Source organism: Pararhizobium sp. PWRC1-1, assembly GCF_049897905.1.
In the GTDB taxonomy this organism is placed as follows: domain Bacteria; phylum Pseudomonadota; class Alphaproteobacteria; order Rhizobiales; family Rhizobiaceae; genus Pararhizobium.
In genome coordinates, this window is sequence record NZ_JAFCXE010000031.1 from 1 (window position 1) to 56,950 (window position 56,950).

At 57.1% G+C, this 56,950-nt stretch carries 50 protein-coding genes, 1 tRNA gene, 1 pseudogene and 1 other annotated feature (1 of these 53 cut by a window edge); of the genes and pseudogenes, 32 read left to right on the forward strand and 20 right to left on the reverse strand.

The genetic code is table 11. The annotated features are described in order from the left end of the window. The 8 genes from ACP7E0_RS31060 to ACP7E0_RS31095 all read left to right on the forward strand — a co-directional run. A partial coding sequence (locus ACP7E0_RS31060; RefSeq protein ID WP_426130868.1) for a transposase domain-containing protein occupies positions 1-111 on the forward strand: 111 nt, incomplete at its 5' end. A gap of 77 nt (positions 112-188) precedes the next feature. Then, complete coding sequence (locus ACP7E0_RS31065) at positions 189-1,295, forward strand: endonuclease/exonuclease/phosphatase family protein (protein WP_426130761.1); 1,107 nt, start codon at positions 189-191, stop codon at positions 1,293-1,295. 8 nt (positions 1,296-1,303) lie between these two features. Beyond that, entirely contained in the window at positions 1,304-2,053 is a 750-nt protein-coding gene (locus ACP7E0_RS31070) for an NUDIX hydrolase (protein ID WP_426130762.1), read from the forward strand. 71 nt (positions 2,054-2,124) lie between these two features. Next, a complete protein-coding gene (locus ACP7E0_RS31075; RefSeq protein WP_426130764.1) occupies positions 2,125-3,042 on the forward strand; it encodes a PhzF family phenazine biosynthesis protein in 918 nt (305 codons plus the stop codon). Positions 3,043-3,191: 149 nt separating this feature from the next. Continuing rightward, a tRNA-Lys gene (locus tag ACP7E0_RS31080) sits at positions 3,192-3,267 on the forward strand. Positions 3,268-3,522: 255 nt separating this feature from the next. Beyond that, positions 3,523-5,244: an ABC transporter ATP-binding protein gene (locus ACP7E0_RS31085; protein ID WP_426130766.1), complete on the forward strand. Its 1,722-nt coding sequence runs from the start codon at positions 3,523-3,525 to the stop codon at positions 5,242-5,244. Positions 5,245-5,314: 70 nt separating this feature from the next. Further along, positions 5,315-5,929: a DUF1236 domain-containing protein gene (locus ACP7E0_RS31090; RefSeq protein WP_426130768.1), complete on the forward strand. Its 615-nt coding sequence runs from the start codon at positions 5,315-5,317 to the stop codon at positions 5,927-5,929. A 65-nt stretch (positions 5,930-5,994) separates the two neighbouring features. Next, positions 5,995-6,159 carry a hypothetical protein gene (locus ACP7E0_RS31095; RefSeq protein WP_426130770.1) on the forward strand — a complete coding sequence of 55 codons (165 nt, stop codon included), beginning with the start codon at positions 5,995-5,997 and terminating at the stop codon, positions 6,157-6,159. A gap of 30 nt (positions 6,160-6,189) precedes the next feature. Here ACP7E0_RS31095 and ACP7E0_RS31100 read toward each other — a convergent pair whose 3' ends face one another. After that, positions 6,190-6,420, reverse strand: coding sequence for a hypothetical protein (locus ACP7E0_RS31100; RefSeq protein WP_426130772.1), 231 nt, complete (start codon positions 6,418-6,420; stop codon positions 6,190-6,192). A gap of 193 nt (positions 6,421-6,613) precedes the next feature. Between ACP7E0_RS31100 and ACP7E0_RS31105 the strand changes: the two genes are divergently transcribed. Next, positions 6,614-6,853 (forward strand): DUF6894 family protein, encoded by a 240-nt coding sequence (locus tag ACP7E0_RS31105; RefSeq protein WP_426130774.1) that lies wholly within the window; start codon positions 6,614-6,616, stop codon positions 6,851-6,853. Here the strand turns inward: ACP7E0_RS31105 and ACP7E0_RS31110 are convergent. From ACP7E0_RS31110 to ACP7E0_RS31135, 6 genes are all read right to left on the reverse strand, one after another. Then, the gene (locus tag ACP7E0_RS31110) at positions 6,843-8,912 is read right to left on the reverse strand and encodes an acyltransferase family protein (RefSeq protein WP_426130775.1); all 2,070 of its coding nucleotides are present in this window, start codon (positions 8,910-8,912) and stop codon (positions 6,843-6,845) included. The genes ACP7E0_RS31105 and ACP7E0_RS31110 overlap by 11 nt on opposite strands. A gap of 272 nt (positions 8,913-9,184) precedes the next feature. After that, positions 9,185-10,222 carry a sulfate/molybdate ABC transporter ATP-binding protein gene (locus ACP7E0_RS31115; protein WP_426130777.1) on the reverse strand — a complete coding sequence of 346 codons (1,038 nt, stop codon included), beginning with the start codon at positions 10,220-10,222 and terminating at the stop codon, positions 9,185-9,187. A gap of 15 nt (positions 10,223-10,237) precedes the next feature. Further along, complete coding sequence (gene cysW / locus ACP7E0_RS31120) at positions 10,238-11,125, reverse strand: sulfate ABC transporter permease subunit CysW (protein ID WP_426130779.1); 888 nt, start codon at positions 11,123-11,125, stop codon at positions 10,238-10,240. After that, complete coding sequence (cysT, locus tag ACP7E0_RS31125) at positions 11,115-11,972, reverse strand: sulfate ABC transporter permease subunit CysT (RefSeq protein WP_426130781.1); 858 nt, start codon at positions 11,970-11,972, stop codon at positions 11,115-11,117. Before cysT ends, cysW begins: the two co-directional genes overlap by 11 nt. 6 nt (positions 11,973-11,978) lie before the next feature. Beyond that, the gene (locus tag ACP7E0_RS31130; protein ID WP_426130783.1) at positions 11,979-13,004 is read right to left on the reverse strand and encodes a sulfate ABC transporter substrate-binding protein; all 1,026 of its coding nucleotides are present in this window, start codon (positions 13,002-13,004) and stop codon (positions 11,979-11,981) included. Between the two features lie 193 nt (positions 13,005-13,197). Further along, positions 13,198-13,485, reverse strand: coding sequence for a membrane lipoprotein lipid attachment site-containing protein (locus ACP7E0_RS31135; RefSeq protein ID WP_426130785.1), 288 nt, complete (start codon positions 13,483-13,485; stop codon positions 13,198-13,200). Positions 13,486-13,814: 329 nt separating this feature from the next. On the opposite strand from ACP7E0_RS31135, the gene ACP7E0_RS31140 reads away from it, so the two are divergent. The 7 genes from ACP7E0_RS31140 to ACP7E0_RS31170 all read left to right on the forward strand — a co-directional run bounded on the left by ACP7E0_RS31140 (position 13,815) and on the right by ACP7E0_RS31170 (position 23,507). Further along, positions 13,815-14,375 carry a DUF924 family protein gene (locus ACP7E0_RS31140; RefSeq protein ID WP_426130786.1) on the forward strand — a complete coding sequence of 187 codons (561 nt, stop codon included), beginning with the start codon at positions 13,815-13,817 and terminating at the stop codon, positions 14,373-14,375. Between the two features lie 187 nt (positions 14,376-14,562). Then, complete coding sequence (locus ACP7E0_RS31145) at positions 14,563-17,055, forward strand: mechanosensitive ion channel family protein (protein WP_426130869.1); 2,493 nt, start codon at positions 14,563-14,565, stop codon at positions 17,053-17,055. 219 nt (positions 17,056-17,274) lie between these two features. After that, positions 17,275-19,836, forward strand: coding sequence for a GcvT family protein (locus ACP7E0_RS31150; RefSeq protein ID WP_426130788.1), 2,562 nt, complete (start codon positions 17,275-17,277; stop codon positions 19,834-19,836). A 165-nt stretch (positions 19,837-20,001) separates the two neighbouring features. After that, the gene (locus ACP7E0_RS31155; RefSeq protein ID WP_426130790.1) at positions 20,002-20,238 is read left to right on the forward strand and encodes a DUF6429 family protein; all 237 of its coding nucleotides are present in this window, start codon (positions 20,002-20,004) and stop codon (positions 20,236-20,238) included. Positions 20,239-20,558: 320 nt separating this feature from the next. Beyond that, a complete protein-coding gene (locus tag ACP7E0_RS31160) occupies positions 20,559-20,822 on the forward strand; it encodes a hypothetical protein (protein WP_426130792.1) in 264 nt (87 codons plus the stop codon). Positions 20,823-21,095: 273 nt separating this feature from the next. Continuing rightward, positions 21,096-21,935, forward strand: a complete 840-nt coding sequence (locus ACP7E0_RS31165) for a response regulator (protein ID WP_113314251.1) — start codon at positions 21,096-21,098, stop codon at positions 21,933-21,935. Between the two features lie 327 nt (positions 21,936-22,262). Continuing rightward, positions 22,263-23,507 (forward strand): diguanylate cyclase, encoded by a 1,245-nt coding sequence (locus tag ACP7E0_RS31170; RefSeq protein WP_426130794.1) that lies wholly within the window; start codon positions 22,263-22,265, stop codon positions 23,505-23,507. Between the two features lie 99 nt (positions 23,508-23,606). On the opposite strand, the gene ACP7E0_RS31175 is transcribed toward ACP7E0_RS31170, so the two are convergent. The 3 genes from ACP7E0_RS31175 to ACP7E0_RS31185 form a co-directional block, all read right to left on the reverse strand. Next, positions 23,607-24,611 (reverse strand): GlxA family transcriptional regulator, encoded by a 1,005-nt coding sequence (locus tag ACP7E0_RS31175; protein WP_426130796.1) that lies wholly within the window; start codon positions 24,609-24,611, stop codon positions 23,607-23,609. 433 nt (positions 24,612-25,044) lie between these two features. Next, on the reverse strand, positions 25,045-25,248 hold the full coding sequence (locus ACP7E0_RS31180) for a hypothetical protein (RefSeq protein WP_426130870.1): 204 nt from the start codon (positions 25,246-25,248) through the stop codon (positions 25,045-25,047). Positions 25,249-26,000: 752 nt separating this feature from the next. Continuing rightward, positions 26,001-26,306 (reverse strand): helix-turn-helix transcriptional regulator, encoded by a 306-nt coding sequence (locus ACP7E0_RS31185; protein ID WP_426130798.1) that lies wholly within the window; start codon positions 26,304-26,306, stop codon positions 26,001-26,003. A gap of 164 nt (positions 26,307-26,470) precedes the next feature. Here ACP7E0_RS31185 and ACP7E0_RS31190 point away from each other — a divergent pair, with 164 nt between their 5' ends. The 4 genes from ACP7E0_RS31190 (at position 26,471) to ACP7E0_RS31205 (ending at position 33,253) form a co-directional block, all read left to right on the forward strand. After that, positions 26,471-26,779, forward strand: a complete 309-nt coding sequence (locus ACP7E0_RS31190; protein WP_426130800.1) for a DUF6634 family protein — start codon at positions 26,471-26,473, stop codon at positions 26,777-26,779. Continuing rightward, positions 26,776-28,617 (forward strand): AAA family ATPase, encoded by a 1,842-nt coding sequence (locus ACP7E0_RS31195; RefSeq protein ID WP_426130802.1) that lies wholly within the window; start codon positions 26,776-26,778, stop codon positions 28,615-28,617. The genes ACP7E0_RS31190 and ACP7E0_RS31195 overlap by 4 nt, the downstream gene beginning before the upstream one ends. Positions 28,618-28,844: 227 nt before the next feature. Beyond that, complete coding sequence (locus ACP7E0_RS31200; protein ID WP_426130804.1) at positions 28,845-29,318, forward strand: hypothetical protein; 474 nt, start codon at positions 28,845-28,847, stop codon at positions 29,316-29,318. Positions 29,319-29,611: 293 nt separating this feature from the next. Further along, positions 29,612-33,253, forward strand: a complete 3,642-nt coding sequence (locus ACP7E0_RS31205; RefSeq protein ID WP_426130805.1) for an ATP-binding protein — start codon at positions 29,612-29,614, stop codon at positions 33,251-33,253. 465 nt (positions 33,254-33,718) lie between these two features. Here the strand turns inward: ACP7E0_RS31205 and phnE (ACP7E0_RS31210) are convergent, their stop codons facing one another. The 5 genes from phnE (ACP7E0_RS31210) to ACP7E0_RS31230 all read right to left on the reverse strand — a co-directional run bounded on the left by phnE (ACP7E0_RS31210) (position 33,719) and on the right by ACP7E0_RS31230 (position 39,551). Beyond that, positions 33,719-35,224: a phosphonate ABC transporter, permease protein PhnE gene (gene phnE / locus ACP7E0_RS31210; protein ID WP_426130807.1), complete on the reverse strand. Its 1,506-nt coding sequence runs from the start codon at positions 35,222-35,224 to the stop codon at positions 33,719-33,721. A gap of 10 nt (positions 35,225-35,234) precedes the next feature. Further along, entirely contained in the window at positions 35,235-36,197 is a 963-nt protein-coding gene (phnE, locus tag ACP7E0_RS31215) for a phosphonate ABC transporter, permease protein PhnE (RefSeq protein WP_426130809.1), read from the reverse strand. Between the two features lie 84 nt (positions 36,198-36,281). Beyond that, positions 36,282-37,187, reverse strand: a complete 906-nt coding sequence (gene phnD, locus ACP7E0_RS31220; RefSeq protein ID WP_426130811.1) for a phosphonate ABC transporter substrate-binding protein — start codon at positions 37,185-37,187, stop codon at positions 36,282-36,284. Positions 37,188-37,272: 85 nt separating this feature from the next. Next, positions 37,273-38,127 carry a phosphonate ABC transporter ATP-binding protein gene (gene phnC / locus ACP7E0_RS31225; RefSeq protein ID WP_426130812.1) on the reverse strand — a complete coding sequence of 285 codons (855 nt, stop codon included), beginning with the start codon at positions 38,125-38,127 and terminating at the stop codon, positions 37,273-37,275. 173 nt (positions 38,128-38,300) lie between these two features. Further along, entirely contained in the window at positions 38,301-39,551 is a 1,251-nt protein-coding gene (locus ACP7E0_RS31230; RefSeq protein ID WP_426130814.1) for a PIN domain-containing protein, read from the reverse strand. Positions 39,552-39,585: 34 nt separating this feature from the next. Between ACP7E0_RS31230 and ACP7E0_RS31235 the strand changes: the two genes are divergently transcribed. The 9 genes from ACP7E0_RS31235 (at position 39,586) to ACP7E0_RS31275 (ending at position 48,733) form a co-directional block, all read left to right on the forward strand. Next, positions 39,586-40,944, forward strand: a complete 1,359-nt coding sequence (locus tag ACP7E0_RS31235) for an SIR2 family protein (RefSeq protein ID WP_426130816.1) — start codon at positions 39,586-39,588, stop codon at positions 40,942-40,944. Positions 40,945-41,028: 84 nt separating this feature from the next. Next, positions 41,029-41,613 carry an alpha/beta hydrolase gene (locus ACP7E0_RS31240; RefSeq protein WP_426130818.1) on the forward strand — a complete coding sequence of 195 codons (585 nt, stop codon included), beginning with the start codon at positions 41,029-41,031 and terminating at the stop codon, positions 41,611-41,613. A 260-nt stretch (positions 41,614-41,873) separates the two neighbouring features. Further along, positions 41,874-42,911 carry a PstS family phosphate ABC transporter substrate-binding protein gene (locus tag ACP7E0_RS31245; protein ID WP_426130820.1) on the forward strand — a complete coding sequence of 346 codons (1,038 nt, stop codon included), beginning with the start codon at positions 41,874-41,876 and terminating at the stop codon, positions 42,909-42,911. A 70-nt stretch (positions 42,912-42,981) separates the two neighbouring features. After that, positions 42,982-44,352: a phosphate ABC transporter permease subunit PstC gene (gene pstC / locus ACP7E0_RS31250; protein ID WP_426130822.1), complete on the forward strand. Its 1,371-nt coding sequence runs from the start codon at positions 42,982-42,984 to the stop codon at positions 44,350-44,352. After that, positions 44,352-45,653, forward strand: a complete 1,302-nt coding sequence (gene pstA / locus ACP7E0_RS31255; protein ID WP_426130824.1) for a phosphate ABC transporter permease PstA — start codon at positions 44,352-44,354, stop codon at positions 45,651-45,653. Before pstC ends, pstA begins: the two co-directional genes overlap by 1 nt. 13 nt (positions 45,654-45,666) lie before the next feature. Further along, positions 45,667-46,482: a phosphate ABC transporter ATP-binding protein PstB gene (gene pstB / locus ACP7E0_RS31260; RefSeq protein WP_426130826.1), complete on the forward strand. Its 816-nt coding sequence runs from the start codon at positions 45,667-45,669 to the stop codon at positions 46,480-46,482. Between the two features lie 59 nt (positions 46,483-46,541). Continuing rightward, positions 46,542-47,255, forward strand: coding sequence for a phosphate signaling complex protein PhoU (gene phoU / locus ACP7E0_RS31265; protein WP_426130828.1), 714 nt, complete (start codon positions 46,542-46,544; stop codon positions 47,253-47,255). 89 nt (positions 47,256-47,344) lie between these two features. Further along, positions 47,345-48,031, forward strand: coding sequence for a phosphate regulon transcriptional regulator PhoB (gene phoB, locus ACP7E0_RS31270; protein WP_426130829.1), 687 nt, complete (start codon positions 47,345-47,347; stop codon positions 48,029-48,031). Positions 48,032-48,046: 15 nt separating this feature from the next. Then, a complete protein-coding gene (locus ACP7E0_RS31275) occupies positions 48,047-48,733 on the forward strand; it encodes a winged helix-turn-helix domain-containing protein (protein ID WP_426130830.1) in 687 nt (228 codons plus the stop codon). Positions 48,734-49,245: 512 nt separating this feature from the next. Here the strand turns inward: ACP7E0_RS31275 and ACP7E0_RS31280 are convergent. From ACP7E0_RS31280 to ACP7E0_RS31300, 5 genes are all read right to left on the reverse strand, one after another. Beyond that, positions 49,246-50,082 (reverse strand): MBL fold metallo-hydrolase, encoded by an 837-nt coding sequence (locus tag ACP7E0_RS31280; protein WP_426130832.1) that lies wholly within the window; start codon positions 50,080-50,082, stop codon positions 49,246-49,248. 39 nt (positions 50,083-50,121) lie between these two features. Further along, positions 50,122-51,354, reverse strand: coding sequence for an MFS transporter (locus tag ACP7E0_RS31285; RefSeq protein WP_426130834.1), 1,233 nt, complete (start codon positions 51,352-51,354; stop codon positions 50,122-50,124). Positions 51,355-51,429: 75 nt separating this feature from the next. After that, entirely contained in the window at positions 51,430-51,969 is a 540-nt protein-coding gene (locus ACP7E0_RS31290; protein WP_426130836.1) for an NYN domain-containing protein, read from the reverse strand. Between the two features lie 80 nt (positions 51,970-52,049). Continuing rightward, positions 52,050-52,904, reverse strand: a complete 855-nt coding sequence (locus tag ACP7E0_RS31295) for a universal stress protein (protein WP_426130838.1) — start codon at positions 52,902-52,904, stop codon at positions 52,050-52,052. A 14-nt stretch (positions 52,905-52,918) separates the two neighbouring features. Continuing rightward, on the reverse strand, positions 52,919-54,385 hold the full coding sequence (locus tag ACP7E0_RS31300) for a SulP family inorganic anion transporter (protein WP_426130871.1): 1,467 nt from the start codon (positions 54,383-54,385) through the stop codon (positions 52,919-52,921). A 296-nt stretch (positions 54,386-54,681) separates the two neighbouring features. Continuing rightward, positions 54,682-54,732 (reverse strand) — a sequence feature (sul1 is cis-regulatory element that is thought to sense ions involved in sulfur or methionine metabolism; They are found in Alphaproteobacteria). A 309-nt stretch (positions 54,733-55,041) separates the two neighbouring features. On the opposite strand from ACP7E0_RS31300, the gene ACP7E0_RS31305 reads away from it, so the two are divergent. From ACP7E0_RS31305 to ACP7E0_RS31315, 3 genes and pseudogenes are all read left to right on the forward strand, one after another. Continuing rightward, positions 55,042-55,617 carry a hypothetical protein gene (locus ACP7E0_RS31305; RefSeq protein WP_426130840.1) on the forward strand — a complete coding sequence of 192 codons (576 nt, stop codon included), beginning with the start codon at positions 55,042-55,044 and terminating at the stop codon, positions 55,615-55,617. A gap of 55 nt (positions 55,618-55,672) precedes the next feature. Beyond that, the gene (locus tag ACP7E0_RS31310) at positions 55,673-56,254 is read left to right on the forward strand and encodes a cation transporter (RefSeq protein WP_426130842.1); all 582 of its coding nucleotides are present in this window, start codon (positions 55,673-55,675) and stop codon (positions 56,252-56,254) included. A 75-nt stretch (positions 56,255-56,329) separates the two neighbouring features. Beyond that, positions 56,330-56,950 (forward strand): annotated as a pseudogene (locus tag ACP7E0_RS31315) (sulfite exporter TauE/SafE family protein); it runs 182 nt beyond the window's last position.

Consider the following 56,950-nt stretch of genomic DNA (forward strand, 5'->3'; position numbering starts at 1 on the left):
GATCCGCTCGACTGGCTCTCCCAGACATTGACCCGCATCGCTCAAGGCTGGCCAGTATCAGAGCTCGAGGCGCTTATGCCCTGGAACTTCAGGCCTGACGCCATCAGCTAACCGCTTACATTCGACTTTTGCTTCCGTTTAAAGAAGAAGCGCTCTAAAGTCGCGCCGATCGCATACGGAAACTGCTGATGACCCTTCGCCTTGCCACCTTCAATATCGAAAACCTGATGAGCCGGTTCGATTTCTCCGGCTTTCGCAACAACCTCAAGCAGGATCGTGTTCTCAGGCTCTTCGACGTCAAGAACGAGGCGGAATACCAGCGGCTGGAGGAAACCCGCACCATCGCCTATACCGACGACACAAGGCAGATGTCGGCGCTCGCCATTGCCGATTGCGACGCCGATATTCTTTGCCTGCAGGAAGCCGACAATATGGCGGCGCTGCAGGCATTCGAGTACGGCTACCTGTTCCGCATGGTCGGCAATGGCTACCGGCAGAAATACCTGATCGAGGGCAATGACAGCCGCGGCATCGACGTCGCCGTTCTGGTGCGTGAGGAGACCCGCGATGGCCAGAAGATCGAGTGCGTCGATGTCAAATCGCATGCTGGCGTCACCTATGCCGATTTCGATCTGTTCAACGATGCTTTAGCTTCAACCAACGTGCCCGGCGACCGCATTTTCAAGCGGGATTGCCTGGAACTCGATTTCCGCATCGGCGGGCGGCCGTTCACGCTGTTCGTCGTGCATTTCAAGTCGATGGGGCCGGCACGCGACGGGCTGGATGGGCGCACGTCGACGATGCCGGTGCGCGCCGCCGAGGTCGCCGCCGTTCGCCGCATCATCGAGAACCGTTTCGGAGCGGATAACCTAGATGGCAAGATGTTCGCCATCTGCGGCGACATGAACGATTATCAGGAACGGATCGATGTGCTGGGCGACCGCCGCAACGGCTATAGTTTCGTAGCCCGCCAGGAGGCGGAAAGCGCGCTGGATGTGCTCAGCCGCGACGGTTTCGTCGAAAACGTCATGCGCCGGCGCCCGGAACTCGACCGCTGGACCCTGTTTCACAGTCGGGGACCGGAGGAGCGGCACCTTTGCCAGCTCGATTATATCTGGCTGTCCAAGGCGCTTGCCGAGCGCAACCCGGCCAGCGTGCCGGAGATCATTCGCGGCGGCCAGCCTTACCGGACGATCTTTCCGAAGGGCCAGGAGGTCGAGCGCTATCCCAGAACCGGCTGGGACCGGCCGAAAGCCTCCGACCATTGCCCGGTCGTCATCTCCCTCAATGTGTGAGCCTTCCCATGCCCGATTCGCTGTCTGCCCTGACCAGCAACATCTCCGAATGGCCTGACGAAGATCTTGTTTTTCCTGTCAGTCGTATCGATGTCCACGTGGTTGATACGCCGCATCCGTACTACCTCTCCCACAAGGCAAAGATTGCCGCGAATTGGGAGGAGGAGGTTGCCGCCAATCCCGCCTTGTATGATGGCCGGATGCTTTTGGTTCGCGCGCTGCGGATACGGGACGGAGCAATTTCGGGGGAGTGCCATGCCGTTCCGTTTTCCGCTCTCCTGCTGTGGCGCAAGACCCGGCCGGCGGGCTCCGCTATTCATCTTTTCGGCCTGCCGGTGATCGTTTCCTCCGACGGCGCCGTGATCGCCATCCGCATGGGGCAGCACACGGCCAACCCGGGCCGTGTCTACTGCGCGGCGGGCTCGCTCGACCCGGAGGATATCCGCGACGGATATTGCGATCTCGACGGCAACATGGCGCGAGAGGTGCTGGAGGAGACCGGTTTATCGCTGCCTGATGCCATGAATGTGTCGGGATACTACGGCCTGCATGATCAGGGCATTATCACGGTTTTTCGTATCTACCAATTTGCGGCGACTGCTGCGGAATTGATCGAGCGGATCGCAGCCCATATCGCCGCCGATCCTGAGCCGGAAATCGATACAGCGCTGGCTATTCGCACTGCCGACCCTGGGCAATACCATTATCCGCCCTTCATGCCGCCGATCCTGGAATGGGTTTTCAACACCATGCGGTGACGCTTTTGCGCTTGCGGCCAGCTATCTGCCATGCAAGGTCTGATGACGGAAAACAGCAAAGGGAGATCCTCGTGGCGCGTCGCTATGCAATCTACGACGTTTTCACCGCCAACAGGCTGGAGGGAAATCCGCTCGCCGTTGTCTTTGATGGCGATGGCCTAAGCGATCTGGCGATGCAGGCGATTGCCGGCGAGTTCAACCTGTCGGAAACCGTGTTTTTGCAGCAACCGCAAAAAAACGGGCATGCGGCGAGGCTTCGGATTTTCACCCCCGGCTATGAATTGCCCTTCGCAGGTCATCCGACGGTGGGTGCTGCGATCGCGCTGGCCGAGGATGGGCGTTCCTCTGAAAGCGAAGACTATGACCTCGTGCAGATGCTTGAGGAAAATGTCGGCCCGGTGCGCTGCGCCGTGCGGGGCAGGTCCGGGGAGGCAACCTTCGCCGAATTCGACGTGCCGCGCAAATCAGTCCGCCTTGATGCCAAATTCGAGCGGCAGGCGATTGCCGACGCGTTCAGCTTGAAGGCAACGCAGATCGGCTTTGAGAACCATGTGCCGTCCTTCTGGAGCGCTGGTGTGCCCTTCGTGATGATCCCTGTTCACGACGTGAGTGCTGCCGGTGCCGTGGAGTTCGATGCGGCGCTCTGGGAGCAGATAACCCCGATCGCCGAAGGGCGGCTCGCCGCCGCCTATATCTACTGCCGCGGCGGCGTCAATCATGTTGCCCGCTTCCACACCCGCATGTTCGCTCCCGCCATGGGCATTGTCGAGGACCCGGCGACGGGTGCAGCGGTCGCGGCCTTTTCCGGCGCCATTCACTGTTTCGACCAGTTGATCGACGGGCATCATCCGTTCCTGATCGAGCAGGGCGTGGAGATGGGGCGCCCGTCGCTTCTGCACCTCCACATCGACGTCTCCGGCGGTGAAATCGGCACGGCCCGGATCGGCGGGCAGGCGGTGAAGATCGCGGCCGGTGAACTTTATCTTTGAAAAACAGCCGCTAAACAGCCCACACACATTTTTTTGAGAAATCCGAAAGAAAATCACCCGAGGAACTAGACAAGCCCGGCGAACCCCATTATACGCCGCATCACACCACAGCAATGTGGTTCTAGAGGCCGCAGCGAAGCGGTTCTGGCGGGTGATTAGCTCAGTTGGTAGAGCAGCTGACTCTTAATCAGCGGGTCGTAGGTTCGAACCCTACATCACCCACCATTCTTTCTTGTTGAGTCATAGCGTTGATCTGATTTGCCTTCGGGCAGGTCGGTTTTCTCTTTTGGCAAATTCTCCTCTCTGAATATTTAAATCCTGAGCGTAAATTTCACCTTTTCCGCGTTGCGGCTTGCTGTTCCGGTCGAAGCGATTAAAAGGGGCGGCATTGATCATGAGCGACTTCTGCTCGCGCGAAAATTGCGCCCATTTGATATGTGGCCAGCGACTTCGCGGTGACTGCCGACAAGGATCCAAAGCATGCGCGATCTTATCGCCCGTTTCTTTTCCTATTACCGGCCGCACCGGCGCCTTTTCCTTTTGGATTTCTCCTGCGCGGTGACGTCCGGGCTGCTGGAACTGGGTTTTCCCATCGCCGTCAAGCTGTTCATCGACGTGCTGTTGCCGACCGGGCAGTGGGGTTATGTTACGGCGGCTTCGGCGGGGCTGATGGTGATCTACCTGGTCAATGGCGGGCTGATGGCTATTGTCACCTATTGGGGGCATATGCTCGGGATCAACATCGAAACCGAGATGCGGCGCAAGGCCTTCGACCACCTGCAGAAACTCTCCTTCGGCTATTTCGACAACCAGAAGACCGGCCATCTCGTCGCCCGGCTGACCAAGGATCTGGAGGAGATCGGCGAGGTCGCCCATCACGGTCCGGAAGACGTATTCATTGCCATCATGACGCTGATCGGCGCTTTCCTGCTGATGTTCTCGGTCAACCCGAAGCTCGCGATGATCACAGCACTCGTGCTGCCACTGACGGCGTGGCTGACAACCCGCTACGGCGGGCGGATGACCCGCAACTGGCAGGCGCTCTACAATCGCGTCGGTGATTTCAACGCCCGCATCGAGGAAAATGTCGGCGGCATCCGCGTCGTGCAGGCTTTTGCCAATGAGGATCACGAGCGCGGACTGTTCGAGAAAGACAATCAGCGCTACCGCAAGACCAAGCTCGATGCCTACCGGATCATGGCCGTATCGACGACGCTGAGCTATCTCTCCATGCGTCTCGTCCAGATGGTCGTGCTGGTGGCCGGCAGCTATTTCGTGCTGAGCGGGGAGTTGACGGCTGGCGGCTTCGTCGGGTTTCTGCTTCTGGTCGGCGTGTTCTTCCGCCCGGTCGACAAGATCAATTCGGTTATCGAGACCTATCCCAAGGGTATTGCCGGTTTTCGCCGCTATATCGATTTTCTCGATACGCGCCCGGATATCGCCGATAGAGCGGATGCCCGCGACGTTTCCGGGCTGAAGGGCAATATCCGGTATAACAAGGCTAGCTTCGGCTACCGGGAATCGAAGGCGATCGTCAAAGACCTGAGCATCGACATCCGTGCCGGCGAGACGGTGGCTTTCGTCGGTCCTTCGGGCGCAGGCAAGACGACGATCTGCGCGCTGCTGCCGCGTTTCTATGAGGTGACCGGCGGTTCCATCACCATCGACGATATCGACATCCGAGACATGAGCCTGCGGTCGCTGCGCAACCATATCGGTATCGTCAGCCAGGATGTCTTCCTGTTTGCCGGCTCCTTGCGCGAAAATATCGCCTATGGACGCCTGGACGCCAGCGAAGCGGATATTGTCGAGGCAGCCCGCAAGGCGCGGCTTGAAAATGTGATCGCCGACCTGCCGCAGGGGCTCGACACGGTTGTCGGCGAGCGCGGCGTCAAACTGTCGGGCGGACAGAAACAGCGCTTAGCGATTGCCCGCATCTTCCTGAAGAACCCGCCGATCCTGATCCTCGACGAAGCGACATCGGCGCTCGACACCGAAACCGAACGGGCCATCCAGCAATCGCTGGCGGAACTATCGAAGGGACGAACGACGCTGGTCATCGCTCACCGGCTGGCGACGATCACCCAGGCCGACCGTATCCTCGTCGTCAACCAGGGGGCGATTGTCGAGGATGGCAGCCATTCCGAACTCCTGAGCAAGAAGGGCCTGTACAGCCGCCTCAGTCAGTTGCAGGCCGGGTAGGACGTGCGCTGCAAGGGAACCTTGCTGACGGTCGGGCGTTGTGTCTCCACACTTCAACAAGGAGAACAACATGCGGTGGATATCAAAGCCTTTGCTCGCGGGTGCGATGCTTCTGACGGGAACCGGCTTCGCTTCGGCCGGTATGATGGCAACAACGGCAACGGACCTGACAGTCTATTCCGGACCGGGAGCGGAATATCCCTCCGTCGGTATTGCGACGCGTGGCAGCTCTGCTGCCCTTGACGGGTGTCTTGAAGGCGAAAGCTGGTGCCGGATCGACGTCAACGGCCTGCGCGGCTGGGTTTACGCGAAGGAACTGACGGTTGATTACGATGGCGCGCCTGTCATCGTCCAGGAACGCCGCGCCGATCTCGGTATTCCGGTGGTCAGCTATGAAAAGACCGTGGTCGTGGATGGTCCCGCTTCGCCGGCACCCGACGATGAACTGGTCGGCACCGTTGATAGCAGCGGTGCGATCGTACCCCCGCCGGAAGTGCGCACCTATATTGATGGCACTCCGATGGATGCCGTTACCTACGACGGTGAAGTGGTCGTTGGAGCGACACTCCCCGGTGACATGGTAATAACCCGGGTGCCGAATTATCAATACAGCTATGTGCGCATCAACGACCGGCCGATGCTGGTCGATCCGCAGAGCCGACGGATTGTTTACGTCTACGAATAAGCCAAAAGCAAAGCGGGCCGCTACAAGCGCGGCCCGCTTTGCTATTTTCCCGCGCGGAGCTAATCATGACCTCTCGCTCGCTTATGGTCGGCGTCATCGCGCTCATAGTCGGTTCGATCCTGAGCATCCTCGCCGTTCAATATTTCTCGCCGGACGAAAGTTCAAAGAGCACTCTGCCACCGGACCCGCTGATGGTTACACCGGAAAACGCAGCTAAGGAAACCAAGTAGAAGCCCGCGCTTCTTTCGAGGCTTCATCCTTTATGCGCCGATTGCAAAATCCGGCCGCAGGGCTGCCTCGCACGCTCTGCTCAAAGCTGCAGGGTCGCGTTCTCCGCTCTGATAGAGACGGACAATGACGGCGGCGCAGATTTGCATGTCTGCGTCCGAGCCGGTTGTATGATGCGTTTCGCAAAACTGCTCGAAAACCTGCCGCAACGCGTTGATATCCTCGCTGCAGAGGGCATCGGCTTGCGGATTGAAATATGCCATTGTTGTTCCTCCTTTGAGGATGGACGCGCTGTCCGGGGCCGTGATCGCTGAGAGAACGGCCGTTATGGCTGCAGTTTAGCGCGATTTGAATTTTGCGCTATTCACTAAGACATGTGTTGCAGTGCCATGAAAAGTTTTCAGTCAGGCAACCTTTTGCGTTTTCATGCTTTTTCCCACAGAAGGAAAATTTGCCATGGCCGCGTTCTATTTCAAGGTAATCGACAATGACGGCACAATTCCGGCCGACGATGCTTTCGATTTTCCGGATCTGATGGCAGCTATTCGCCAGGCCAAGATCGTGCTGGCCGAAATGGCGCTCGATGGCTTGCCGGAGGATCCGGTCAAGGCACTGGAAATCGAGGTGCAGAATGCCGATCACAAGCCGGTCGTCAGGATGAAACTGGAGTTGCAGATCCAGTGGTCTACTGCGTAGCCGATGCCGCGCCAGCGTTTCTTGCCTCCCCAGTGTTTCTTGCCTCGATTGTCTTGACGGCTTTCAATATTGCCGGAACAACCAGCTGCGCGCCTGAATCGGACGGGTGATCGTCGTCGAAATAAAACACCTTTTCAGCCCTCAGGCTGTTGATGCAGCGATCCCTAAGGAAGCTGTTGCAGAAATAGTCGGCGGGGCGGACGCGGAAAAGGTTGGGATGCGAGATCGCATCGAAGGCGGCGATGACCGCACCGTTCCGTTGCTGGTAACGGTCATAGCGGGTGCTGAATTCGAGATTCCGAATACCTGCCATCGCGCTTTTCGCAACGATTTCCGGAACGTTCCATCCAGCCTCTGGGATCGGATAGACGAGCACGACATTGTGGCCGGAATCGAGATAGGCCCGGATGTCTTCCACATATTGCGTCAGCACCCGTGCCTTGCGCGCCGGATCATCCTGTTTGGCGTGCTCGTCAAGGCGGTCCAGCAGATCGGCATAGGTCGGCTGCAGCGGTTCGATACCACCCTCGCCATTGTCAAACGGCGTGCCGTCGACATAGAGGCTCCAGCGGCTCGCCATGATGATGGTCTGCATCCCGCTCGTGCGGATGTAATTCTCGATGCCGGTAAAAAACGGGTTGCAGCGCAGCTTGTATTTCGGGTTGGACACATAGAATCCGGAAAAGCCAACACAGGCCGAGTGCGCCATCACATAGAGATCGACATTGGCTGCATCGAAGCTGCGGAGCGCCTCCCCACCAAGTGCTCCGGCGTGCGAATCGCCGATTAGGATGGTCTTACTGCTGGCCGAATGTTTCGTCAGGCATTCCCGGACAGGATGGGGCAGGGAGGTTTCGCCCTTGTCGAACAGGCAGGTATCCATGACGGGATCGTGATGCTGCTGTTCGGCAAGAGCGGTCAATGCAGTCTGTGGCAAGCGGAACTGCAGGCCATTGCTTGACGTGCCATAAAAACCGATGCCGATGAAAAGCAATGCCGTTATCCCGCTGGCACTGAGAATGCGGGCGGGCGTCGGCAGGAGCCGCGCCGCGCCTGTCGTGCGGAACGGCGTCTCGATGAACCGCCAGGACAGATAGGCAAGGCCGACGGAGGCAAGCGCCAGGATGCTCATCAGCACCAGCGATGGTTCCGTGATGCTGCGGATGCGGGCGAAGGCAAAGACGGGCTGGTGCCAGAGATAGAGGCTGTAGCTGATCAAACCAATGCCGACCATAGGACGCGTCGACAGCAACCGCGCGGTCAGGGTGCCTTGTGACCCGAAGAGGATGATCAGCACGGCGCCCAGAACGGGGACGAGTGCATAGAGGGAGGGGAAGGGCGTCGTCTGATCGTAGTCGAAAATGGAGAAGACGATGATGGCCAGTCCGGCGAGCGACAGGATGTTGCTTTTATAGTGTTTACCGCCGGTCAGCAGGAAGGCGCAGAGCGAGCCTGCCAGCAGTTCCCAGGCGCGTGTGTTGGGCAGGTAGAAGTTCGCCGTTTCGAAGTTGACCGAGCCGTATTGGGCAAGCAGCAGGCTGGCCAGCGCCACGGCGGCAATCGATGAGATCAGTGCCCGCCGTCCGAACCGCCAGATCAGCATCACGAAAAGCGGAAACAGCATGTAATACTGTTCCTCGACGGCGAGGCTCCAGGTGTGCAGCAGCGGCTGCTCTTCCGATGCGGCTGCGAAATAGCCGCCGCTTTCATGCCAGAAGAGGAAGTTGGAGCCGAACAGGCAGACGGCGATGATGCTGCGGGCAAAGCTTGCCATCTGCTCCGGCAGCATCCAGGCCCAGGCAAACGGCAGGCAGCACGCCAGCACGAAGAAGAGCACAGGCAGAATGCGGCGGGCCCGGCGCTCGTAGAATTTGAGCAGCGAAAAATTGCCCTTGTCGCGTTCCGCAATGATGATCGACGTGATCAGATATCCGCTGATGACGAAGAAAATGTCGACGCCGACGAAGCCGCCGCTGAACTGCTGGAAGCCGGCATGAAACAGCACCACAGGAATCACGGCGACGGATCTGAGACCGTCGATTTCGCGGCGATAGTTCATGGCTGGCCTCAGGAGATTTCAGATGGCTGGACTGCTCCGCAGGATGCGACGGCTTATCGGCGTGGATCAAGCCTGTCTTTTGAAAATCCAAGAAAAACCAAGAACATATGTTGCCGACGGATGCTTTTAGGCAGCACCGTGGTTCCTGCAATGTGAGAACCTTGCGCGAGCGAAAAAATGCCTGCGGAATGTACCGGAGAGCTTGTCGAAAGTTGTCGTTGCCCAGCTCCGGCGGGGCTTTGCTGATGCAAGTCCCGCCGGATTTGTTTTCTTTAATCGCGGAACAGCTTCCAGCGAGTCGGCCGGAAAGCAATGCGCGAATGGTCGGAGGTGACTTTTTCCGGCGGCAGTTCGATCTCGACCCTGCTGTTGGCGCCGCCGATGTCGAGTTCGACATGGCGCGTTCCGGCAACGCGGCGGGTCACGGTGACGAGGCCCGCGATGCAGCCGCCGTTACCATCGAGCAGTTCGATATCGTGCGGGCGGAAATAGAGCTGGGCCGGGCCGTCATGCTCGCCTTGCGCGCTGATCCCGATCGAGTGGTCCCCGATCCAGAGCTGGCCGTTTTCGACGCGAACCGGAAGGATGTTCGACTGGCCGATAAAGCCGAAGACGAAGGGGGAATTCGGCGTGTCGTAGATTTCGTCGGGGGTGCCGATCTGCTCGATCTGCCCCTTGCTCATGACGACGACACGGTCGGCGAGCTCCAGCGCCTCGTCCTGGTCATGGGTGACGAAGACTGTCGTATGGCCGGTGCGATCATGGATTTCACGCAGCCAGCGGCGCAGTTCCTTGCGCACCTGGGCGTCGAGTGCGCCGAACGGCTCGTCGAGCAAAAGCACGTTCGGTTCCACAGCCATGGCGCGGGCGAGCGCCACACGCTGGCGCTGGCCGCCGGAAAGCTGGGCCGGATAGCGTTTTTCGAGACCGCTGAGCTGGACGAGGTCGAGCAGCTCAAGCGCACGCTTGCGAATGTCGCCCTTGGAGGGCCGGCGCCCGGCTGGACGGATCGTCAGGCCGAAGGAGACATTGTCGAGCACCGTCATGTGGCGGAACAGGGCGTAATGCTGGAACACGAAGCCGATATTGCGCTGCTGGACGGTTTTGCGCGAGGCATCCTCGTTGCCGAAATAGACGGTGCCCTCGGTAGGGCTTTCAAGGCCTGCGATCAGCCGCAGCAACGTCGTCTTGCCGGAACCGGACGGGCCGAGCAGGGCGATCAGCTCGCCCGAACGGATATCGAGCGAGACGTCGTTCAGCGCCGGAAAGCGGCCGAATTCCTTGCGTATGTTTTGAACGCGAACTTCCATGTAAACTTTGACCTTTCAGTGCCGGCGGCTGGCAGCGATCTGTTCGCTGTACTTCATTTCAAGCAGCGACTTCAGAACGAGGGTGACGAGAGCCAGCAGGGCGAGAAGCGTTGCGACGGCGAAGGCGGCAACGAAGTTGTATTCATTGTAAAGGATTTCCACCTGCAGCGGCATGGTGTTGGTCAGTCCACGGATATGCCCGGAGACAACGGAGACCGCACCGAACTCTCCCATGGCACGGGCATTGCAGAGCAGAACGCCATAGAGCAGGCCCCATTTGATGTTGGGCAATGTGACATACCAGAAGGTCTGCCAACCGCTTGCTCCCAGTGACAGGGCTGCTTCCTCGTCGCTGGTGCCCTGTTCCTGCATCAAGGGGATCAGTTCGCGGGCAACGAAGGGGAAAGTGACGAAGATGGTCGCCAGTACGATGCCGGGTACAGCGAACAGGATCTGGACGCCGTGGTGCTGCAGCCAGGGTCCGAGCAGGCTGTGGGAGCCGAACAGGAGAATGAACACCAGACCAGATATAACTGGGGATACCGAGAAGGGCAGGTCGATCAGGGTGGTGAGGAAGGCCTTGCCCTTGAACTCGAACTTGGCGATCGCCCATGCGGCGGCGATACCGAACACCAGATTGAGCGGCACGGCGATCACGGCGACGAGCAACGTCAACTCGATCGCTGCAAAGGTCTCAGGGTCCGACAGTACGGTAAGGAACTCACCAGGACCGTTGCGGAAGGCTTCCGTGAACACTGCTGCCAGCGGCAGGACGAGAAATAGCCCGACGAAACAGAGGGCGAGACCGATCAGGGTATAGCGGGCCAGCCGGTGTTCGGATGTCGCGACGCGGACCAGTTCGGTGTTTCCGGTGCCGGCGGTTGTTGCGCCATCATGCGCCATAGCCGTACCTCCTTCTGCTCCAGGCCTGTATCGTGTTTATGATGAGCAGCATGACGAAGGATATCATCAGCATGATCGCAGCGATTGCCGTTGCGGCCGGATAGTTGAATTCTTCCAGGCGAATGACGATCAGCAGCGGGGCGATTTCCGAGATGTAAGGAAGGTTGCCGGCAATGAAGATGACCGAGCCATATTCCCCGACGCCTCGGGCAAAGGCCAGCGCAAAACCGGTGAGGACTGCTGGAGCGAGACCCGGCAGCAACACGCGGCTGATGGTCTGGAACCTATTGGCACCCAGCGTCGCGGCGGCCTCTTCCACCTCCTTGTCGATTTCTTCCATGATCGGCTGCACAGTCCTGACGACGAAGGGCAGGCCGACGAAGACCAGAGCAAAGACGATGCCGATCGGCGTGAAGGCGATCTTGATGCCGAGCGGCGCCAAAAGGCTGCCGATCCAACCGTTTGGCGCATAAAGCGTCGTCAGCGCGATACCGGCAACGGCGGTCGGAAGCGCGAAGGGCAGATCGACCATGGCGTCGATGATGCGCTTGCCCGGAAACCGGTAACGCACCAGCACCCAGGCGAGGATGACGCCGAAGACGACATTGATCAGGGCCGCGACGAAGGCAGTTCCGAAACTGATACGCAGGGCGTTGACCGTGCGCTGATCAGTCGCGAGTGCCCAGAACGTGGTCCAGCCCAATGCGCTCGAGCGCCAGGCAAGGCCGGACAGAGGGATGAGAATGATGAGTATGAGCCATGACAAAGTAACGCCGAGCGCCAATCCGAATCCCGGAATGACGCTCGGCTGTCTGAATTGCCACAGCGAAGCTGTGCGTGCGGTCATATAGTCTTACTGTCCCGGCTTGTAGATCTGGTCAAACAGCCCACCGTCCCCAAAATATTTTGGCTGAGCTTCCTTCCATCCGCCGAATTCGTCAATAGTGACGAGCTTCACATCGGCAAATCGTTTGATGTCATTCGGATCGGCGACTTCAGGCTTGAAGGGGCGATAAAAGTGTTTGGCTGCGATCTTCTGGCCGACATCCGAGTAAAGGTACTGCAGATAGGCTTCCGCCACCTTGCGTGTGCCCTTGGCATCGACATTGCCATCAACCTGTGCCACGGGCGGTTCTGCCTTGATCGAAATCGTCGGGGTGACGATATCGAACTTGTCGGGACCGAGTTCTTCAAGCGACAGATAGGCCTCGTTTTCCCAGGCAATCAGGACGTCGCCGAGACCCCGCTGCACGAATGTCGTGGTTGAGCCGCGTGCGCCGGTGTCGAGCACCGGAACATGCTTGAAGAGATCAGTGACAAATTCCTGAGCCTTGGTGTCGTCTCCGCCATTGGCTGCTCGTGCCCAGGCCCAGGCTGCCAGGAAGTTCCAGCGCGCGCCACCCGAGGTTTTCGGGTTTGGCGTGATCACCTGGATATCGTCCTTGACCAGATCGCCCCAGTCCTTGATGCCCTTAGGGTTGCCCTTGCGCACCAGGAAAACGATCGTCGAGGTGTAGGGAGCGCTGTTGTTTTCGAACTTCGTCTTCCAATCCGCCGGAATCTTGCCGGTCTCCTTGGCGATCGCGTCGATATCGGCTTCAAGCGCCAGCGTCACGACGTCGGCTTCCAACCCATCAATGACCGAGCGCGCCTGTTTGCCGGACCCACCATGTGACGTCTGAATCGTCACTGTCTCGCCCGTATCCGTCTTCCACTTTTCAGCGAAGGCCGCATTGAAATCCTTGTAGAGTTCGCGCGTCGGATCGTAGGAGACATTGAGAATCGTCGTGTCGGCGAAAGCAACGCCCAGCCCGCCGATCTGGATGCTGGAGGCGAGAAGTGCCACCGTAAAAAATTTCGTGAGTTGTTTCGCTCGCATGTCTACCTCCGTTGTTAGCAGGCATACTCTATTCATTAGGTGGGATATTATAACGCAGAACTTTCCCTTTGCGCGTGCAGCCGGAGAAAGTCCTGCTCTTGGCACGGCACAATATCGAAATCATTTGCCTCGGATCGGCCATGACGATCCGTTCTCAGGAATAAGTTACCACGCCATTGCCGATCGCGGAACGTCAATCGTAGGGGAAACCGATAAAGCCACGGCGGCGCGCAACCAGCTTGAGCGACCGGTCGGGCATGACCATGTAGGTCTCCTCGATCCGCTCGCCATAGGGGCCGTAGAAATTGTTGTGCAGGGTGCTGCCGACCGGCGCTTTCCGAAGCTTGGTTCGGGGCTGGCCGCCATAGGTGATGCTGCCGGGGATGGGCTCGGGCCCTCGATAGGATCCACCATAGGACTGTGTCTCGACACAGGAGGTTAGAAACAGGGCGGCAAGGGCCGCAACGATCATTTTTTTCATTGTCGAACTCCCAACCGGGATCACCGGATCCCTTCCATCTTTGACATAACGTGTCTGCGATGATTTTCCAGCTTGTCGGTTCAAGCTGTCGATCTCGCCGCTGATGGGTACTCCCAGACCTATTCGGGCGCAGGTCCGGCGCCGGTGAGTGTCACAGAATTGGCATCGATGAACATCGGTGGTTGACAGAGAGAGGTCATGGCAAATGCGCGGGAAGCTGATACTCGCCGTGGTAACGCCGAAATTGCATGTGAAACAGGCCGCCGGCACAATGGACCGGGCGATAATGCCGCGCCACGCTGGTGGGTGATTGAAGAGGAATGAGAAATATGGCGGACACTGTCGCTATATGTACACCGGACGATATTTTGTCGTTCTGGTTCGACGAGTTGCAGCCGCAGGACTGGTTCAAGCCGCATCCGGGGCTCGACAGCCAATGCGAACAGCGTTTCCGGTTGACGCATCTGGAATTGGCGCGCGGGGTTCCACCGGAATGGCGTGCCACGCCCTTACGCCGGCTTGCCACCATCGTTCTGTTCGACCAGATGCCGCGCAATATGTATCGAGGTACGCCGCTTGCCTTCGCGACCGACGGTCTCGCCTTGCGGGAGGCGGCTTTTGCGCTCGAAGCGGGGGCGGATAGCGGCCTATCAGTCGATCAGCGCGTCTTTCTTTACTTGCCGTTCGAACATTCTGAAAATCTTGTCGATCAGACCCGGTCGGTGGCACTTTTCACGGATCTGGGTGATGCCAATTATCTGGATTATGCCATCCGGCACCGCGAGGTCATTCGCCAGTTTGGCCGATTCCCGCATCGCAATGCGATTTTGGGACGGGTTTCCACGCCGGCGGAGGTCGCGTTTCTCTCTCAACCCGGATCAAGTTTTTGACCTATCCAGACGACAACGGAGTGCGGGAAGCCGGAAATCCGATTTTGCATCTGGCTGCGGCCCGGCCTATGGAACGCCAAACTGTCCGCGCCGCGTCGCGATTCTGTTCTAGGGTGCGGCCTGCCGGGAAAAGGATATGTGATTGCCGATGATGTCGAAACTCTTTGCCGCCTTTCTGTGTTTGTGGATGTTTGCTGCCACTGTGCCGGTCATGGCGCAGCAGCCGGCGGTTAATTCCGCTCAACAGCCGGCAGCGGAGGTGGCAAGCCCGCAGGCGCAGGCCGCCCAACAGCTGGAGGCCGCCCGCAAGAACCTCGAACGGCTTGGCGATCTGGCAACGCAGGCCAAGGATGACGACAGCCGTCTGGCCGAGTTGAAGGTAGAGGTCGACGCCGCAGCCAAGCAAATCATCGGCATTTCGGTCGCGACACGGCCGCGTCTGGACGAAATCAAGGCGCGTCTTACGGAACTTGGCGATCCGCCGGCGGAAGGCGCGCCCCCCGAAGCCGATGTCGTCACCCAGGAGCGCAAGCGTCTTTTGGCTGAGCGCGGTGAAATCAACGCCCTGACTGGAACTGCCGAAGACCTCTCGATCAAGGCAACCAAGCTCTCCAACGGCATCACGGCGACGCGGCGGGCGCTGTTCAGCAACACGCTGCTCAAGCATACCGATATCAACGGTTCGATGGTGATGGACGCTATCGCCGCGATAAGCCTGGAACGACAGGCCTTTACGCGCACGGTCGGGAGTTGGCTGACATTCGCCTGGAACTTCAAGCGTCTGCAACTTCTCTCGGCGTTGTTTCTGTCTCTTTGCGCTGCGCTCGTCCTGCTTGCGGTAACACGCAGGGTGTTTTTCCCACTCATTGATCGCGAAGCCGTCAGCGAGGAACCGGGCTATATCACCCGCCTTTCGGTGGCATTCTGGTTGACGATGATCCCGACCCTGGCGATGGGCGTCTTTGCCTCCACCAGCTATTTTTTCCTGCAGGTCTTTAAAGTGCTCAGGCCGGATATTGCACCGATCATATCGGTCACTCTGGCAATCTGCGTCGCATTGATGTTCGTCTCGACGCTTTCAAACGCCGTTCTGGCGCCCAAGCAAAATGCCTGGCGACTGGTGCGGGTTTCCGATCGCGGCGCTCGCCTGCTCGTGTTGTCGATCTTCGCCATGACGGTCGTCAACGGGCTTGATTATCTGGCCGGCACGATCAGTGAAGTGATGGGCTCGCCTGTTGTCTTCACTGTGGTCAAAAGCCTGATTGCGTCGATCATCATCGGCCTGATCCTGATGGCGATGTCACTGATCAAGCCGATCGTTCCGGCGGGTGAAACGCTGGACGCTCAGGGCAGACCGTGGCCGCGGGCGATCAAGCTACTATTCGTCCTGACCGGTGCTGCGCTGATCATCGCGACGCTGGCAGGTTATGTCGGGCTTGCCCGTTTCATCGCCACGCAGATTGTCATGACCGGCGCCATCCTGGTGACGATGTATATCGGCATTCTCACCGGCAAGGCGGTCGCCAAGCAGAACGCGCTCGCCGATACGGTGGTCGGGCGTTATCTCGAAAAGCGCTTCGGGCTGGGGCAGGTGGCCCTGGACCAGGCGGGACTTGCCGCCGGTCTCGGCATCTACGTGCTGGTGGTCCTGTTCTTCATTCCGCTGATCCTGCTGCAGTGGGGCTTTCAGATCGCCGATATCGAGGCTTGGGCCTACCGTATCTTCACCGAAATCAAGATCGGCAGCATCACGATCTCCATCGTCGGCATTTTCGCCGGCATTCTGATGTTTGCCGCTGGCTACGTCATCACACGCTGGTTCCAGCGCTGGCTGGACGGCAATGTCATGGCGCGTAGCCGCGTTGACACGGGTGTGCGTAACTCCATCAAAACCGGGGTCGGCTATCTCGGCATCGGTCTTGCTGGGCTGATTGGCGTTTCCGCGGCGGGTTTTGATCTGTCGAACCTTGCTCTCGTTGCCGGTGCCCTGTCTCTCGGTGTCGGTTTCGGTTTACAGAACATCGTCTCCAACTTTGTCTCAGGCCTTATCCTTCTGGTCGAGCGGCCTTTCAAGGTTGGGGACTGGGTTGTGACTGGCACGACCGAAGGCTTCGTCAAGCGCATCTCCGTTCGCGCAACCGAGATCGAGACCTTCCAGCGCCAGACGATCATGGTGCCGAACTCGCTGTTCATCAACGCGTCCGTCGGCAACTGGACCCACAAGAACAAGCTGGGCCGTTCCGATATTCCGGTGACGGTCAGCTATAACAGCGCGCCGCGCCAGGTGATGGATACGCTTCTGCAGATTGCCGCAGCTCATCCGCTGGTTCTGAAAAACCCGGAACCTCAGGCGGTGTTTAGCGCTTTCGGCGACGCGACCATGACATTCGAATTGCGTGTCTACCTGGCCGATATCGTCAACGGCAATGGTGTGCGCAATGATCTGAGGCTGGCGATCTACGAACGGTTCAAGGATGAGGGGCTCGGTGCGCCTTTTCCGAAAGAAGAGCTGGAGCCGGAACCGCTGCCGCCTGGCCCGGAATCCGATGCTGTGGCGCAACAGGGTGGCGCCGCGGGTCCGGCGGAAACGGCACAGCCTGCCGAGGAAGCTTTCAAGCGCAGTGGAACGCAACGGCGGCCAAGGCGCGTCACCGTCGATGCGGTAGGCGAGAAGGATTGATGGTCTCGATTGGTCAAACGGTGAGTGTCCACGGATCGGGCCGGTGTTCACCTGCGTGCTTCCGTGCAAACAGGCTCCATCGTGCAACCGTTGCTCCATCCAATTTGCGGACTGCGCGGCTCTGGTCGTGCAGCATGATGATTATGTCGTAGACAGGCTCTACTGTCGCCGGCGCAAACTCTAAAATCCGGTTTCAATATTCAATCAGGGTCGCACGCAATGGCAGAGTTTCCGCAAAAGGCGAAGGTAGTCATCATCGGGTTGGGGGGCATCGTCGGTGCATCGATTGCCCATCACCTGATAGAGCGGGGATGGGACGATATCGTCGGCATCGACAAGTCGGGCATTCCGACCGACATCGGTTCGACCGCGCATGCGTCCGACTTCTGTTACACGACCAGCCACGACTATCTCTCGGTCTGGACCACCCAGTACTCGATCGATTTCTACGAGAAGATGGGTCATTACGCCCGCATCGGCGGTCTCGAAGTCGCGCGTACCGGCGATCACACCTGGATGGAAGAGATCAAGCGCAAGCTTTCCTCCGCCAAGGCGTTTGGCACCCGCGCACATTACGTTTCGCCGGCTGAAATCAAGCAAATGTTTCCGCTGATCGAGGAAGATCAGGTGATGGGCGGCCTGTTTGATCCAGATGCCGGCCTTGTCGTGCCGCGTTCGCAGACGGTTGCGGGAAAGCTGGTCGATGCCGCCGAAAAGTCCGGCAAGCTGCAGGTCTACGGCAACACGCCGGCCAAGTCGCTGATCGTTGAAGGTGGACGCATCAAGGGCGTCGTCACCCATCGCGGTACGATCCTGGCCGATCACGTCATCGTCTGTGCCGGCATCTGGGGTCGCCTGATTGCTGAAATGGTCGGCGAGGATCTGCCGGTCATGCCAGTCGACCACCCGCTCACCTTTTTCGGTCCGTACAACGAGTTCGAAGGCACCGGTAAGGAAATCGGCTTTCCGCTGCTGCGCGACCAGGGCAACTCCGCTTATATGCGCGACACCGGCGACCCGAAGACCACAGAGGGCGGCCAGATCGAGTGGGGGTACTACGAGACCACCAATCCGCGCCTTTGCCACCCGCGCGACATCCTGGAAAAGCATGAGGCGCGCCTGTCGCCGTCGCAGCGCGACCTCGACATGGAGCAGATCCTCGAGCCGCTCGAACGCGCCATGGAATTGACGCCGATTTTGGGCGAGCTCGGCTATAATGAAAGCCACTCGTTTAACGGCCTGCTGCAAGTCTCCGCCGGTGGCGGCGCCTCGTGCGGCGAGAGCCAGAAGGTGCGGGGCCTCTGGTACTGCGTCGCCATCTGGGTCAAGGATGGCCCCGGCTACGGCAAGTTGATTGCCGACTGGATGACTGATGGGCGCACCGAGATCGACCATAACAGCATCGATTATGCGCGCTTCTACCCGCACCAGCTGGAAGAAAAGTTCATCGAGGGCCGCACCTACGAGGCTGCGCAGAAAATCTATTTCCCGGCCGTACACAACCGCGAGCCTTACGGCACCGGGCGCAACATTAAACGTTCACCGTTCTACGAGCGCGAAAAGGAACTCGGCGGCTATTTCATGGAACTCGGCGGCTGGGAGCGTGCGCACGGCTATGCCGCCAACGAGCACCTCTTGGAAAAATATGGCGACAAGGTTCCGGTGCGCGAGAACGAGTGGGACAACCGCCACTTCTGGCGCGTCTCCAACGCCGAGCACCTGGCGATGACCGATGATTGTGGCATCGTCAACCTCTCGCATTTTCACATGGTGGATATCGAGGGACCGGATCATGTCGAGCTTCTCGAATGGCTGTGCGCTGCCAAGATCGGCGGCGACGGCAACATCGGCAAGGGCATCTACACCCACTTCCTCGATGACGAGGGCATGGTGCGCGCCGACTTCACCGTCATCCGCATGGCCGACCGCTGCCGTCTGATCAATGGCGCCGATGCCGGCCCGCGCGACTTCCATTACATGCGCCGCGTTGCCGAAGACCGTGGCCTCGACGTCACCATCACCGATGTGACCGAAAAATTCATCACCATCGGTATCTGGGGGCCGAATGCCCGCGATACGCTGAAGAAGGTCGTCGCTGATCCGTCGGGCCTTGATGCGGAAAACTTCGCCTTCGCCGCGATCAAGCAGATCGAGATCGGCGGCAGGCCGGTTACCGCCTTCCGCATCTCCTATGTCGGCGAGCAGGGCTGGGAACTGCACATGAAATACGAGGACGGCCTTGCCGTCTGGGATGCGCTGCGGGCAACCGGCGTCATGGCCTTCGGCGTGGAGACCTATGCCAACTCGCGCCGCATGGAAAAGAGCCTGCGCCTGCAGAATGCGGACCTTCTCACCCAGTACAACCTCATCGAGGCCGACCTTGCCCGCCCGAAGGTCAAGGAAGCCGATTTCCGCGGGAAGGAGAAACATCTGGAGTACAAGGCGCGTGCGCATCAGCCCGCTATGCTCTGCACGCTCCTGATGACGGAAAATACCGACAAGACCGGGGTGAAGCGCTATCCGCTCGGCAACCTGCCGGTCATGGACCCGGAAACCGGTGCGGTGCTGATCGACGACCTCGGCCGCCGTTCCTACACGACCTCCATCGCGTTTGGCCCGACCATCGGCAAGAACATCGCACTCGCCTATCTTCCTCATGGCTATTGCCAGGTGGGCCGCAAGCTGAACATCGAGTATTTTGCCGAGACCTACCCGGTCGAGGTGGTCGGGATCGGCTACAAGCCGCTCTATGATCCGGAAAACCTCAAGCCGAAGAGCTGATCTTCACTCGGCTGCCTGAAAACGATCCGGCCCATCCACTCAATCGAGCGGGTACGCCTTTTTTCCTTTCGCCAAAAGCTTTCAATTTGCCGGTTGGGGGTGTTCGATCTATCCTTCCGGCGAAGGCCGCAGATTTTCAGTTATCCCCCGGGGTGAGGTCGCTGAATGGATATCGACGAGGACAAGATCGACGAAGTGGTTCTGGCGCTGTTGAGGCTGACGCTTCACGACGAGCGCTACGCCTGGAAAAGCTTTGACTGGGAAACGACGGGCCGTCTTCACAAGAAGGGCTTCATCAGCGATCCGGTCGGTAAGTCGAAATCCCTGACCTTGACGAATGAGGGCCTCCAGAGGTCGGAGGAACTGTTCCAGCAGTTCTTTACGCGGCCGTCCAAGAACTGAGGCTCTCTGCGGCTTCCGTTCCATGGCATCATCGGCCAGATATGTGCCGCGTTCTTCGTCATGCGCATGCTGCCGGCGTCACCGGTACAGTCTGTCCAGTGTGGGGCAAGATCGCTCCCCTGCGCCGAGCGGCCTTCGCAGATGAACGCCGGTTATGCGGGCTATTCAGCCTCTATTCAGCCGCCCCGCAATATTTATCATGCAATTTCACTTGTGTGCGTTAGTCTAATGCGGGGTGAAAAGGCGTCTTGTCTTTTCCGGGTTTATTATCCGGGCAGCGGGAGGCTCAAAAAGGGGCGGCGCTATCGCGCTGATGGGCAATGAAAACATTCGTAAGTGCATGTGTTCTGACTGTCATGACGTCCCTTCCGGCATGGTCCGCGACGGTGACCAACAAGGATGCCGACGCTGCGGTGCTGGTCGTCGTTGAAGGCGAAAGCCGCATGGAAGTCGCCATCAGCGCAGGCGGCACAGAATCGATCTGCCCGAGCGGCTGTTTCATCACGACGCCGAGCGGTGACCGTATCGGTCTGCAGGGCGATGAGACCATCGAGATCGTCAATGGATCGGCCGTTGTGAAATAGCACCGGGCTCGCTCATCTTGTTTCGATGCCGTTTCGATGCCGTTTCGATGCCGTTTCGATGCCGCGTTGATGTCTGGGTGGCGGCGATGTCGATCTAATGAAACTACGGCGCGCCATGGGGCCCATCGTTATTGCCAATGACGTTGAAAACCGGCGGTCTTGCGTGCTTTTCATTTGCCGGAATACCGCCGCTTATTTCAGCAAGCAGTTAACGTCTGCGAAAACCTTTCTGCGTAGCTTGGCCTCGGGGACAACTTTTCAAATAGGCGATCAATGTCATTTTTCGGCGTGTCCGGAATGTATTATTCCGGTGAATCCTTGCAGCAGCATCGTATTGTGCTTGCCGAAGATTCCAATCTCTTCTCCGCCATGGTCTCCAAGAGGCTGAAGGAGCTTTTTGACATCGACGTGATCGTCTGCCGTGACTATGACGATCTGCAGTTTTCCGTCGAGAACGCCTCATTTCCGGCAACACTCGCCATTTCCAACATCAATCTGCCCGGCGCGGAAAACGGCGAAGCTCTGTCCTATCTCATCGACATGAGTGTGCCGACGATCGTTTTTACCGGGACCTTTCAGGAAAACACCCGTGAAACGATCCTTGCCAAGGATATCGTCGACTATGTTATCAAGGATAGCGTTTTCGCGGTCGATATGCTGGCCGAGTCCGTTTGCCGGTTCCTCACCAATCACCAGCACCATGTCCTGATCGTCGATGATAGCCCGACTGCGCGTGCGCTTTTGACGACGCAGTTGAAGCGCTACAATTTCCGCACCAGTTCGGCTGAGAGCGGCGCTGCTGCGCTTGAATTGCTGAAGAAGCATCCGGATATCGGCCTGGTGATCACCGACTACAACATGCCCGATATCGACGGCTTCGAACTGACCCGCCGTATCCGTAGCACCTATGGCCCGCATCAGTTGCGTATTATCGGAGTGTCTTCCTCGGCCAACCGGTTGTTGTCGGCACGGTTTTTGAAGGCTGGCGGCAACGATTTCATGTTGCGCCCCTTCGTCAATGAAGAGTTTTACTGCCGCGTGAACCAGAACCTGGATACGTTGACAAAAATCCAGACGTTGGGTGCAAAAATTGCAAAGAAAGCTTCCGTATAGAATTGTGTTTCTAAATTAGAAATTTGGGCTGCCGGAAATGTGACATTTGTGTGTTTCCGGTGCCATTCTTGATTATTCAGCCTGATGATTTAACCAAATCGCAAGCGCATGCCAGTTGAATGCAATGAAGGGACTAGGGGCGTGCTCTGCTTCTATCAGGGCAACTATCCGCATAACGATAATTTATGAGAGCCAGCGTTCGTTAACAGGAACGCCCTGGGCTCACCATGGGATTGATGGCACGTGAGCTTTCGCAAGGCGCTGGCGCGGGGAAACCATATCCAGAAACATTCGGGGAAACGAATGCTTCTGGTCGAGGATTCCCGTATGTTTGCTACGGTTCTCAAGCATGGTCTGGAGACTGCGCATGGCGTCGAAGTCACGCATTGCGGCTCCTTGGCCGCGCTCCGGCAGGCTGTGGAAACCGCGGATGCTGATTTTTCCGTCGCAGTGCTCGATCTCAATCTGCCGGACGCGCCGAATTGCGAAGCGCTTGAATATGTGATTTCGCAGAACATCGCCGCAATCGTCTTCACGGGGTCGTTCAACAACAGTACGCGTGAAGATATCCTCTGCCGCAAGGTGGTCGATTGCGTCATCAAGAGCCAGCCTGATTCCATCAGCCATGTGATTTCCGTCGTCGATCGGGCGCTGACCAATGTCAGGACGAATGTACTGCTGGTGGATTCCGATCCGGCGTCGCGGGCGGAGCTTCTGGGGCATCTACGGCAACAGCAGTTTTGCGTAACGCCGGCGAGCGGCGGCATCGAAGCGTTGCATCTGCTCGATACCAGCGATTGTTTCGATCTGGTCGTAACCGACTTTTGCCTATCCGACATGACCGCCTATAGGCTGCTTGCCGAAGTCCGCCAGCGATATGGCGAGGATACGCTAAGCGTCATCGCCTTGGCTGCTATCAGCGATCGTCAGCAAGCGGCGCGGTTCCTTCAAAGCGGCGGTACCGAATTCATCCAGAAGCCATTCCTGGTGGACGAGTTCAACAGCCGGGTGTTTCAGGTTGCCAGCATCCAAAAGCGCATCCAGACTCTGCATGGGATCGCCGCACGCGACTATCTGACCGATATCTACAACCGCCGCTATTTTTTCCAGCATGGGCCCCGGCTTGTCGAGCAGTGCCTGCGCCGGGGTGAGACGACCTCGATTGCCATCCTCGACATCGACCATTTCAAGCGGCTGAACGATACGTACGGACACGAGGTTGGCGACCTCGTGCTAAAAGCCGTTGCCAAGCGCCTGCGTGCGCTTGTCGGAGAGGATCATCTGCTCGCCCGCCTTGGTGGCGAAGAGTTTGGGGTGCTTTTCAACGGGCTTGATGTCGCAGCCGCCAGCGATTTCTGCGAAACCCTGCGGCTTGATCTAGCGCAGGCAAAAGTGGTTGCCGATGACGAGGAATTGTCGGTCACGGTATCCATCGGTCTTGCGACGATCGAGGGGCTCGAATCCTTCGACAACTATCTGAATGCAGCCGATCAGTTTCTCTATATGGCGAAATATGACGGCCGCAACCGGATCGTCTCGGAACTGACCCTGCTCAAATCCATGGCATCATAGGAAAGACGGCGCGGGCGGAATGCGGCGCCGTCCCATATCATCCAACGAGCAATTGATACCAAGGATCGATGGGTTCCTATCACAGACCCTTGGTAGGTGTCACCGCGCAGCCTGCAGCGTCAGCTTGCGTTCGGCGCGCTCCTGCTGGGGCGAGCGATTGTAGAGTTCGCGGTAACACTTCGAAAAGTGCGACGCCGAGACGAAACCGCATGCGACTGCCACTTCGACCACCGGCATGGCCGATTGAACCAGCAGATGCCGGGCACGGTCGAGGCGGATCTCCAGATAGTAGCGGGCAGGGGAGCGGCCCATTTCCTGGCGAAACAGGCGTTCGATCTGGCGGCGCGACAAGCCGGCACTGTCGGCAATCTCCAGAAGCGACAATGGTTCTGAGAGATTGCCTTCCATCAGTTCGATGATCGACAGGACCTTGGCATTCTGGACACCGAGGCGCGCGCGCAACGGCAGCCGCTGGCGGTCATGCGGGCCGCGCACGCGGTCGGTCAGGGCCTGTTCGCAGACGCGGTTGACAAGGTTCTCGCCGAAGTCCTGGTCGATCAGGTTCAGCATCATGTCGAGCGAGGCGGTGCCGCCGGCACAGGTGTAGATGTTGCTGTCGATTTCATAGAGATCGGCATAGACATCGACCTGAGGGAAGGTTTCTGCGAAGCCCGGCAGGTTTTCCCAGTGAATGGCGCAGCGCTTGCCCGTCAAAAGGCCGGCAGACGCCAGCACATGGGCGCCCGTACAGAGGCTCCCGACCGAGACACCGCGATTATAGACTTCACGCAGCCAAGCATTGACGGACTTGTTGTTGAAGTCTTCGACATAGATGCCGGAACAGACCAGCACCATCGAGGGGCGGTTTTCGCCGCCGAGAAATTTCCGCTCGTCGGCCAGCGAGGTATTGACCTCAAGGCCGATGCCGCTGGACGAGAGCACCTGCGTGCCGTCCGTCGAGGAGAGGCGCCACGTATAGGCCTCGTAGCCCAGCATACGGTTGGCAATGCGCAGCGTTTCGATCGCCGCAGAAAACGGCAGCATCGAGAAGTTGGGCACGAGGAAGAAGACGAGAGATCGCTTTTTGGTCAGTGGCTTGTTCATCGTAGGTCCCATGCGCCGCAGATGTCGCATTTGTCACGTGGAAAAGCGCTATCGAGCTTTCCTGAACGCGACATTGACATGGACGCCAGCGACTGGGAAGAAATAAATGCTTGTGCTTTTGCGCAGCGTGCCGCCGAAAGCGGCAAAATGGTCGGAAAACTGCCAAAAGCTTCGTTATCAACGACGGAAATGTCGCATTCTCGTCTTGCGTCTGCGAGTTGCAACCGGTTTTTACGACCCGTTTCCGGATGTGTTAGCGACAGTTTGCGACCTACGGCAGGGGCAGTGGCAGGTGTCGGAAATAGGCCATGCAAGCTGTGAGGCCCGAGACAAGCAAAAAGGGCATTCCGCCGTCATGGCCGAAATGCCCTTTGCTAGATACGATCGACGGTTTTTCGACACGGCTGACCGTCACAGGCCGTTGCTGCCTGCATCATCGTTTCGATGCAGCTCCAGTGGTTCTGTCGGCGGATGGGAAGCCGATATCCTTCAACGTATCGTAGGAGAGGCCTTCCAGGGCCCGCTCGGCACGACGACGCTTCCACGAGGCGACAGCACGCGCACTCAGACCGAAAACGGTTGACGCAAAGGACGAATGCCTTGGCTTTGAGCTATGTTCTAAACTGAAGAATGCCATTGTTCTGGTTCCTTTTGACTGGGAGGCATCAAAAGGTCGCGACCATGAGATAGTAATGCCGTACGGCCATTCATCATTCAAGCGAATATAATTGATCTCTTGCATCAATAATCATGATGTATCTCGGGCGCGGAATGCCTTTGCGGAGTGACTTCGCATCTGTTGAACCCACTTTAAAGCGAAGCAAAAGCTGGCCTAGAGCGAAGCAGATTCACCCATATCGAAACAGATTCACGCATACAGAAACTCTCGTGAGATAGGGTGGTTTGAATAAAACTGCAAATAAACATAAGGTTACCAGCTCAGTCCAAAACGCGATGTAGGGTCGAGGCGATGCATAGAATGAAAACAAGAAATTGAAAATATCCGGTACTTTAACCGCGCTTCGTTTTTAGCTGAGCTGCGGTAATATCCGGCACCGAGAGCAATCCACTTCATCAGCGCGCTTAGTATGCGCTTAATTAGAATTTTTTCTCGTGACAAATTTTCGTTTCTTTGGAGTTAACTAATTGATTTATAGGCAAAAACGATTCTCGTTTTTGCCGGCGATTACGACGTTCTTTACGAAAAATAATGTTCCATGAGGTGTCAGACGGGCGATGCCGATAAGGCTTAGCTACGTTCACCAACACGGATTGTAGTCCGTCGTGCCGACCTGCATCGACGCCATCTGCGACGGGATATCCTGCTTGGCGCATAGTCTGCATCCGAATGAAGCAGACAATATATAGGGTCCCGTGCCTTCGTATGGTTCAGTTTGTAGTCTTTGTTCGCTTCGACGGCGGAAGTACACCAAGTGTGTTCAGAGAATTTGGATCGTCCCTCGTGTTTGCGTTGAACACACCCCAACCCTTGCCGTCAGCGGGCTGAACGAATTCGATTCCTTGAGCCTCATAGAAACTTTGCAGGCTGTTAGCATAGTGTACGACGACATTGTCACCTCGCTCTAAGCGCTGGATGGTTTTTCGAGAAACTCCAAACACAGCCTCGACGTCGTCTTGGCTGAGTCCAAGGAATTCCCTGGCAATCTTCAAAATTTTCGGTGGTGCAGGCCGCATAAGGATTCCTAAGCACGATCGTCGGGCGGATCAAAACCTTTCTCCAAAATAGTTGACGCCCACAAACCAATGACGATATGTAGACGCCATTGGCGCCGATAAGGCGCCTGTGATTCTCAGTGAATCCTTGGCCGCGCTTTTTGATCTCATAGGAATGACGAATCATGCTCACCCGCATTACCGAGGAAATCAGGCGTTTGAAGAAATTGGTCGCCGACCTCGAACGGCTGGAAGCCGGCGCTATCTCGCCGCCAGCGTTAATGGCAGTGCCCTTCCTGGATCAATGGACTTACTCATCGCGAAAAGTGCCTTGTCTGGAAGGCGTCGTCGAAGGACACCCGTCGCTGCCCGATGGGCACGGGATCGTCACCAGCGAGGTCTACGCGCACCTCCGCGCCGATGACGAATATTTCGTTCGCACACTGAGCCGCTGGTATCGGCTCGGCGAGCCCAGGCCGAGGGCCTTGTCATGAAGCATCGAATGACCTCGGCCGCGTTTAAAGAGGTCAAGAAGCGGCCCGGCGTGATGCTCGCGTATTTCCTAATACGGCGCGCATTGAAGCCGACGTGTCAGTTTCGGGGAGGCGCCGGCGGGCTGATGATTGTCATTGTTGACAAGAGTTGGTTCCCCCGTTTCGAACGCGCTGGGGAACTCCTGTTTTCCGGCCAAGCACGCGCGTTTTTCAACGCGGAGACATCTATGCACCGCGTGGTGTCGAAGCAGTTAGGCTCGAAAAAGGCGGTTGGGCTCGATCTTCTGACGTACAATGCCCAGACAATCGTCCTCACCGACAATATTGAGGCACTGTCTCCCTCAGTCCGGATCGCAGCCGACGCCACAGTAACCGTCGAGAAGCCGACTGCTCGGCATCTGAACGCCGTCCGCAAGCTGGCGCGGCGGCCCTGCCTCGACGCCACGACCGCAGAAGCTGTGGCGGGTGAAGACTGGGACATGATCGAGGCGCTGGTCTGCCGATACTCACTTGAGGATGTGGACTTCAACACCCTTCATCGGGAAAAGGATTCAGACGCCTCCGACGGGCCGCGTCTAGGTAAGTTACCGGGTTTTGGGCCAGCTCGAGAATGGGTGTCTAAACTCGCGACTGACCTATCGGCATGGAGAAACAAGTCCCTCGCGTGGTCGGCTCTGGATAAAGCAGCGCTCCTGGCCGGTCCTCCGGGCGTCGGAAAGACCATGTTCGCGAAGGCACTTGCCGCGGAGCTCGGCGTCACACTGGTCTCGACGTCAGCCGGACGGTGGCAATCCGCTGGAGATGGACACCTTGGGAACATGCTTCGCGCTATGCAAGAATCTTTTCACGAGGCACGGTCTAAATCACCCGCGTTGCTCTTCATCGACGAAATCGACTCGGTTGGAAACCGCGAGCACCGGAGCAGTCTTAACGCCTTTTACGAGACCCAGGTCGTCAACCAGTTCCTTGAGCTTACCAGCACCGCGGCCGACTGGCCCGGCGTGATTTTGCTCGCGGCCACCAACCGGCCAGGGGACATAGAACCGGCGATCTTTAGGTCAGGACGGTTCGAACAGTACATCGAACTTGGGCTCCCTGCGTCGGACGAGCGGGCTGCCATCCTTGCCTACCACCTCGGTTCGATCTCGCCTGAACTGTTGATACCGCTGACCGAGCATCTCGAGGGCCTCACGCCCGCCGATCTCGAACGTTTGGCGCGTGCAGCGAAAAGGGTCGCACGAGGGAACGGCCGAAATGTTGAGTTTGCCGACGTTGAAGCAAGCATGCCGGCGTTGACCAAACTCGATGATGCTTCCCTTCTGCGCATTGCGACACACGAGTGCGGTCACGCGCTCGTTGCCATTGCCTCTAGGTTCGTCGACATTGTGTCCGTCAAACTCAAGGACACGATCGTCGAAGGCAGCCTGCAGCCCGCTGGCAGCATGACATGCGATTTCACGGAGCATGCCTTGCCGACGGAACAGTTTCTTCGGGCAAAAATCCGCATTGCTCTGGCGGGAATGGCGGCCGAAGACGTCGTTCAGCAGGATCGCTCTGTGGGAGGAGCGGGAATCCTTGGTTCGGACCTGGATGAGGCAACACGGATTGCGACACGGATGGTCGTGAGTTTTGGTATGGGGGGCAGCCCCCACTTCGAGATCGACTATCGACGCGTCAACGAATCTTATCGACCTCCTGCGCACTTCCGTTCCGAAGTTGATCGAATCCTTCGGGAGGAGTGGCACAGGGCGAAGCACGACCTGAACAAGCACAAAGACAAGTTGAAGGAGCTAGCGGCCAAGCTAGTGTCCGAACGGCAGATAAAAATGCGCAATTAGCCAGTCGCAGGGACTGAAGCCCTACGGGGAACTCGGCAAAGTTCTTGCGACCTCACCCTAAATGGAAGGCTGTACCCGCGATTACGCTGCGAATTCGTCAAACTTTCCCGGTGTCAAATCATGGCGTGGATGATCGGCAGACATGGGGAGATTGCGCACAGTCGTACAGAAAAGACACGACGACAAGGATTGGATCTTTATGCAGCCAATGACAAGAGAGGGCGAAGATGGACACGATAGCCGTATTGGCGGGCCGATATCCACATCTGACTTTCGGGAATTTGAGATTTGGCATTGAATGCGGAGATGGCTGGGCTGAGATCATCCACGCCTTCCTCGCGATTGCGGAGGGGGTGACCGCAGCCGGAGGGGGGACCCTTCATTTGCTTCAAATCAAAGAGAAAATGGGAGGTCTCAGGATCTACTACAGAATGGCGGATACCCAGCAAGGAAGCTGGATGGGGATAGACGAGGCATATTACTTGGCTGAGGCAAGATCATTCCACGTCTGCGAGCGTTGTGGCCGACGCGGCGTCCTGACGTACAATGGCATGCTGTATGCGACGCTTTGTGCGGAGCATGCCGCCGAGCTCGAATCCGAGCCGGTATCTCCAGGTCCAAGTATGAGCATCGTCATCGCCAATACCGTTGTTTCTTACAATCCCGATACCGATCCTTTCATGTCAAGTACAATGGATTGACGGTCATTTAGCCCCCCGGAAAAGCATTATTGGCTGCTCGACCGCATTCCTTGAAAGCTGCTGTTAACGGGGTTGCCGCTTTGCGCCTCCATCTCGGTCGTTGCGGCTGATACCGTGAGCGCCCGAAAGCTGCCAATCATCGAGACTATACCTATGGCGACTTCCCGCTATGATTGCGGACAGTGGGACTCTAGTGATCGATTCGCAAATGCGGAGTTCTTGGAGATGAAAAGTAGGTTTTTTCCGGCTCCTCAGTGAGATTTATCGCTTGGATCGGTGATAGTTAGGTATTTATGGGCAACCGCATTGCAACATTAACAAATCGGCTGGGTGGCTGGTTCACTAATTTTGGCGTCTTCTTGGAAGGTATCGGTCGGCCCGCCGTCACAAAAGCAAAATTTGTAAATCTTGCACCGACCGACCAAGCTGACAAGGACGGTGTATATTCCGAAGCTTTACTCTTCGCCACTACAGACCCGAAGGTGAACAATATAGCGCTGACGGGGCCTTATGGTTCAGGAAAAAGCAGCATTATCCAATCGTTCCTGAAAAGATACCGAATACCTGCACTTCACATATCTCTCGCGGCGTTCGTGAAAGAAGCCAGCCCGCCAAGCGACAAAGAAGCTAAAACCCCAAGTCTCAAAGTGAGCCGACAGGAGATTGAAAGAAGCATACTGCAACAAATGCTGTACGGTGCAGATGCCAACAAACTTCCACTGTCGCGATTTAAGCGAATTCAGTCCCCTGGCGTCTTGTCGATCTTCAAATCGCTGTACATCATGTTCGGCTTACTTTCGCTCTGGTACGTATTCACAAAGCGGGAACCAATAATTAGCGGCACCTTTTTCGATCCACTTGCATTCAGCAATTGGCCTAAATTCGGAGTCTTCGGGTTTTCGTTGCTTTTTTTATGGGTTGTGCTGCACCACTTTTATGTCGCCAGCTTTGGGCTGTCTCTAAAAAGCATCTCTCTAAAGGACATAGAAATAAGGCCCGCATCGGACAATTTAGATTCAGTACTTAACCGTCATTTGGATGAGATCATCTACTTCTTCCAGTCAACAGATCATGATCTCGTAATCATCGAGGATCTGGACCGCTTCGAAGATACCGAAATATTCGTGACATTGCGTGAAATCAACAGTTTAGTGAACGAGAACGCGGGAATCAGGCGAACCATTAGATTTCTTTACGCCCTACGCGACGATGTGTTTGTTAATACGGATCGGACCAAGTTCTTTGAATTCATCATTCCCGTTATACCGATCATCAACGCTTCGAATTCGATCGATATGGTGCTGGAACAAGGAAAGAGGCTTGAACTCGACGACCGCCTTAATCGGCAGTTCCTTCGAGAGGTATCAAGATACCTAAATGACCTAAGGCTTATTCAGAATATCTTCAATGAATATGCCATCTACGTCGCCAACCTAGAAACCGACGACGAGAATACTCTCAACGCCAACAAGCTGCTTGCAATCCTTATATATAAGAATGTCTACCCTAGGGATTTCGAACAATTGCACCGGGGCGAAGGCAATCTCGCTGACTTTCTGGGTCGCCACGATGAACTTGTTGGCCACGCAGAGGCCGCCTGCAAGGCGGAGATAGCGGAAATAGAACAAAAAATTGATATCGCCGAGCGGCAGACGCCTTCTGATCTTAAGGAGTTGCGCCGAATCTACGCAATGGCACTCATCGAGAAGCTACCTGCGGACTCAAACAGCGTCAGTCTTGAAGGGCGAGCTTGGATCACGCTTCCCCAGCTTGTTGGACAAGACTCGCTTGAACAGGTAATCGCAGCAAAGCAAATTATCGCCCGCTCCGTCTACAATAACCCACAGCGGATCGATATCTCTACATTCCAGCATGAAGTGGATAGCCACAAGACCTACCTGCAGCGCAAGGTAGAGATCGAAGATAAAACTGATGCCAACAAGAGCGAGAGCTTGGGACGGATCCGCGAGCTTAGAGCGAAGAGCGCCACTCTACGAACAACCGAATTCAAAGAACTTGTGCGGTCCGGCGCGGAGCACGTAACCGATCTTTTCGATGGCTTTGGCGAGAAGGGAGAACTGGCCCGCTTCTTGATTTTAGAAGGGCATCTCGACGATACTTATTATCAATATACGTCGCTGTTCCACTCTGGTCGGCTGTCACCCGACGATAATAAGTTTCTGCGGCAGATACGGGCGTTCGTTACCCCCGCCCCCAGCTTTCAGATTGACAACGCGAATGAGGTCATCGCAGCGATGCGCGAAGCGGACTTCGAGCAAAGCTATGTCCTCAACGTCAAATTGGTTGACTGCATTCTGAGCGAGCCAATCCGTTACAGCGAACAGACTCGTAGGCTCTTAGAGTTCATCGCATCCCATTTTGAAGTCTGCGAAGATTTCTGCGAGGCCTATTACGCAACCGGGCGCGCTGTCCCCGAATTGCTTTCGCGCCTCGCGGACGGATGGAAGCAATTCGTTCCGACCGCAATCGCCAGCAAGCGCAATCTTTCTCATATCACACAGTTGGTAACCAACCTGCCGGAAGGGGCCCTAAAAACTATAGCACGCGATCGCGTCGAGTTCCCTGATTTCGTCGCAGCGAAACTCCCTGAAATTTTGGCACTTGCACCTGACTTGGCACCAGAACGCCTCGATCGCATTGGCTTCGAGATTCGAGACCTCCCGTCCATCGCGAGGTCTACTGGCATCGTGCGCTTCATGGTTAGACGAGGGCGCTATGAACTCACGGTTGCCAATCTGGAACATGTCTTTTCCGAAGTTCTGGGCGAGACCGATCTTGTAGCGTTTCGGGAGCGTAATTACACGACGCTGCGTTCGCTCAAAGATCCTGCCTTGATCACCAGGGTTGAACGCGACCTTGAACTTTATCTTAGCGACGTGCTGCTCGAACTACAGGACAATGCCGAAGAAGATGCTGCAGCCATAACCGATCTCCTAGGCCGGGACGAGCTTGACGAAAACAATCTTCGTGAATTTCTTGGTCGACAGACGGCTCTCCTGCCAACGTTGGAGGGTGTTCCAGAGAAGTCCCACACCATGGTATTTGAGCTGCGACGGATCGTGCCGACATGGAAAAATTGTATCTCGTTCATGGCAGGCAGTGGCTTCGCGGCGGAAATCCTTGTGGCCTATCTTGATCGGAAAGATGTGCGCGCGGCAATACTGAGCGACCGTTTGGCTAACGATCCAGGAACGCTGCGGCTACGCCAATTCCTTGTTAACGCGAATGCACTGAGCGATGACGGCTATCGGGAATATCTCCGAGCGATCCCCAATATGTTCACGAGCTTTCCTCAAAGCCTTGATTCAGCAAAGCTCACCACTCTCATAGAGGAGCACAAGATCACCTTTTCAAAGGAGACACTTGAAAGCCTAGACGTCAATACAGACTTGCCGGTCCTTTTCGTGGCAGAAAACATCCAAGCTTATCTCACCGATCCCGACATGTTCGGTCTCGACGACGTCTTCCGAGAAGGGCTCCTTCAAGCCGATATAACAGATGATGATAAGCGCGCGATAATTGACCTAATCGATTTGAATACTCTGACGGGACTACCCAAACGAGCGGCACTCATCGGCCCGATTCTTGACCGCACCAACGTTCGTATATCCGGCCTTGATGCGGCTAAAGCGCGGTCACTGATTCTGAATTCAAGGCCCGTTGGGACGCAGATTTCCCTGTTCAACAAATTTCACTCGACAATGACAGTCGACGAAGCGCGCGAAGTGCTTGCGGCGCTTCCAGATCCGTTTTCCGAGATCACGACAGGATATCACACTCCAAGATTGCCAAGATCAGATGAAAATCGTGCATTCGTCCTATGGCTTGAGACTCGCGGAATCATCTCTTCGTGGAGCGAGGGAGGTGGTTGGTTCCTAGGTGATGAGATACGCGTAAATCTCAAAAGGCGATGACAAATGGTAGTCAAAAGTCTTCTAATAAACGGCAGGTTTCAATGAGATGCCATAAGATTGGCGGTTTTGGAATTCTTACCGGCGGCTAACCAGGTTGTTGGTTCTCCCAAAAGTCCGTTCACCAGACCACAATTCCCTAAACCTGACAGTTTGCTTCCGGCCCCAGCACGGCCGGACGGTCAGCCGCCCTCATTTCGGTCCTTCCCAACCATCGCCGGAACGCTGTCCTTCCGCTTCGCTAGCGTCGTCACCTTCGGAACGGGCCAAAGGCCGACCTGCCACCCTTATATCAACGGTGGCGGTTACACGCGCCGGAGGGCACAAAAGCCATTCGCTGCTCATCGGCACGATACTACGCGACAGCAGATTTACACCTGGCGTAGAGCGAGTCGAAAAAGAAGGGGCTGCTACCCGCGTCTGCGAATGCATTGTTCATACGCTCTTACTGCTAGCCAGTTTTCGCGGTCACGTCGTGCCCATCAGCCGCGATCGAAGCGCGTTTGAAATCCCGTCGAACACGAACACGACGACGAGTATAAGGAGAACCATATAGGCCACGTTCTCCCAATCCGAATTCGTGCGCATTGCCTCCCAGAGTTTCAGACCGATGCCGCCAGCGCCGACTGCGCCGATGATGGTGGCCGAACGCGTGTTTGATTCCCAGAAGTAGAGTGACTGGCTGGCAAACACGGGCAGCACCTGCGGAAGAACGCCAAAACGCTGGACCGCGAGCGGCGAAGCGCCGACCGATTTGACGCCTTCGCGCTGCTTTTCGTCGATGTTTTCCAGCGCCTCGGAATAGAGCTTCCCGAACGTACCGGTGTCCGTGAAAAAGATCGCGGATATGCCGGCGATTGGGCCCGGACCGAAGGCACGCGTAAAGAACAACGCCCAGATCAGCATGTCGACCGAGCGCAGGAAGTCGAAGAATCGCTTTGTCACCTGGTTCATCACACGGTTCCGCGTAATGTTCCGCGCTGCCAAGAAGCACAAGGGGAAGGCCAGCAGCGATGCGAAAAGCGTGCCGACAAACGCCATAACGATTGTCTGTAGCAACTTCGTCCAGACGTCTAAGTGCTGCCACTCGGCGTTGTAAAGGATGTTGTTCCAGGCCAGCGACAGGTTCGAACGGCCGGGGTCCAGTCTGTCATCGGATGCAATCAGCGACATCACTTCGGCCGCGCTTTTTCCGAAGAAGGGCGAGTTGGTATCGAACACGAAGTTCGCCCAACCGAAGAAGCGCTTGCGGACACTCACTTCGTCGCCGTCGATCTCTGCCCATCCTTTCGCACCAAACGACAGGACGATCTTCTCCCCAGGCCGCTTTTGAGAAGCCCAAGCCGGCATCTCTCCGACAGGCAGCGTCTCTGCCCGACCATCTACATTCGCGACGAGGGTTTCGCCGTCGTGGATTATCCGCACCTCTTTGGCCGCAACCTCAATTCTGGTTTCGGCGTCAAATGAGACGACGGCGCGAGAAATGACCTCCTCGGTTTTTAATTCTGCGGACGGAGTGGGTAGCGCAAGAACCGGAGCCGCCTCCGTGTTCGTTGTCGGAGCAGCCATGAAGCTGATGGACGACTTCTTGCGAGGCTGGCCAGCGATAGTGGCGTCTGGTGTGCTGATAATTCGTTCGACCGTCCTGTGCTCAAGTTCGACCCAATCAGGATTGGGATTGGTTCCCAAAGGCGAATATCGCCCATAGTCGATCTTCATCGTGCCGTCGGGGGCAATCTTGAGTTCCGGGCGCACTTCATACGAAACCCAGTCCGCCAGATAGCTGCCGGCGATTGACCAGTTTGCGTTTCGCAGCACGTCGCCGATGGAAAACATCCACCAGCAGAACACGAAATACAACGAGACACCTGCGACGATCAGCAGGCCGCGCAGGCGTTTTCCGTTTGAGCGTCCCAGCAGTTCCTTATGCCTCTCGGCGATGGCTTCCATTTCCTGGGGATGCATCGTGTTCATTGTGATTTCCTCAGGACACTGCGTGGAAAGCCTGCTCGCCGACAAGACGGCGACGAAGCCATGCTGAAAACTGATCGACGCCAAATATCGTCATGAACAGCAGGAAGACGATCGCCAAGGTTTTTGCTTCGTGGCCTTGGCCGATCGAGAGGCGCAGCAACTCGCCTATCCCGCCGCCGCCGACCGCGCCGATGATCGTTGATGCGCGGACGTTGATTTCGAGCCGAAGCAGAAAGTAGCTCATAAAGTTCGGCATAACTTGGGGCACTATGCCGAACCAGACGCGTTCCACCCAGTTCGCGCCGGCAGCCCGAAGCCCTTCTTCCGGCTTCATGTCGGCATTCTCGACGACTTCAAAAAACATCTTCCCGAGAGCACCGATCGTATGGACCGACACAGCGATGATCGCCGGCACGGCGCCAAGAGAAAGGACCGCGAGGAAGAAACCAGCGATGACGACTTCCGGAAATGCGCGCAGCACTTCCATGAAGCGCCGTACGGGGCCGCGAATCCACGGATTCGGCATGATATTCTTGGCGGCGAGAAAGCTCAGAATGAACCCGAAGCCAAGGCCGATCAGGGTCGAGAGGATCGCGATGTTGACGGTTTCGAGCATCTTGTGGAAATATTCCGGGATGTAGAAACTCTCGGTGAGATACAGCCGGCCTTCTGGATAATTGTATTTGAAGCTCCCATCGTCATAGGGCGAGGGCAGGTCGAAAAGCGCCCTGACCACCTCCATGGCATCGCGCGGCACAAGATCCTCGGTAAAATCGAAGAAGTACGGCAGCCGGTCGAAAAATTTGCCTGCGTTCGTCTCGTTCGCGAACCAGAGCGACGCGGAAAGCGCGATGAATAGCAGTCCCAGCCCAAGTGCCGTGTACATCCGACGCCGTGCAGCGAGTTCCTGCCAGTGGCGCTCAACCAGTCGGCCGCTTTCGCCGAGAGTGACATTGCCGATCGTGGAAGCCATGGGAACTCCGGGTGTAGAAATCGCGAAAATAAAAGACCAGCCGGAACGATTGAGCGATCCGGCTGGCGTAAGTCATGCGAGGTATCAGCCGCCGATCGTTGCCTTGCGGGCGTCAATGATCGGCTTGTAGAAGTCGACGTTCACTTCGGTGTAGCCAGTGAAATCGCCACCCTGGATTGCCGCGAAGCAGGCGGCATCGGTCTTCGGCAGATCGACCATGAACTGCCTGAACTTGGCCTTCATGTCGTTGTCCAGCGACGAGCGGATGACGATCGGGCCATTCGGGATGAGCGGCGAACGCCACAGTTCGACCAGATCGTCCATGTCGAGAATGCCCTTGTCGACCATCTTCTTCAGATTGCCGGAGGTGTAGCCGTCCTTGAATTCGCCGACGCCTGAACCCCAGGTCGTGCCCGCGGCGAAATTGCCCTTGAGGACTTCGAGAACCAGGTTCTCGTGGCCGCCGCCGAAACCGGTCTCAGCAAAGTATTCCTTGACCGGGCCACCGAGGGATTCAGGAAGCGTCACGAGTGGAACCAGGTAGCCGGAAGCGGAGTCCGGGTCGGCGAAGCCGAGCTTCTTGCCCTTCATCTCTTCGAGCTTGGTCATGCCCGAATCCTTACGGGCGACCATGATCGAATAGTAGCCCGTGGACCCGTCGGTCTGGACCGTCGTCAGGATCGGCTCGACCGCGTCAGCCTTGGCAAGGTAGACCTTAGCAAAAGCCGAAGCGCCAAGTTCGGCGTAATCGAGAGTGCCGCCGAGCAGGCCCTGCACGACGCCGTCATAGTCGGCGGCCGGGAAGAACGAAACCTTCTCGACGCCGATTGCCTTCGGCAGGGTATCTGCGAGGCACTGGAAGTTGCGCAGACGGTCGGCTTCGTTTTCGCCACCCAGGATGCCAACGCGGAATTCCTTCAGGTCTTCGGCCTGGACATGGCTTGCGAGGGCGAGCAGGGCGACAGCGCCCAAAAGAGCTTTCTTCATCATGAGATTCTCCCGTTGTCCGGCTGATGCCGGATGGTATTCGGTTTCGACGATTGCCCTTTACGCGGGCGTACGATCCTGGCGGGCGTCAGACGCGGGCCAGTGCCAGGGTCTTCTGGCTGGCGGATTCTTTTGCATTTGCGCGGCGAGCCGTGCGTGCGTCATCAATGCTGGTCGACGTCATGGTCTCATCGATATCTGAGCCGTCGGCTGCCGATCCGTAGATTTTTCGAACCGCTTCGCTCGTGAGTTCACCCGGCGCGCCATCGAAGACGACCTCGCCAGCGGCCATGCCGATGATGCGTTCGCAATAGTTGCGTGCCGTATCAAGAGTATGGAGATTGGTGATGACGGTGATGCCATCGCGCTCGTTGATGTCGCGCAGGGCATCCATTACGATCTTGGCATTCAACGGATCGAGCGAGGCGATAGGTTCGTCGGCCAGGATCATCTTCGGCTGCTGCATCAGGGCACGGGCGATCGCTACCCGTTGCTGCTGGCCTCCGGAAAGCGTGCCTGCCATCTGAAGGCAGGTCTGTTCGATGCCAAGCCGCTCCAGAGCGGCGATAGCCATGATGCGTTCATCTCGGGTGAACATGTTGAGAATGCTCAGCGCTGTGGACCGGTGATTCAGGCGGCCGAGAAGAACGTTGGTGAGCACATCCAGACGGGGCACCAGATTGAACTGCTGGAAGATCATGGCGCAGTCGCGCTGCCAGCGACGCAGTTCGCTACCACGTAGCGACGAGACTGGGAGGTCGCCAAAATGGATTGTCCCGTCAGACGGATCGACCAGGCGGTTGATCATACGAAGAAGCGTGGACTTTCCAGCGCCCGATCGCCCAATGACGCCGACCATCTGTCCCGGCGGGATCACAACATCCACGGACTTCACCGCTGCATGCTTGCCGAAGCGGCGTGTCACGGATGTTAGCTTGAGCATGTCGGTCCCCATCTTATCTGATGAGGAAGGCTCAGTAGTCGTTGCACATGACGGACGCGTGTCAGAAATATGTAGATTTCGTTAATTAATCGCTTGGAAGGGACCTCAGCGAAAAACTCGATCGCCTGACTAATAGGGAAGGTTTGTGAAAAATGGTGAACAGATGAATGCGATCAATCTTCGTCGTACGGATTTTGGTCGTCAAACTGTACGCGCCTAAGCGACGTGTCCGGCACTACTTCGATTTCTTCGATCTCATATGAAGATCCTCTAGCAACTAGTTGGACTGACACTTCAAAGTCATGACTCAGACTGCGGTTAGCGCTCTTGGTTGCAAAAACCGTTTCCTCTCCCTCGTCGTTGTTGAAGAATGAAAAGCTTGCGCTAGCGTCGAGCTCGGCGACCACCGTCATGACGAAGAGAAGCGACGTCTCATTGAGCGACAAGATCTGAACTTCGTTCACTGTGCTGGGGAATAGGAGGTGCTGTATGGCTACCCAGTCAAGTTCAGCATCAATACTGAAGGGAGAACTGGCATCTGCGAAAGCACTTTCCTCAAGGCTTCGCTCAATAGCTGAATGGATGGCTAGCGAAGGTTCGTTCTGCACCCCGAGAGAGAGATCGGCCATGAACATCGTCAGGAGGTTCCTGGTCGGCTCCGGTTTCGGACGGCCCTCCTTGATGAGTTCGAGTGCTTCTTGCAGGGTTGCGACTGCGAATAGGTGCTCGCTCTCATCGCAAAACGATTTCCACTCTCCATCGTTGCTTACCACGAGTACCGAGCCGTTCGTTTCCGCCCATGCTCCAAGTGAAGACAGCGCTACCGCGTCAGGAAATTGCGCCTTCTTGTCGCTTGCTGTAAATGGTCGGCGACCACCAAAATAGTTCGAAAAGAGCTCTCCGATGTTGATTCCGGAATCGAAGTCGAGAATCTCAGGTTTGAAATCATCGATAAGCCGTTTGATCGTTTCCGCAGCGGCGTCGTCTGGAGAATTCGCCAAGCGGCCGTCCGCCTGCACCTGGACGACAAGGTCCCTATTGCCTTTCCAAGCCCCCGCGTATCCGCGCAGCGCCTTCTTCAGGGCCTGAGCTGTTTCGCGGCATGCCTTTTCGAAGTGGCGGTGTGCTTCATTGAGAACGACCTCGGAAAGGATGAAGCGAAGACTGAGCGTGGAAAGGTTACCGAGTTGGCGGAAAATCGGATTGTCCAGATTTCCGGAACGGCACAGCGAGTGGAAGACCGTCGTATCGATTGAAACGGCTGTGATTTGACCGTTTTGAAGCTGGTCACGAAGAGTATTGTCGCCGCTTGGTGGCATTATTGTTCCCTGGACCCCAATCATCTGCACTCGTACGACCATCTTGAATAGAGGCGGCACAACCCCGACGCAAGATATGGCGACCTTGACTTCATCTGCAATCATCGCGTGAATCAAACAAACAGCAAGAGGATGATTCGTGGATCAGCAGATGTCTTACCGCTCGAAGGCGGATACAGCGATAAGGGACCTGTTACTCGACTTCGAGTGCCAACCGATCCTTTTCATTGGAAGTGGCATCTCTCGCAGCTATTTTGGAGCTCCTAACTGGCACGAACTGCTAAAGGTCCTTTTCTCGAAACTGCCGGGAGGCGCGGACTCGTTCGAGTATAATCGGCAAAAGTTTGACGACGACCCGGTCGATATCGGCACTGTCTTGGCAGATGCCGTCTTCGAATGGGCTTGGAAGGACGGCAGAAGTCAATTTCCCGCGGAGTTCTTCTCGTCAAAGGTCGGCAAGGACTGCTTCGTCAAACACCTTGCCTGTCAGCATTTTAAGGAAATCACTCCGCCAGTCTCCGAGATCAAGGACGATGCGCTCCGCAAGGAGCTGGATGCGCTCTCCGACATCAAGCCTCATGCAATAATCACCACCAACTACGACCTATTTCTTGAGCAAGTTTTAGACGGCTACGAGCCCATAACCGGTCAGACCATCCTTCGGTACAACACGAACAGCTTCGGCGAAATATTTCATATTCATGGTGATGTTTCTGATCCATTCTCGCTCGTATTGACCAAACACGACTATGACGAATGGGCCGAAAAGAAGAAGTATGTCTCTGCCAAACTGCTTACCTATTTCGCAGAACACCCAGTCTTCATTTTCGGCTACGGCTTGGGCGACGCCAATGTGAAATCCATTCTCCGGGATATTGGCGAACTGGTCGCCGACGACAGCGGCCTTATTGCAAATGTATATCAGGTTATCTGGAGACCGGACGGCATCGAAAAGCATCCGCCAGATCAGGCGGTCTTCTCGGTAGATGGTCGCGAATTCCGCATTCACGCCATCCACACTAACGAGCTGAAGTGGGTGTTCGAAGCTTTGAAGAGCCAATCAGCGCTCACATCGATCAACCCCAAACTTGTGCGCGCGCTCGCTGCCCGAACAATGAAGCTGATCCGCCACGACATTCCGTCCGGAGCGGTTGCTGTCAATTACGACGTGCTTGAGCGCGTGGCCGATGAGAAGGATTTTTTACCGACGTTGCTCGGCATCACCACCGTGGACAACCCCAACCAGTCACATCCATTCACCATAACGCAGGTGGCGCAGCGCCTTGGTTTGCCCAACTGGCACGCAGTGAGTAAGCTATTGCACCAGATCAAAGTGGAAAAAGGCATCGACCTCCGATCGACCGACAATCGATATCATTGCAAGATTAAGACGGGCACCAAACTTTCAAGCATGGCAAGGAAGTGGTCGCACGAAGCTGTCGACCTCTTCAACAAGGTTATTGTGGCAACACCCTACGACCTCAATATCGCAGCCTGAGGTATTGCTCGAGCCTGTCGCTGTAATACTAGCGAATGCAGTGACTGGGCTTGCCGCGACGTGTCCGACCTTTAGGATGTTTACATGATCGGCATACTTGGCCTGCACGGTTCGTCGCAGCATCCGGCTTTCATCAGTGAGTTCCTCGTGAGGCTTGCTCCGGAGCGGCAATACCGCAGTCCGAAGGGACCATTTGCAGACGGCGACGGCTTTACTTTCTTCAAAAGGCGCACCGACCGCTCGATACCTCTCGATGAAATAATGGCTCTCGCCAGGCAAGGCGTGTCGGCCGACGGTTTTGTAACCGTCAGCGGACTGGCGGAAATCTTGTTGGTCGGATATTCCAGTGGCGCGATCTTCAGCAGCGCCCTGCTTGCCGTCGCGCCGGAACGTTTCGTCGGAGCCATCCTGCTTCGCCCGCAGCCAATCTCGGACGATTTCACGTTTCCCGAATTGTCAGGCAAGCCCGTGCTCATCATCTCAGGCCTGCACGACGAGCGGAGAGAGCCTCAGCACGCCTCCCGCATTGCGGAACAACTAACCGACGCGAATGCCGCGCTCACCCACCATCAACTCGACGCGGGACACGCATGGTCGCCTGACAACCGAGATCTTCTGATTGCACGGACGTGGTTGGATGAGAACTTTCCACCATCGAGCAAGTCGTAGTCGTCTAATGTACCCGCCCACGCCGTTTGCAGGTGACGTTCGTGCCAACACCTCTGCCAAATTTTGCGATAAATGTCAGTTTGTGTGACAACGGTCGCATTCGCGGAGGGACGAGATTTCCCACATCCTCTTAGGAGGGGGCCGCACAGCTCGGGAACCACGTCGTCTTCATGAAACAATTCTGTCACAAAACTGTTACGCGTTCCCTCTAAAGGGGTGACGACGCCGAAGCGTCAATCCGAATTTACGGGAGATGATCCATGAAGAAACTACTTGGAAGCTGCGCACTCGTCGCAATCATGATGGCAACTGCTGGCGTGGCTGTTGCACGCGACCAGATCAAGGTGACCGGTTCGTCGACCGTGTTTCCTTATTCTCAGGCTGCTGCTGAAGAATACGCAAACAAGTCGGGCAAGCCCGCTCCGGTCGTCGAGTCTGTCGGCACTGGCGGCGGCTTCAAGGCATTTTGCGGTGGCATCGGCGAAGATTTTGCCGACATCACCGGCGCCTCGCGCGCCATCAAGGATTCCGAAGTCAAGCTCTGCGCCGACAATGGCGTAACCGACATCACCGAAGCCCTCATCGGCTACGACGGTCTCTCGATCGCAGTATCGCGTAGCAACAACACCGAATGGAGCCTGACCGAAGAGCAGATCTTCAAAGCTCTCGCGTCGGAACTGCCAGACGGCAAGGGCGGCTTTGTCGCCAACCCGAACCAGATGTGGAGCGATATCGACCCGGCTCTGCCTGCTACCAAGATCGTCGCGTTCGGTCCTCCTCCGACATCCGGCACGCGCGACGCTTTCGTCGAGCTGGTCATGCATGACGGTTGCAAGGACCTGGCTGGCATGAAGGACCTGAAGAAGGCCGACGAAAAGAAATGGACCGAAGTCTGCTCGCGCATGCGTCAGGACGGCCCGTTCGTTGAAGCCGGCGAAAACGACAACCTCATCGTTCAGCGTCTTGAAGCTGATGCGAACTCGGTTGGTATCTTCGGCTACTCGTTTCTTTATGAAAACAGCGACAAGCTGAAGGACGTCAAGATCAATGGCGTTGCAGCGACCCCGGAAACCATCGCTGATGGCTCGTACCCAGTCGCACGCCCGCTGTTCTTCTATGTCAAGAACGCTCACCGCGACGTCATCCCCGGCATGAAGGAATTCCTCGAAGAATACATGTCGGATGCCGCTCTCGGCCCGGACGGCTACATGGCTGAACGCGGTCTGACCCCGCTTGCACCGGAAAAGCTCAAGGAAGCCCAGAAGGCTGTTCTCGAAGGCAAGAAGTTCGGTTCCTAATCGCTGAAGTGACTGCGCTGTCCGCCATGAAGGCGGGCAGCGCTTTTCATATATGTATTTTGGGGGCGTCATGTCGGGATATTTATTAGCATTACTGGCGCTTACAGCGCTTACCATGGCTTATGTCGGCAACAGCCGCGCGAAAGCAACGCATAGCGGCGCTATCGGAAAAGTTCACTCGCGGCCGATCTACCATGGTTTGAACGTTGCCATCTGGACCGCTGTTCCGGCATTCGTTCTTCTTCTCGTCTGGCTCGTATTTCAGTCGTCGATAGTGAACCACCTAGTTCTCTCCGGAATTCCCGGATCCGAAAATCTCGATACCTCCGCCAGTTCCATTCTCATGAGCGAGGTTCGTCAGGTCGCTTCTGGCAACCTGTTCAAGGAGCCGTCGCCGGAAGTTAAAGCCGCCGCGGCGCACTATCAGTCCCTGCAAAGTATCGCGTCCTACCTCATGGCCGCCGTTGTCGCAGTTGCAGCGGCGATTGGAGCGTATTTTGGACTGAAGGTTATCGGGTCGCGCTACCGGGCAAGGCACAGTGTCGAGCTGTCCGTCACCCTGTTCATGATGTTTTCTTCGCTTCTCGCGATCCTCATCACGCTTGGTATTGTGTTCTCCCTGGTTTTTGAAGCCTTCCACTTCTTCACCATGGTTCCGTTCACCGAGTTCCTGTTTGGTCTCCGTTGGGAGCCCCAGATCGCCATGCGTGCCGACCAGGTCGCCGGGCAGGGCGCCTTCGGTGTTCTCCCGGTGCTTTACGGAACGTTTCTGATCTCGGCGATCGCCATGATCGTGGCCGTTCCGACTGGGATTCTCTCGGCCATCTTCCTTACGGAATATTCTCACCCTCGTTTTCGCGCCGTCGTGAAGCCGCTTCTCGAAATCCTGGCTGGCGTTCCGACCGTCGTGTACGGCTTCTTCGCAGTTCTGACCGTCGCTCCAGCCATTCGTGATCTGGGCTTTGCTGTTGGCTTCGAGGCTTCGCCGAATAGCGCCTTGGCTGCAGGGGCGGTCATGGGTGTGATGATCATCCCGTTCATTTCGTCACTCTCCGATGACGCGTTCGCAGCAGTGCCACGTGCAATGCGCGAAGGTTCCTATGCGCTCGGAGCGACCAAGGGCGAGACAATCCGAAAGGTACTCCTTCCTGCGGCGCTGCCCGGCATTGTCGGTGGCGTGCTCTTGGCACTCAGCCGCGCGGTCGGTGAGACGATGATCGTTGTGATGGCGGCAGGTCTGATTGCTAAGCTGACGCTGAACCCCCTCGATGCCGTTACGACGGTAACAGTTCAGATCGTGACACTCCTGATCGGGGACGCCGAGTTCGACAATCCGAAGACGCTCGCTGCTTTTGCACTCGGCCTGGTGCTCTTCATTGTCACGCTGATCCTGAACCTGATCGCGCTCCACACCGTTCGCAAGTACCGGGAGAAATACTAATGGCTGTTACAGCATCTTCAGACCTCAACGTCGGTGTACCTGCGATCAACTGGCAGTCGGACGATATGAAGTCGCGCAGGAAGCGGCGTTACGCGGCTGATCGTCGACTGCAGGCCTATGGCCTGGTGGCCATTATTTTTGCACTTGGCTTCCTGGCAATTCTCGTTTCGTCATTGATCTACACCGGTAACTCGGCCTTCACCCAGTCCGTTGCGAAGATCGAGATCGATCTTTCCACCGCGGGTTTCGACAAGGCAAAGCTCGCAGATGCCGACTGGCGTGGCGTTGTCCGCGATGCATTGCGCGCCCAACTTCCCGGATTGAGCCGTAGCGACGAGCGGAAGTACTTCGAAATGTTCACCTCGTCGGGACAGTTCATCGTCCGCGACGCTGTTGTTGCCGACCCTAGCCGCCTAGACGGGAAGAGCACCTTCGTGATCCCGCTCGCTGATCCGTTCGATCAGTTGGCAAAAGGTCAAGTCAGCAGAGATACGCCGGAGTCCCAGCGCCGGGTCACCGACCAGCAAATCGGCATGTTCGACCAGTTGGTTAGCAAGGGCATCATCTCCAGGCCGTTCAATTGGGCTCTCTTCCTCAACGCAGACAGCCGCTTCCCCGAGCTTGCTGGCCTGGCGGGTGCGATATCCGGTTCCTTCTGGGCCCTGCTGGTTTGCTTCTTGATCAGCTTCCCGGTCGGCATCGCCGCCGCGATCTACCTCGAGGAATTCGCTCCGAAGAACAGGTTCACCGACCTTATTGAGGTTAACATCAACAACTTGGCGGCCGTGCCGTCCGTGGTCTTCGGTCTCCTCGGCCTGGCCGTGTTCCTAGGCTGGTTCGGCATGCCGCGCTCGGCTCCGATCGTGGGGGGCCTGGTGTTGTCGCTGATGACGCTTCCAACCCTGATCATCGTCACACGTGTCTCGTTGAAGTCCGTGCCGTCCTCGATCCGCGAGGCAGCATTGGGTGTCGGCGCATCGAAGCACGAGGCGATCTTCCACCACATCCTGCCGCTTGCAATGCCCACGATCATGACCGGCGCGATCATCTCTCTCGCACGTGCTCTGGGCGAAAGCGCGCCACTTCTGCTGATTGGCATGAACGCCTTCATCACCAGTCCGCCGGACGGCGTCTTCGAAGCCTCCACCGCATTGCCTACGCAGATCTTCATGTGGGCGGACAGTCCAGAACGCGGCTTCGTCGCCCGTACTTCGGCAGCCATCCTCGTCCTTCTTGGTTTCCTGGTGCTGATGAACGGCATCGCAATATTTCTCAGACAGCGCTTCGAGCGCCGCTGGTAGGGAGAATACGCAGATGAACATGATGTCAGAAGCAGCAGTAGAAAAAGCGGTGGACAAGAATATGAGTGACGCCCAGTCGAAGATGATCGGAAAGGACGTATCGGTATATTACGGCGAGAAGCGTGCTCTTTTCGACGTCAACCTGAACGTCCGCAAAAACACAGTGACTGCACTTATCGGGCCTTCCGGCTGCGGCAAATCGACGTTCCTGCGCACATTGAACCGCATGAACGATACGATCGACGGATGTCGCGTCGAAGGCAAGATCACGCTCGACAACGCAGACATCTACGATCCAAGCGTCGATGTCGTCGAGCTCCGCGCCCGCGTCGGGATGGTGTTTCAGAAGCCCAATCCGTTTCCGAAAACGATCTACGAAAACATCGCCTACGGTCCGCGCATTCATGGCCTTGCGAAAACCAAAGCCGACATGGATCGTATCGTAGAATCCAGCCTGCAGCGCGCTGGTCTCTGGAACGAAGCGAAAGACCGCTTGCAGGAGCCGGGAACAGGTCTTTCCGGCGGTCAGCAACAGCGCCTTTGCATCGCACGTGCCGTTGCAGTGAGCCCTGAAGTCATCCTGATGGACGAGCCGTGCTCGGCACTTGACCCGATCGCTACCGCCAAGGTCGAGGAACTGATCCACGAGCTGCGGACAAACTTCACAATCGTCATCGTGACGCACTCGATGCAGCAGGCGGCCCGCGTTTCGCAGCGCACCGCCATGTTCCACCTTGGAAACCTGGTCGAGGAAAACGACACCGACAAGATGTTCACCAACCCGGATGACCAGCGCACGCAGGACTACATCATGGGCCGCTTCGGCTGATCGGCCACGGACGTCCATTCGCTAGTCTTGATCCGCTCGCGGACGTAAGGAAAAACAATATGTCCTCCACGCACATCTACACCGCCTTCGACGAAGACCTTAAGTACTTGACGCGCCGCATCTCGGAGATGGGCGGCATTGCCGAACAGATGGTCGCCAACTCCGTACGCGCACTCGTTAACGCAGATCTCGGTCTGGCTCAGCAGGTGATCTCCGAAGACGTCGTCCTTGACGATGCCGAACGGCAGATCAATGAGAAGGCGATCGTCACTATTGCAAAGCGCCAGCCAGTGGCGTCCGACCTGCGCGAAATCATGGGTGCGATCCGCATTGCCGCCGACCTCGAACGTGTCGGCGACCTTGGCAAGAACAACGCCAAGCGTGTTATTGCCGTTGCCAACGCAAGCCTTCCACGGCAGCTCTCGCGCGGCCTGGAACACCTGGCCGAGCTCGCGCTCATTCAGCTTAAGGAAGTCCTCGACGTCTACGCGTCGCGGTCGGCCGAAAAGGCGAAGAGCATCCGCGAGCGCGACAGTGAAATCGACGCCATCTATACCTCGCTGTTCCGTGAGCTTTTGACCTACATGATGGAAGATCCGCGCAACATTACGCCGTGCACGCATCTTCTGTTCTGCGCCAAAAACATCGAGCGCATCGGCGACCATGCGACCAACATCGCCGAGACGATCTTCTACATGGCCACTGGGTCGCAGCCGGAGGGCGAGCGCCCCAAGGACGACAGCGCCAATACGGTCGGTGCACTTGCTGATTGATGCGTAACCTTCCAGGTTCATACAATCGAACACCCGCAACAACGGGCGAGGGCGGTCCCTCGGCCAGGGCACCAAGGAGTTCCTGCGGAATGCTGCCACGAATAGCCGTCGTAGAGGACGAGGAGGCGCTCAGCGTTCTCCTGCGATACAACCTCGAGGCCGAGGGCTTCGAAGTCGATACGATCACCAGGGGCGATGAAGCCGAGATGCGGCTGCAGGAACGTCTTCCAGACCTCCTTATTCTCGATTGGATGTTGCCCGGCGTCTCCGGGATCGAACTTTGCCGCCGGCTCCGCCAGCGGCCGGAAACGGAACGTCTGCCGATCATCATGCTCACCGCGCGCGGCGAGGAAAGCGAACGGGTGCGTGGTTTGGCGACTGGAGCAGATGACTACGTCGTCAAGCCGTTTTCCACGCCGGAACTTATGGCTCGCGTCAAGGCGATGCTACGGCGCGCGAAGCCAGAAGTGCTGTCATCCGTACTTCGCGTTGGTGACATTGAACTGGACCGAGACTCACACCGCGTGCACCGCAAGACTAGAGAAGTCCGGCTTGGACCGACAGAGTTCCGGCTTCTTGAGTTTTTGATGGCATCGCCAGGCCGTGTCTATTCCCGTTCGCAGCTCCTTGACGGTGTCTGGGGCCATGACATCTACGTTGACGAGCGTACTGTGGATGTTCATGTCGGGAGGCTGCGCAAGGCTTTAAATTTCTCCAATATGCAGGATGTCATTCGCACGGTTCGCGGCGCGGGTTACTCGATGGAAGGCCAATAGGAGGAATGCGGCACTATGGGAGCTAGAGTAGTCGTAGTAGACGACGATGAGACGTTGCGCGCACTGGTACAACGATCTCTCGAAAATGAAGGCTTCACCGTAACGCTTCTTTCAAGCGGTTCCGAGGTTGCCGAGCGCCTAAGCTTGAGCATCCCGGACGTCCTCGTGCTGAACGCCGTCCTGCCTGGAATGTCCGGTATTGAGGTCTGCCGCCAGGTGCGGACCAATGGCTCCACCCATCGTCTGCCAATCATCCTCCTCGTGGCCGGAGACAACGGTGACGAGCGCCTCGTTGCCTTGTCCGCAGGCGCGGACGACTGTGTCACGAAGCCGTTCAATTCAGCGGAGCTCGTGATCCGCGTCAAAAACCTTCTGCGCCGCGTCAACCCCAACCTGCTCGAACACATGGTCAAAGTCGGCGACATCGTGCTCGACCGCGAAGCCCATCGTGTCCATCGTCAGAAGAAGGAGGTCAGGCTCGGACCGACGGAGTTCAAGCTCCTGGAGTTCCTCATGCGGACACCAGGCAGGGTTTTCTCCCGCTCCGAACTGCGCCTGTCGCTGTGGGGCGACGATGCCACGGTCGACGAGCGTGCAGTTGACGTCCATATCAACCGTCTGAGGAAAGGCATCGGCCTCGGCAAGGCGGACAATGTCATTCGCACCGTACGCGGCGCGGGATATGCCCTTGGAGATTTTTGAAGGCAGCCTATCGGTCTGGCTGGTTCCGGCGACGAGCGGAGATGGAGAACCGTGGTGAAGCTTAAGCAACGCAAAATGATCATGTGGATTGTCGTGGTTGCTTTGGCATTGCTTCAGCTAGCAGTCAATGGTGGCGGGTCTGCTAGGTTTGGCTCAACTAGGTGGAAGGAACAGGATCGCCTCTTGTCTCCAGCTTGGACACAATTGAAGCTTTCCATAGGACGGCTGCGCGCTTGCCTTTGTTAACTTGAGGCATGAGAATGACCGGCCACCCGGTTGACTAGGCGAAGTTGCGCGAATCCCGCACGCTCCCGTCAGCAAAATCAGTCGTTCCGGTCAAGTCGATTTCAGGTGCGGGATATATCTTTCCAGCATAGCTTCCTGTGTACTTGTTGCGGAACAACTTGTTTAAAACACTTCGCTTAATGGCAGTAAATTGTCACGAGAACGACATTCTTGGGGAAAGCCCTCTTACACGAGCGGCTAACTTCTTGGTCAACCCGAAGACCACGTTACTCGGCTGAAACGTCGATCATCATATCGTCACGGGCTACAAACGAGCCGTCGAACACATTCATCGCTTTTTTTTCTATTGTAGTCAGAGCCTGGTCTGTCCGGATCGGCATGTGATGGAAGAACGCGATTTTCTTTGCGTTTGCAGCCTTTGCGAGCCGAACGCCCTGCTGCCAGGTGGAATGACCGAACCCCTTGAACGCTTCTATCTCGTCGTCGAGATAAGCGCTATCGTAGACCGCCAGATCGGCATCAGCCATCAGCTTGAGCGCTGTCGGGTCGAGAACACCAGGCTGGTGCTCAAGATCGTAGACAAGTGCAATGACCCGCCCCCTAAAACCGATCCTGTAACCGACGCATCCGCCAGGATGGTTCAACGAGGCGGTAGTGATCTCGATCCCGTCTGCAGGCTTCAGGGTTTCTCCTGGTGCGAAGTCGTGGAACGAAAGGCGTGCCTGGCATATCTCGATCTTCTGCGGGAACCAGGGAGGGGAGATGAATGCCTCAACCATCTCGCGCGGCGTCATCGCCCCATGCAGGTGCCCCGTCCAGATGTCCACCTTCGACGACCGACGGTAAAGCGGCTGAAAAAACGGGAGGCCGAGGATGTGATCATAGTGTGAATGCGAGAAGAACAGATGATAGTTTTCGACGCCCTCGGCAATCAGCTTGTCGCCTGCCTTCTGAATTCCGGTTCCGGCATCGAAGATGAGATCGGTCGTGCCGCAGCGAATTTGAATGCAGGCCGTCCGGCCGCCGAAGGCGAGGAACTCTTCCCCAGAGACGGGCAAGCTACCTCTTACTCCCCAAAACGTAACCCGGCATATATCCTCCATGTGACCTCCTCAATGCGCTGTCGCTAACTTCTTGATGGTTTATCGGGCCCGCGCCTCGTCCTCCGCCATCGGAGGCGCTTTGACCTTCTGAACGCCCACAGCGATGGTTGAGGCGAGGAGGGTGTAGACACAGCAGCCGAGAGCCTGTACCGACAAAGTTATGCCCGCGTCGATCATCAACCCCATCAAGATGGGGGACGCACCGCTCGCTACCACGGCACCCGCCTCGACGACGGAACGGACCCGAGCAAGTTCGACGGAGCCGAAGAGTTCCACCCAGAGCGCAGTCGCGAGTGTCGATCCGAATGCGGCCGAGATGCTCATGAGAACCATGTACACGGGCGCGACCCAGTATTCGGAAACCAGTCCGAGGAGCAGCATGCCCAGTGCCTGCGGCAGCAGGAAGAACGGAAGAACTCGCTTGGTTCCAAGTCGATCGATCGCTGGTCCTATGGCAATGACGGCTATGGCCTGAACAACGGCAAAGGCGACAAAGCCGCCAGCCAACCAGCCGATATCCCAGTTCTTCTCCTCGGCGAGGCGCGCCTGATGGAAGAAAAACCCTGTCACGATGAAAGGGCTGGCGAGGACTGCCGGGAGTGTGAGCAACAACCGAAGGTCACGCCACAGCGGCTGAGACGCGTTTCCGGAACGATCACCCTTAGTCTTTCGTGCCCGAATTGGTGTATCTGCATTGCGTGGAAAGAACTGGAGTGCCAGCGCGATCCCAGCAATCACGACCACGGCGTGCACGATCCAGGCGAGACGCCAGCCAATCAGGTCCATGGTCGCCACCGTCGCAAGTGGAAAGAATGCCTGCGCAGCGGACATGCCGAGCGCGACAATGCCGAGCGCCTTTCCGGCATCCATCGGGAAGGTTCGGGCCGTTGCCGTCAGGGCGGTGTGCACCATCAATCCCTGGCCGCCAAGGCGCAGAAAGTAGAATGCGATAGCAAGCACGATGAAGTTGGGGCTGACCGCCACGAGCACGCACGCGCCCGCAAGAAGCGCTGCGACGACCCACGTAAACATGCGCACGGTGGTGTAGTCGATCAGTCGCCCCGCCCAGGTCAATGTCATGGCGCTGACGAACGTACCGACTGCATAGGCGGTACCAAGACCGCCATCACTTAAAAGGAATGTCTCGCGAAAATGCGTGCCAGAAAGCGAGACAAAGTAGGTCTGACCGAAACTCGAAAGCGCCATTAGCAGAGCGCCGAAAGACAGATGTCGCCAGTTGGTGCGGGAGAATTCAAGGTACGCGCTGATCATTTCGAGCCTTCAACAGCGTTGCATTGATGGTCTTGTGCACGTCATCCAAAGCCGATGGCATCGGGACAATTTCACCTATGCGTCCGCATCCCGCGGCCGCGGCTTCTCCAATGCAATCGTCGGCAGGATGTCGGCGATGTCGATGAAGGTGTCTGCGAGATCAAGGAGCAGGGACGATGGCGCGATGGTTGCTGTGGCACCCAGTGTCGAAACCAGCGTCGTGCGGATGTCGTATTCCTTCAAGGCGCTCAAGAGTGGGGCCAGCTTTGCATCGCCGCCGACGAGGACGACGTGGTCACCCGGTTCGGCGAGAAGCAGCCCGTCTACAGCGATCTCAACGAGATTGGTGCCGTAGCGTTCACGAGGCTCGTTGCGGTCGTGCGTTCGCCCCTTCACGGTGAAGCCATTGTGTCGGAGCCAACCGAACAGCGATCTCTGCCGTTCGTCTTCGTTCGCGTCCCGAACGTCCCGATAGTAGATGGCGTGATCTGGGGGGGTGCCCCCGGTCACGAAATCGGCGAGCCTGCGCAGATCAAAGGGTGTCTCGAACACAGATTTCAGGCGATCGTAGTGGCTGCCGTCGATCAAAAGAATGGTCTGGATTTTTGTCGACATAATCGCTCTCCCCAGCATATGTCACGGGTTAATTTTACCTCCGAGCAAAAGGGCGGACGGCAACGCCCGCCCTGTTTGGATCAGCGGAAGATCACGACAGGAACCTTGCAGGACCTGATCATTTCTGTGGTCGTGGAACCCAGAAACAAGGCACGAAGGCGCGAGTGGCTGTAAGCCCCCATTACCAGCAGATCGAAATTCTCCCGCTCGATCATTTCAGAGATGACCTTGTCCGGCGGGCCGGCGACGATTTCGATCTCCACCGGATTACCAGCCGCTTTCAGGGCAGTGGCGGCATCCTCAAGTTTGCGACGTGCATCTGGAGTGTCCGTTCCCGCCATGACCAGCTTGCAGGGAAGGCCTGTCAGGATCGGATTGCGTGATACTTGATGCACCGCCTTTGCCGCCATGTCGCCACCGTCGAAGGCGATCAGTACCTTGTTGATCGGCTTGAAAGCGCGCGACGCGATAACGATCGCCTTGTGGGTGGAGCGGACAACTCGTTCGAGGTTCGAACCGAGGTGCATCTTGGCAAAGTCGGCACCTTCACCCCGTTTTCCGATCACGATGAGATCGGCTTCAGCCTCGAACTCGTGCACGGTTTCAGCGAGATCGCCATTGCGCAGCTTCGTCTCGACATTGCCAACCCCTGCGGCCTCAAGTCTTGCCTTTGCTTCCTCCAGCAGGAGGCGGCCGCGTTTCAAGGCGACCTTGGCCTTCTGGGCGTCGAGTTCGGCAAGTTCCTCAAGCAGTGCCGTCCGGGCACCAAAGCCGATGTTGCCGCTGAGGTTCACAGGCTCGCTGGCGATGTCACGTCGTCCGATCACGTGCAGGATTTTGGCCGAGACCTCGGTTTTGGTGGCGATCCAGGCGATATGGTCGCAGACGCTCTCCGCATAGACAGAGCCGTCGATCAACGCGATTATTCTTGTCATGGTCTGATCCTCCCTCAATGACCCATAAGGCGTTCCATCGCGCCGGGCTTGTCGTGAATTGCGAGCTTGTCGACGATGGTCTCGCTTGCTTCGTTGAGGCCAAGGATTTCGACCTCAGCGCCTTCCCGGCGGAACTTGAGCACGATCATGTCAAGCGCCGCGACACTGGAGATGTCCCAGATGTGGGCGTGGGTGACATCGATCACGACCTTCTCAAGCGCTTCCTTGAAATCGAACGCCTTGTTGAAATCTTCGACCGAAGCGAAGAACACCTGACCTTCGACGGTATAGGTGCGCTTCGTGCCATTCTCGGCGAGCGCCGATGTGATCCTGAAGATTTGAGCGATCTTCCAGGAAAAGAAGACGGCCGACAGAAGGACTCCGATCAGAACACCGATGGCAAGGTTATGCGTGGCAACGACACCGACGACCGTGGCAATCATGACAAACGACGACGAGCGCGGATGATCTTTCAGATTCTTGATCGATGACCAGGAGAAGGTGCCGATGGACACCATGATCATGATCGCGACAAGCGCCGCCATTGGGATTTGGCTGACAAGACCACCGAGGACAAGAATCATGAACAGCAGGAACATGCCCGCGCAGAAGGTCGACAAACGTCCGCGTCCACCAGATTTCACATTGATGATGGACTGGCCGATCATCGCGCAGCCTGCCATGCCGCCGATAAAGCCGGTCGCCGTGTTGGCAATGCCCTGGCCGATGCATTCGCGGTTCTTGTCGCTCGGCGTATCGGTCAGATCATCGACGATCTGGGCCGTCATCAGCGATTCCAGTAGGCCTACCGCTGCGACAGCCGCCGAGTAGGGCAGGATGATCAGCATTGTTTCCAGATTGAGCGGGATTTGCGGGATCAGGAAAACCGGAAGTGTCGACGGCAGTTCGCCCATGTCGCCGACGGTGCGGATGTCGAAGCCGAAATAGATCGATATCACGGTCAGCACGACGATGCAGACCAGCGGCGACGGCACGACCTTGGTGACATAGGGGAACAGATAGATGATGCCAAGCCCTGCGGCGACCATGACATAGGTCAGCATCGGCACGTTCGTCAGTTCCGGAAGCTGCGCCATGAAGATCAGGATGGCGAGAGCGTTGACGAACCCGGTCATCACGGAGCGCGACACGAAGCGCATGAGATACCCAAGCTTCAGAAACCCGGCGACGATCTGAATGAGTCCGGCTAGCACGGTGGCTGCGAGCAGATACTGCAGGCCGTGGTCTCGAACAAGGGTGACCATCAACACGGCCGTGGCGGCCGTTGCCGCCGAGATCATTCCCGGACGTCCGCCGACAAAGGCAATCAGGACTGCGATGGAAAAAGACGCGTAGAGGCCGATCTTAGGATCGACGCCTGCGATGATCGAAAAGGCGATTGCTTCGGGAATGAGGGCGAGGGCTACGACAAGTCCGGCGAGGACGTCGCCTCGGACATTGCCAAACCACTCGCTTCGCATCCGGGTTAGAAAATCCTGGTTCAAATGAGTATCTCCATGCCTGACCTGGGAGGTGGCCGCGGCTTTCGTTTTCTATGCGGTAGATGATGAAATGCCGGAAACGCACCCGCACGCACTCGCTTCTTCCCGTTGAACAGGTCAAAGCAAACCACGTCGGTCGAATGACCTTGCGCGTTATGATCGTCGAGAGTCGCCAGCAAGTTAGAATGCGGGCGGGGTTAGACTGTTACTGTCATTGGGAAGATCCAATCGGAAGCCTCGCTGCAGTGTGTCGATAAATCGATGCAGGAGTTAGCTGGTTGCCGAGGGATAGGCGCTCGGAGAAGCCACCCGATAACGGGTCCGTTGATTTGGGCAATATTGCGGCAAAGACGATGCAAATCAAGCGAAAACTTGTAGAGGCCGAGCCCCTCACAACAAGACAGCTCAGAGTGTGCCAACGATCTACTTGAGGAAATTGCGAGCCTGCGTTTCGAAGACGGCCGCCGGAAACGATCTTCCCCCGGACATTTCCGTACGCCACATGCGCGACATGAACGCCCAAGCCATGGCGATCTCATGACAAGAGTGCGGCTAAGCTCGATCTGGACAACAGCCAACCTTCAGGAAAGGGCAATCCCAGGACAAGCCACAAGCTCTCCTCCCGCGAGATCGGAATGATCCGCATTTATTCGAATCCGCGTGAGAAGGCTGTCGGCAAGGGCGGATGGTTCGGCGTCAGCAAGGCGCTCTACCGGGAGCTGGTGATGCAGGCCAAGGCCCTTGGCGTCATGAATGCCGTCGCCCATCATTCCCATTTCGGCTATTCCAACAGCGGCAAGCGTCAAAACGTGGGCTTCGATATAGCCAATCCGCGATCTGACCCTGAGCGTCGAACCCATAGCGGATCGGGAACAGCTCGAAGAGTTCTGCCGCACCCATGGGGCGCTCAGGAACAACAAGGTGATGCTGTCGCTGCCCAATTAGCTCGGCGTGGCCATGATGGCGGGAGGAGCAGTGCTCGTCGCATACCGGGCCTGAGATCAATACAAACTGGGAGGAGCAGGACGATGCGGGAGGAGGACCTATGGCGGCAATGGTATGCCTGGTTTCCGGTAAGGCCTACCGACGACGCACTGTTCTGGCTGGAGATCGTCTGGCGGCGAAGGAACCCGCAATCGGGACGCTGGAAATTGAAATCGTTTCGGACGGACCGAGAGAAGCAAGAGGAAGCGGCGCGCCGGGAGATATAGCGATCAGGGGACGTCGCCGTTTCCATACTGGGATCAGCAACAGGAGCAATGGTTCATGGACAGCGCAATTCGACGGGTCGTTCTGATCGTCGCACTCGCAAACCTGGCGTATTTCGGGATCGAGTTTACCGTCGCACTCAGGATCGGATCGGTATCATTGCTGGCAGACAGTGCCGACTTCTTCGAGGATGCCTCCGTCAATCTTCTGATCTTCGTGGCAATGGCGTGGTCGGCCAAAAACCGGGCGCGCGCCGGAATTGCCATGTCCATCATTTTGCTCGTTCCAGCAATCGCCTTTCTCTGGACCGCATGGCAGAAGTTCGAAGCCCCTGTTCCTCCGGAACCGCTCGCACTCAGCCTGACTGGTCTCGGTGCGCTCGTTGTCAATCTCTCATGCGCCTACCTTCTGGCGGCGTTCCGCGTTGCTAGAGGGTCTCTGACTAGAGCGGCGTTCTTGTCGGCGCGCAACGACGCCATCGCCAACATTGGGATCATCGCAGCCGGAGCGGTCACGCTTTTCCTTTGGCGGTCCCCATGGCCCGATCTGATCGTCGGCTTCGGAATTGCCTGGATGAACCTCGATGCCGCAAAGGAAGTTTGGTCAGCAGCACGGGAGGAGCACGAGGCGGCCGCCTAGTGTTTAGTGCTCCGGTTGTCGTCTCTCGCATTTCGAGTCATAGCTCATGATCAATGGCGAAGAGAGCGTGATACAATGGCTGAACCCGCATCGAAGAGTCTTTCGAGCAATCGTCCAGCAGCATTTTTCGGCGGAGCGGCAATACCCTTGGTGGATTGATCGGCCTTGGTGGCGCGGAGTTCCGTCTCCCCCTCCTGATCGGTCCCTTTGGCTTCGGAGCCCTGGAAGCCGTGATTCTAAACAAGGCCATGAGCCTGGTCGTCGTCGCGTTCGCGCTTCCCTTTCGCGCTGCGACCGTCCCCTTCGACCAGATCGCGGCGCACTGGCCGATCATCGTCAATCTTTTGGCGGGAAGCCTGGCAGGTGCCTGGCTCGGCGCGGGTTGGGCAACCCGACTGAAGTCCGAGACGCTCTACAAGGTGATCGCCATCTTGCTACTCGTCATCGCGGGCGTGCTAATGTTTGGTCACAACGTCGCAACAGGGTCGGCCCTTGTTTCGGGGACTGCGCAGATTATAGCAGGCGTGGTGGCGGGCCTCGCAACTGGAGTTGTCGCGTCCTTGCTTGGTGTCGCTGGTGGCGAACTTCTGATACCAACTCTCATCCTTTTGTTCGGAGCGGACATAAAACTCGCCGGAAGCCTCTCTCTTGTAGTGAGCCTGCCGACAATGATCGTCGGCTTTACCCGCTACAGCC

What these genes read in the sequence shown, in the direction of transcription:
- ACP7E0_RS31230 (WP_426130814.1), bottom strand. Translation starts at nt 39,551, where the DNA reads ATGATTGCAGATGAAGTCAAGGTCGCCATATCTTGCGTCGGGGTTGTG.
- ACP7E0_RS31285 (WP_426130834.1), bottom strand. Translation starts at nt 51,354, where the DNA reads ATGATCAGCGCGTACCTTGAATTCTCCCGCACCAACTGGCGACATCTG.
- ACP7E0_RS31085 (WP_426130766.1), top strand. Translation starts at nt 3,523, where the DNA reads ATGCGCGATCTTATCGCCCGTTTCTTTTCCTATTACCGGCCGCACCGG.
- ACP7E0_RS31290 (WP_426130836.1), bottom strand. Translation starts at nt 51,969, where the DNA reads ATGTCGACAAAAATCCAGACCATTCTTTTGATCGACGGCAGCCACTAC.
- cysW (WP_426130779.1), bottom strand. Translation starts at nt 11,125, where the DNA reads ATGGCGCATGATGGCGCAACAACCGCCGGCACCGGAAACACCGAACTG.
- ACP7E0_RS31145 (WP_426130869.1), top strand. Translation starts at nt 14,563, where the DNA reads ATGTTTGCTGCCACTGTGCCGGTCATGGCGCAGCAGCCGGCGGTTAAT.
- ACP7E0_RS31170 (WP_426130794.1), top strand. Translation starts at nt 22,263, where the DNA reads ATGTTTGCTACGGTTCTCAAGCATGGTCTGGAGACTGCGCATGGCGTC.
- pstC (WP_426130822.1), top strand. Translation starts at nt 42,982, where the DNA reads ATGTCGGGATATTTATTAGCATTACTGGCGCTTACAGCGCTTACCATG.
- ACP7E0_RS31165 (WP_113314251.1), top strand. Translation starts at nt 21,096, where the DNA reads ATGTCATTTTTCGGCGTGTCCGGAATGTATTATTCCGGTGAATCCTTG.
- ACP7E0_RS31105 (WP_426130774.1), top strand. Translation starts at nt 6,614, where the DNA reads ATGGCCGCGTTCTATTTCAAGGTAATCGACAATGACGGCACAATTCCG.
- ACP7E0_RS31160 (WP_426130792.1), top strand. Translation starts at nt 20,559, where the DNA reads ATGAAAACATTCGTAAGTGCATGTGTTCTGACTGTCATGACGTCCCTT.
- ACP7E0_RS31100 (WP_426130772.1), bottom strand. Translation starts at nt 6,420, where the DNA reads ATGGCATATTTCAATCCGCAAGCCGATGCCCTCTGCAGCGAGGATATC.
- ACP7E0_RS31135 (WP_426130785.1), bottom strand. Translation starts at nt 13,485, where the DNA reads ATGAAAAAAATGATCGTTGCGGCCCTTGCCGCCCTGTTTCTAACCTCC.
- ACP7E0_RS31065 (WP_426130761.1), top strand. Translation starts at nt 189, where the DNA reads ATGACCCTTCGCCTTGCCACCTTCAATATCGAAAACCTGATGAGCCGG.
- ACP7E0_RS31300 (WP_426130871.1), bottom strand. Translation starts at nt 54,385, where the DNA reads ATGCGAAGCGAGTGGTTTGGCAATGTCCGAGGCGACGTCCTCGCCGGA.
- ACP7E0_RS31175 (WP_426130796.1), bottom strand. Translation starts at nt 24,611, where the DNA reads ATGAACAAGCCACTGACCAAAAAGCGATCTCTCGTCTTCTTCCTCGTG.
- ACP7E0_RS31190 (WP_426130800.1), top strand. Translation starts at nt 26,471, where the DNA reads ATGCTCACCCGCATTACCGAGGAAATCAGGCGTTTGAAGAAATTGGTC.
- cysT (WP_426130781.1), bottom strand. Translation starts at nt 11,972, where the DNA reads ATGACCGCACGCACAGCTTCGCTGTGGCAATTCAGACAGCCGAGCGTC.
- pstB (WP_426130826.1), top strand. Translation starts at nt 45,667, where the DNA reads ATGAACATGATGTCAGAAGCAGCAGTAGAAAAAGCGGTGGACAAGAAT.
- ACP7E0_RS31115 (WP_426130777.1), bottom strand. Translation starts at nt 10,222, where the DNA reads ATGGAAGTTCGCGTTCAAAACATACGCAAGGAATTCGGCCGCTTTCCG.
- ACP7E0_RS31200 (WP_426130804.1), top strand. Translation starts at nt 28,845, where the DNA reads ATGGACACGATAGCCGTATTGGCGGGCCGATATCCACATCTGACTTTC.
- ACP7E0_RS31185 (WP_426130798.1), bottom strand. Translation starts at nt 26,306, where the DNA reads ATGCGGCCTGCACCACCGAAAATTTTGAAGATTGCCAGGGAATTCCTT.
- pstA (WP_426130824.1), top strand. Translation starts at nt 44,352, where the DNA reads ATGGCTGTTACAGCATCTTCAGACCTCAACGTCGGTGTACCTGCGATC.
- ACP7E0_RS31205 (WP_426130805.1), top strand. Translation starts at nt 29,612, where the DNA reads ATGGGCAACCGCATTGCAACATTAACAAATCGGCTGGGTGGCTGGTTC.
- ACP7E0_RS31070 (WP_426130762.1), top strand. Translation starts at nt 1,304, where the DNA reads ATGCCCGATTCGCTGTCTGCCCTGACCAGCAACATCTCCGAATGGCCT.
- ACP7E0_RS31280 (WP_426130832.1), bottom strand. Translation starts at nt 50,082, where the DNA reads ATGGAGGATATATGCCGGGTTACGTTTTGGGGAGTAAGAGGTAGCTTG.
- ACP7E0_RS31130 (WP_426130783.1), bottom strand. Translation starts at nt 13,004, where the DNA reads ATGCGAGCGAAACAACTCACGAAATTTTTTACGGTGGCACTTCTCGCC.
- ACP7E0_RS31295 (WP_426130838.1), bottom strand. Translation starts at nt 52,904, where the DNA reads ATGACAAGAATAATCGCGTTGATCGACGGCTCTGTCTATGCGGAGAGC.
- ACP7E0_RS31150 (WP_426130788.1), top strand. Translation starts at nt 17,275, where the DNA reads ATGGCAGAGTTTCCGCAAAAGGCGAAGGTAGTCATCATCGGGTTGGGG.
- ACP7E0_RS31195 (WP_426130802.1), top strand. Translation starts at nt 26,776, where the DNA reads ATGAAGCATCGAATGACCTCGGCCGCGTTTAAAGAGGTCAAGAAGCGG.
- ACP7E0_RS31245 (WP_426130820.1), top strand. Translation starts at nt 41,874, where the DNA reads ATGAAGAAACTACTTGGAAGCTGCGCACTCGTCGCAATCATGATGGCA.
- ACP7E0_RS31275 (WP_426130830.1), top strand. Translation starts at nt 48,047, where the DNA reads ATGGGAGCTAGAGTAGTCGTAGTAGACGACGATGAGACGTTGCGCGCA.
- phoU (WP_426130828.1), top strand. Translation starts at nt 46,542, where the DNA reads ATGTCCTCCACGCACATCTACACCGCCTTCGACGAAGACCTTAAGTAC.
- ACP7E0_RS31090 (WP_426130768.1), top strand. Translation starts at nt 5,315, where the DNA reads ATGCGGTGGATATCAAAGCCTTTGCTCGCGGGTGCGATGCTTCTGACG.
- phnE (WP_426130809.1), bottom strand. Translation starts at nt 36,197, where the DNA reads ATGGCTTCCACGATCGGCAATGTCACTCTCGGCGAAAGCGGCCGACTG.
- ACP7E0_RS31095 (WP_426130770.1), top strand. Translation starts at nt 5,995, where the DNA reads ATGACCTCTCGCTCGCTTATGGTCGGCGTCATCGCGCTCATAGTCGGT.
- phoB (WP_426130829.1), top strand. Translation starts at nt 47,345, where the DNA reads ATGCTGCCACGAATAGCCGTCGTAGAGGACGAGGAGGCGCTCAGCGTT.
- phnD (WP_426130811.1), bottom strand. Translation starts at nt 37,187, where the DNA reads ATGATGAAGAAAGCTCTTTTGGGCGCTGTCGCCCTGCTCGCCCTCGCA.
- ACP7E0_RS31240 (WP_426130818.1), top strand. Translation starts at nt 41,029, where the DNA reads ATGATCGGCATACTTGGCCTGCACGGTTCGTCGCAGCATCCGGCTTTC.
- ACP7E0_RS31310 (WP_426130842.1), top strand. Translation starts at nt 55,673, where the DNA reads ATGGACAGCGCAATTCGACGGGTCGTTCTGATCGTCGCACTCGCAAAC.
- ACP7E0_RS31140 (WP_426130786.1), top strand. Translation starts at nt 13,815, where the DNA reads ATGGCGGACACTGTCGCTATATGTACACCGGACGATATTTTGTCGTTC.
- ACP7E0_RS31155 (WP_426130790.1), top strand. Translation starts at nt 20,002, where the DNA reads ATGGATATCGACGAGGACAAGATCGACGAAGTGGTTCTGGCGCTGTTG.
- ACP7E0_RS31305 (WP_426130840.1), top strand. Translation starts at nt 55,042, where the DNA reads ATGATCCGCATTTATTCGAATCCGCGTGAGAAGGCTGTCGGCAAGGGC.
- ACP7E0_RS31180 (WP_426130870.1), bottom strand. Translation starts at nt 25,248, where the DNA reads ATGGCATTCTTCAGTTTAGAACATAGCTCAAAGCCAAGGCATTCGTCC.
- ACP7E0_RS31110 (WP_426130775.1), bottom strand. Translation starts at nt 8,912, where the DNA reads ATGAACTATCGCCGCGAAATCGACGGTCTCAGATCCGTCGCCGTGATT.
- phnE (WP_426130807.1), bottom strand. Translation starts at nt 35,224, where the DNA reads ATGAACACGATGCATCCCCAGGAAATGGAAGCCATCGCCGAGAGGCAT.
- phnC (WP_426130812.1), bottom strand. Translation starts at nt 38,127, where the DNA reads ATGCTCAAGCTAACATCCGTGACACGCCGCTTCGGCAAGCATGCAGCG.